Here is a 57347-nt window from a genome sequence, read left to right on the forward strand (position 1 = left end):
GCACATGGCATCCATACCGGCAACCCGGTTCGCGCCGCTGTTCTGGATCGGGCCGCCGCAGGGTATATCCCGCCGGGTGATTACCCGATGTCGATCCTTGTGATGGGTGGCTCGCAGGGCGCACGCATCCTCAGCGATATGGTGCCCGGAGCCATCGCCGCACTGCCCGAAGATATCCGCAACCATATCCGCGTCTCTCATCAGGCGCGCGACGAAGATGGCGAACGGGTCACTGCGTTCTACGGCGACCACGGCATTCGCGCCGATGTTCGGCCCTTTTTCGACGATGTGCCCCGCCGCATGTCAGATGCCCAACTGGTCATCAGCCGTTCGGGCGCATCCAGCGTCGCCGATATCTCGGTGATCGGCCGCCCCTCGATCCTGATCCCCTTTGCTGCCGCGGCAGGGGACCACCAGACCGCCAATGCGCGCGGACTGGTTCAGGCGGGCGGGGCGATCATGATCCCCGAAAATGCACTTGACGTTGCCTCGCTGACACAGCAAATCACCACGGTTCTGACCAACCCCGAAGCCGCACAGAAAATGGCCCGTGCCGCCTTGTCCGCGGGGGCGCCGGACGCAACCGAGCGACTGACAGCCCTTGTCGAACATCTGGCGCAGAAGGAGACCGCATGACCCCAGCAACCAAACTGCCGCAGGACGTAGGCCCGATCCATTTCGTCGGGATCGGAGGGATCGGGATGTCTGGCATCGCCGAGGTGTTGCTGAACCTTGGCTATCGGGTTCAGGGCTCTGACCTGAAAGCGTCCAAGATCACGGATCGTCTGGCCGGTCTGGGGGCCGAGATATTCGTGGGTCAGCGCGCCGAAAACCTGAAGAACGCTGCTGTGGTCGTTGTCTCGACCGCGATCAAGCCGGGCAATCCCGAACTGGACGAAGCCCGTGCGCAGGGTCTTCCGGTCGTCCGCCGCGCCGACATGCTGGCCGAGCTTATGCGCCTGAAATCCAACGTCGCCATCGCCGGAACCCACGGCAAGACCACAACAACCACCATGATGGCCGAACTTATGGTGGCGGGCGATTTCGACCCCACCGTGATCAATGGCGGCATCATCCACGCCTATGGCTCCAACGCGCGCATGGGGCAGGGCGAATGGATGGTGGTCGAGGCCGACGAATCCGACGGCTCGTTCAACCGCCTTCCCGCGACCATCGCCATCGTAACCAATATTGACCCCGAGCATATGGAGCATTGGGGCGATTTCGACACCCTGCGCGACGGGTTCTATGAATTCGTCACGAATCTGCCGTTCTACGGTCTGGCCGTTTGCTGCACGGACCATGCCGAAGTGCAGGCGCTGGTGGGCCGCATCACCGATCGCCGCGTCCGCACTTACGGTTTCAACGCGCAGGCGGATGTGCGGGCAGTGAACCTGACCTACAAGGGCGGTGTGGCGCATTTCGACATCCACCTGCAATACGAAGACAAAGTGATCGAAGGTTGCACCCTGCCGATGCCGGGCGACCACAACGTCTCGAACGCCTTGTCCGCCGTGGCCGTCGCCCGTCATCTGGGCATGAAGGCGTCGGAAATCCGCGAGGCGCTGGCGAATTTCGGCGGTGTCAACCGCCGCTTCACCAAGGTTGGGGAAGTCGACGGCGTCACCATCATCGACGACTACGGCCACCACCCGGTTGAAATCGCTGCCGTGCTAAAGGCGGCCCGTCAGGCCACCGACGGCCGTGTCATCGCCGTGCACCAACCGCACCGTTATTCCCGCCTGTCGAACCTGTTTGATGACTTCTGCACCTGCTTCAACGACGCCGACGTGGTCGCCATCGCCGAGGTGTTCGCGGCCGGGGAAGACCCGATCGAAGGCGCCTCGCGCGATGCTCTGGTGCAAGGCCTGATCCGCCATGGCCACCGCCATTCCCGCGCAATCCTGAGTGAGGACGATCTGGAACGCCTTGTTCGGGAACAGGCCCGTCCGGGCGACATGGTTGTCTGCCTCGGCGCTGGTACAATCAGCGCTTGGGCCAATGGATTGCCCGAAAGATTGCAGCGAAAACAAGCTGTTTGACCCTCGCGCTCATTTGGCGCACAACCCAAATGTATGATATGCTGCGGGCGGCTTCCGCGCGTCCTTGGAGGGGCGAATGGATTATTCGATGATCTTCTCAGCGCTCTGGGTGATCTGCGCTACTATCGTGGCGTTGCTTCCGATGCGGCTGCAATTCCCTCCGGGTATCATTTTGCTGATCTGTGCGCCGGTGCTGATCGTTTGGCTGGGCTACGTACATGGCTGGCTTTGGTCGCTGCTGGCTTTGGGCGGCTTTGTCTCGATGTTCCGCAATCCGATCCGCTATTACTGGCGCAAATGGGTGCGCGGGGAGGTCGTGGAATGAACTGGTCCATTGCTCTCGCCGCTCTCTGGGGGGTTGCCGCGAATGTGCTGGCGATGATCCCCAGCAAGGACAATCACTGGACTCGCGCCTATGTCCTGATCGCGTTGGGTATCCCGATCCTGGGATTTGTGACCTATCAGAATGGCCCATGGGTCGGTCTGATCGTACTGGCCGCTGGCATGTCGGTGCTGCGCTGGCCGGTGATTTATCTGACCCGTTGGACAAAGGCGAAAATGCAGGGCATGAAGGCGGCTGACGAATAACCGGCCAACTTCACGAGGTCCGCCATGGCGACGATCACCACATTTGCCTATCTGCCGCTCATTTCCCTTGTTCTTGGTGCCGCCGCAGGGTTCACGGCGGGTCGCTGGATCGGCCTGCGTGGTCTTTTGTGGCTGATTGGGCTGGCGTCTGCTGCCGGGCTGGTGCTGATCGTGATGCTGGCCAGCGTTGGAACGGGCGAAGAAGAGCAGGCATTCGGTCCGCTCGTCTGGCTGACCGCCGGTGTGCTTCCGTTTCTATTCGCCGCGATCATGGGCGGGGTCGGCGGGCGCAGCCTGGCTGCGCGTGCAGCCGAATGACAACCCTCCCCGCGACCCGAGGCCGCCTGTCCGAGGCCCGTCCGCTGGCCGACCTCACATGGCTTCGTGTCGGAGGACCGGCGGATTATCTGTTCCAGCCAGCCGACCTTGAAGATCTGCAATCGTTCCTGCGCGACCTGCCGGCGGATGTTCCGGTGTTCCCGATGGGCGTCGGTTCGAACCTGATTGTCCGCGACGGCGGCTTGCGGGCCATGGTGATCCGGCTGGGGCGCGGCTTCAACGGCATCTCGGTCAAGGGAAACACTGTTACCGCAGGCGCGGCGGCACTGGACGCGCATGTGGCGCGCAAGGCGGCGGACGCGGGGGTCGACCTGACCTTCCTGCGAACCATCCCCGGCTCCATCGGTGGTGCGGTGCGAATGAACGCAGGCTGTTACGGCAACTACACGGCGGATGTACTGCGCAAGGCCACCATCGTGACTCGGCAGGGCAGTGTTGTGGACCTGTCGCCCGACCAACTGAACTTCCGCTACCGCCAGACAGATCTGCCCGAAGGCGCGGTTCTGGTCTCGGCCACGTTCGAAGGCCCTCCGGGCGATCCCGAGGACCTTCATGCGCGCATGGCGGCGCAGTTGCAAAAGCGCGACGAGACACAGCCCACCAAGGATCGCAGCGCCGGTTCCACTTTCCGCAACCCTGCCGGTTTCTCCTCCACAGGCCGGGCCGATGACGTCCATGACCTGAAGGCGTGGAAAGTGATCGATGATGCGGGCATGCGCGGCGCGACACGCGGCGGAGCGCAGATGAGTCCAAAGCACTCGAACTTCCTGATCAACACCGGCACCGCCACCGCCGCCGACCTCGAAGGGCTGGGCGAGGAGGTGCGAAAAAAGGTTTACGAAACAAGCGGCATCACGCTAGAGTGGGAAATCATGCGGGTCGGTGATCCGCTGACAGAATAAAGCCCCATCCGTCAGACCATAGCAGGCAAATTCAGGCGGCGGATCAAAGGCATAAACAAGATACGGACCACCACATAAGGTCCGGGGACATTGAGGCGCACGAAGTGGGTAAGTCGAGCAGGACAAACCCCAAAGTGGCGGTATTGATGGGCGGCCCCTCGAAGGAACGCGAGGTCTCGCTCAGCAGCGGGCGCGAATGCGCAGCCGCCCTTAGGGAAGAAGGCTTTGAGGTGGTCGAACTGGACGCTGGTCCCGACCTTTACGCGCGTCTTCTGGATATCAAGCCTGATGTGGTTTTCAACGCCCTGCATGGCCGCTGGGGCGAGGATGGCTGTGTGCAGGGGATGCTCGAATGGATGCGTATCCCGTATACGCATTCCGGCGTTCTGGCTTCGGCCCTGGCCATGGACAAGCAGCGCAGCAAGGAAGCGTTCCGCGTCGAAGGCCTGCCCATCGCAGAAAGCATCATCGCCCCAAAGGATGAGGTCGAAGCCGACCACGTCATGCCTGCGCCTTATGTGGTCAAACCCAACAACGAAGGCTCCAGCGTCGGTATCTATCTGGTGCACGAAGGCACCAACGGTCCCCCGAAACTGTCCGACGACATGCCGGATCAGGTAATGGTCGAGCAATATGTGGCGGGGCGCGAACTGACCGTGACCGTGATGGGCGACCGTGCCCTGACCGTAACCGAGATCATGACCGAAGGCTGGTACGACTACGACGCCAAGTACAAGCCCGGTGGCTCGTCGCACGAACTGCCTGCCAAGATTCCGGCTGACATTTTCGACATGTGCATGGACTATGCCGTGCGCGCTCATAAGGTGTTGGGGTGCAAGGGCGTCAGCCGCACCGACTTCCGCTGGGACGATGCACGGGGCGCGGATGGTCTGTTCCTGCTGGAAACCAATACCCAGCCCGGCATGACGCCGACCTCGCTGGCGCCAGAACAGGGCGCGCATCTGGGCATGAGTTTCGGCCAGTTTTGCGCCTGGATGGTGGAGGACGCCTCATGCGACCGTTGACCGCCACCCGCGCACCCGTGATCCATCGCAGCAAGCCTCTGGCCGGGCCGGATGCCGATTTCGCCACTGCCGAGCCGACCCCTCAGGCCAAGCCGAAACTGCAACTGCGCGGCGCCCGGTTTTTTGGTCGCAACGCCCGCCGCTCCGATCCCGCGCCGTCGCGGCTCAGCTACCGGTTCCAGCGCTGGATGCTGACACCGGGCATCCGGCTGAGCGTTCGTCTGGGCCTGCCGGTTTGCGTTGTTGCGGCGGCGGTCGGGCTCTATTTCGCGTCCGAAGACCGGCGCGAAGCGCTCAGCGCCTATATCGCCGACATCAAGACCTCGGTTCAGGAGCGCCCCGAATTCATGGTCAACCTGATGGCCATCGATGGTGCGGGGCCGGGCCTGTCCGACGACATCCGCGAAGTCGTGCCGTTGGACTTCCCGATCAGTTCCTGGGATCTGGATGTCGAACAGATGCGCGACACCATAACCGGACTGGACCCGGTGAAATCGGCCACCGTCCGCATTCGCCCGGGCGGCATTCTTCAGGTCGATGTGGTCGAGCGTCAGCCGGTCATCGTCTGGCGCACGCGCGACGGGATCGAGTTGTTGGACGAAACCGGTGCCCATGTGGATCAGGTCGCCTCGCGCAAGGATCATGCGGATCTGCCGCTGATCGCGGGTCAGGGGGCGGATCAGCATGTCGGCGAAGCGCTGCGGATCCTGACCACAGCGCGCAGCCTTGGTGACCGCGTGCGCGGACTGGTACGCATCGGTGAACGCCGCTGGGACCTGGTCCTCGATCGTGGCCAGCGCATCATGCTGCCAACCGACCGCCCTGTTCGCGCGCTCGAGCGGGTATTGGCGGTAAACGAGGTACAGGACCTTCTGGAACGCGATGTGGCCGTGGTCGACATGCGCCTCGGTCAGCGTCCGACCATCCGAATGACCAAAGCCGCCAGCGAAGACTGGTGGAATACAAAAGTGACAACGAGTAGCGGGCAGTAGCGACAATGATGACCGATCTTTACCAGTCCCAGCGGGCCATGCGGCAGATGCGCAGGCAAGCCGTGCAAAGGGGCGTCATCGCCATTCTGGACGTGGGCAGTTCCAAGATCGCCTGTCTGGTGCTGCGATTTGACGGTACCGGCCGGCTGAGCGATGACAACAGCATCGGTTCATTGGCCGGGCAGACCGGGTTCCGTGTCATCGGCGCCGCGACGACCCGCTCGCGCGGAGTGCAGTTCGGCGAAGTCACTGCCATGCAGGAAACCGAACGCGCCATCCGCACTGCCTTGCAGGCGGCACAGAAGATGGCGGACATTCGCGTTGATCACGTCATCGCCAGTTTCTCGGGCGCGAACCCGCGCTCCTACGGTCTGGACGCTCAGGTCGATCTGGAAGGTCAGCTTGTGACCGAAGCCGAGGTCGGACGTGTGCTGAACGCCTGCGACGTGCCCGATTACGGGGCCGGGCGCGAGGTTCTGCATGCCCAGCCGGTGAACTTCGCGCTGGACAACCGGTCCGGCCTGATCGACCCGCGGGGACAAATGGGGCAGAGCCTTGCGGTCGATATGCACATGCTGACCGTTGATGCGGTGGCGATTCAGAACATCGTGCGGTGCATCAAACGTTGCGACCTGGAATTGGCGGGGATAGCGAATTCAGCCTATGTCTCGGGCATCTCGGCGCTGGTCGAGGACGAGCAGGAACTGGGCGCGGCCTGTATCGACATGGGCGGCGGCACCACCAGCGTGTCGATCTTCATGAAGAAACACATGATCTATGCCGATTGCGTGCGCATGGGTGGTGATCACGTGACCTCGGACATTTCCATGGGCCTCGGCGTTCCAGCGGCAGTGGCAGAGCGGATCAAGACTTTCAATGGCGGCGTGCATGCCACAGGGGCCGATGATCGCGATCTGATCGATATCGGTGGCGATACCGGCGACTGGGAACATGACCGTCGCACCGTCAGCCGTGCCGAACTGATCGGAATCATGCGCCCAAGGGTCGAGGAAATTCTCGAAGAGGTCCGCGTGCGACTGGACGCAGCCGGGTTCGAACACATGCCCAGCCAGCAGATCGTCCTGACCGGAGGCGGCAGCCAGATCATGGGGCTGGACGGCCTCGCCACCCGTATCCTGGGTCAGCGCGTCCGCCTTGGTCGCCCCTTGCGCGTTCACGGCCTGCCGCAATCGGCCACAGGGCCAAGTTTTTCATCTGCTGTCGGCCTCAGCCTGTTCGCCGCCCATCCGCAGGACGAATGGTGGGATTTCGAGATCCCGGTCGACACCTACGCGGCGCGCCCCTTCAAACGCGCCGTGCGCTGGTTCCGTGACAATTGGTAGATGGCTGCTTCGGGGGCTGATCGCCCCGTTGCTGTTGCCCGCCGGCGCGGTCGCTCAGACCGCCATCTCTCCCGACGCGTTTCTGGATGCGGTCATCGGCAAGACGGTCACGTTCTATGAGATCCGCAGCGGTCAGCTGGTCGGAACAGAGCAGTTTTTAAGTCGCAACACCTCGGTCTGGCGCGAGAATGGCCTGGGCTGCGTCTATGGTCAGATCACCACGCCAAACGGGCAGATCTGCTTCCTCTATGACAATGACACGGACGGGGTGCCAGTCTGTTGGTGGCCGTTTCTGCACCACGACCGGCTGCTGGTGCGCCTGGCCACCTTCATCGGCGGTGAAATTCAGGAGGTCCGCCGAATAAGCGAGGATAGCCTCAACTGTCCAAGTGTCCCTGTCAGTTGAAAAATCGGCTTGCGGTGCCCGAGAATATCCCTCAAGATATCCACAAGGCCCGACAGAGGCCCGGCGGCAGGACCCGAGCAGGTACCCGCAAAACAAGAACTGACCCCTCTGTGACGCATCTTCTGGCTGGCGGCACGAATTGCGTATGCCTTGTGGCGCCTTGCGTTCGCTCCGCAACATCTGGCGGATCGCGCGAAATACCGCCTCTGGCTGCCTTATTTCCTCCATATTTTGTGGATTCCTGCGATTTTTGACGTGACGTTTGTGGATATGACCGGTAGAATTAAAGGCGGATAGGTAAGAAAAACACCGCTTTGGCGGGTTATAAGAACAGGCGGACAGAGCATGACATTGAATCTTTCGATGCCCGGGCACGACGAACTGAAGCCTCGGATCACAGTATTTGGCGTGGGCGGTGCAGGCGGCAATGCCGTCAATAACATGATTGAAAAACAGCTGGACGGCGTCGATTTCGTGGTCGCCAACACAGACGCGCAGGCGCTGCAGCAAAGCCAGTCCTCGGCACGGGTGCAGCTGGGTGTGAAAGTCACCGAAGGCCTGGGCGCTGGGGCGCGTCCGACTGTTGGCGCAGCCGCCGCCGAAGAAAGCATCGAACAGATCGTCGATCATCTGGCTGGCGCGCATATGTGCTTCATCACTGCTGGAATGGGCGGTGGCACCGGGACAGGCGCGGCTCCGATCATCGCGCAGGCCGCGCGCGAGCTGGGTGTGCTGACCGTCGGTGTCGTAACCAAACCCTTCCAGTTCGAAGGTGCCAAGCGGATGCGTCAGGCCGAAGACGGTGTTGAGGCGCTGCAGAAGGTTGTCGATACGCTGATCATCATCCCGAACCAGAACCTGTTCCGTCTGGCCAATGAAAAGACGACCTTTACCGAGGCGTTCTCGATGGCTGACGACGTTCTGTATCAGGGGGTCAAAGGCGTGACCGACCTGATGGTCCGTCCGGGCCTGATCAACCTCGACTTTGCCGATGTTCGCGCCGTCATGGACGAGATGGGCAAAGCGATGATGGGGACCGGCGAGGCAACCGGTGAAGATCGCGCGGTACAGGCGGCCGAAAAGGCGATTGCCAACCCGCTGCTGGACGAAATCAGCCTCAAGGGTGCCAAGGGCGTGCTGATCAACATCACCGGTTCGCACGACCTGACCCTGTTCGAACTGGACGAAGCCGCCAACCGCATCCGCGAGGAAGTGGACCCCGAAGCCAACATCATCGTCGGGTCGACCCTCGATACCGCGATGGAAGGCGGCATGCGCGTGTCCGTCGTGGCCACCGGGATCGATGCAACCGACAAACAGGCCGAAATTCCGGTTGCGCGTCGTTCGATGTCGGCACCGCTGACCCGCACCGTTTCCGCGGAAGAGCAGGCGCAGGAAGAAGCGCAGACCGTTGCCGCAGAACAGCAGGCACCTACTGAGGTAAACCCCGAACCATCGCTGTTCGAAGCGGCTGACGAGCCGGTGCAGTCCCAGCCTCAGTTCCAGCCGCAGGCGGAACAGGATGATGATGACCTGCCGCCGCCCGCCTATCAGCCGCGCGTGGCCGAGTTTGAGCCGCAGCCCGAGGTTGCGGAACCTGCGCCGGAAAGCTTTGTCGCACCGCGCGCCGCTGCTGCCGGCACTCCGTCCCCCGAGGCCCTGCAGCGACTGCAGGCGGCGGTTCAGAATGTGCCATCGGCAAAACAGCGCATGGCGGCAAGCCGCGCGGACGTCGAAGAAGCAGCCCCCGCACAGCAGGCGGAAGCTCATGACCGGCCCCGTTTCGGCTTCAACAGGCTGATCGACCGCATGACCGGTCATGCGGCCGATACACCCGCTCAACCGGCCCGCCAACAGCCGGTCATGCGCCAGGCTGACGCCACGGCACCTGCCCATGAAGAGGCAGATCCGGATCAGGAACGTATCGAAATTCCGGCCTTCCTGCGCCGTCAGGCCAACTGATCGCGGTAACAAAATGATGACAAGGGGTCGCCATTTGGCGGCCCTTTTTCGTTTAAAATAAAGTGCTTATTGTAATGTAAGCAGGGTTTTGCCGATCTGTAACATCCATGTTTCAATCGGTTGCAAAGAGTGAATTGAGCCTTATCGCCGGCTTCCTTAACTGAGTGTCCAACACAGCCCAAGCAGGCTGGACATCACTCACTGAGGTCAGTTTTGCAACACACGCTCAAATCATCGGTCACGTTTACAGGCACAGGGCTGCACAGCGGCAAGCCTGCGACGATGGTCCTGAAGCCGGCAGCCGCCGGTCACGGCATCTGGTTCAAACGGACGGATATCGAATTGGGCAATGCGCTGATCCCGGCGATCTACGACATGGTGGACCGGACCCCGCTCTGCACCCGTCTGGTGAACGAGGCCGGAGTTTCCGTTTCAACCGTTGAACACATCATGGCGGCCCTTGCCGGTTGCGGCGTGCACAACGCGCTGGTCGAGATTGATGGCCCCGAAGTTCCGATCATGGACGGCTCGTCCATCGAATTCGTGCGCGGCATCATGGCCAAGGGCGTGCGCCGTCAGGCCAGCCCTGTTCTGGCCTACGAAGTGCTCAAACCGGTCACCGTCTCTCGCGAGGGCGCAAGCGCCTCGATCGCTCCGGCAAATGGGCTGATCATCGACTTCCACATCGATTTCGAAGATGACGCGATCGGCAACCAGACCAAGACGCTGGATATGCGCAACGGCTCGTTCGCGCGCGAACTCAGCGATTGCCGCACGTTCTGCCGCCGCACTGATGTCGAAGCCATGCGCGAAAACGGTCTGGCGCTGGGTGGTACGCTGGACAACGCAGTTGTTGTTCAAGGCACCGACGTTCTGACACCCGGCGGGTTCCGCCGCGCGGATGAGGCCGTGCGCCACAAGATGCTGGATGCCCTGGGCGACCTGTATCTGGCAGGCGGTCCGATTCTGGGCCACTTCACCGGCGACAAGTCCGGTCATTCGATGACCAACACGCTGCTGCGCAAGCTGTTCGAGACGCCCGGCGCCGTGCGCCCCGTGCTGTGCACCCCCGAACAGGCGGCCCGACTGCCCGGTCAGGGTCTGATCTGGGCGGAAATCCCCGAAGTCGCCTGATCTGGGCGGTCTGCGAGATGCCGCGGATCAACACTGGCGACATTTCCGACAGAGAGCGTTAAAGACGTTTTGCACCGGAATTTTCTATGCTAGACCATGGCACAATCCGGGTCAGAACCCGTTAAGCAAGACGACAAGGATGAGCGGAATGGTGGGCAGCAAAGCGGCAGTCAGGTTCGCAGGGGCGATTCTTCTGGCAGCAACTTTAGCAGCGTGCGGCAATGGCGGACTTTTCGGAAGAAGGGGCGCGGACCGCGACCAGAACCTGGAAGGCTTCACGCCGGAACAGATTTACACGCGCGGTGAATACGAACTGTCGCAGAACCGTTCTGACGATGCGGCGTGGTATTTCTCGGAAGTCGAGCGGCTCTATCCCTATTCTGACTGGGCCAAACGGTCGCTGATCATGCAGGCGTTCGCGTTCCATACCGACGAGAACTATGAAGAAAGCCGGGCCGCAGCTCAGCGGTATATCGATTTCTACCCCACGGACGAAGATGCCGCCTATGCCCAGTATCTGCTGGCGTTAAGCTACTATGACCAGATCGACGAAGTGGGCCGCGATCAGGGTCTGACCTTTCAGGCGCTGCAGGCGCTGCGCACGGTGATCGAGGTCTATCCGGACAGTGAATACGCCACCTCTGCGGTGCTGAAATTCGATCTCGCCTTCGACCATCTGGCTGGAAAAGAGATGGAGATCGGACGCTATTACCTGCGTCAGGATCATTTCGCCGCCGCCATCAACCGCTTCCGCGTCGTGGTCGAGGATTTTCAGACCACCTCGCACACCGCCGAAGCGCTGTATCGTCTGGTCGAGGCGTACCTGTCGCTGGGCCTGGTGGATGAGGCGCAGTCGGCCGGTGCGATCCTGGGCTACAACTACCAGTCTTCGGAATGGTACGACAGCGCTTATACCCTGCTGACTTCGCGCGGCCTCAAACTCAAGAGCCGTGGCAACAACTGGCTCAGCCAGGTTTACCGTCAATCGATCAAAGGGCAGTGGTTGTAATCGCCATGACCATAGGGTTGGGACAGTAGGACCCGATGCTACGCGCCCTTGATATTCGCGACATGCTGATCATCGACCGGCTGGAACTGACCTTCCAGCCGGGTCTCAATGCGCTGACCGGTGAAACCGGTGCGGGCAAGTCGATCCTGCTGGATTCGCTGGGCTTTGTTCTGGGCTGGCGCGGTCGCGCCGAACTGGTGCGGCAGGGGGCAGCACAGGGCGAAGTGCTGGCCGAATTCGAACTGTCCGCCGATCATCCCGCCCATGCAGTTTTGGCCGAAGCCGGGCTGCCCGCCGGCGAAGAACTGATCCTTCGCCGCGTCAACACGGCCGAGGGCCGCAAAACCGCCTGGGTCAATGACCGCCGCTGCTCGGGCGAGGTGCTGCGTGCGCTGTCCGAGACATTGATCGAACTGCACGGCCAGCACGATGACCGCGGCCTGCTGAACCCGCGCGGTCATCGTGTTCTGCTGGACGACTATGCCGGGGCAGGGAACCAGCTTAGCGCCGTTCGAGCGGCCTGGTCACAGATGTCCCGCGCCCGCAAGGCGCTGACCGAGACCGAAGGCACGCTGGCCGCAATGCGCGCCGAAGAAGAGTTTCTGCGCCATGCTGTGTCGGAACTGGATCAGCTTGATCCTCAGCCGGGTGAAGATGCCGAACTCGACGCCCGCCGCCGCATGATGCAGGGGGCCGAACGGATCCGCGACGACGTGGCCCGTGCCTTTGCCCTGTTGGGGGGCGAGAGCGCCGAAGGCGCTTTGGCCGACGCGGTGCGCTGGCTTGAAGGTGTGTCGGACCATGCCGGCGGCCAGCTTGAAGAGCCCATCGCCGCCCTCGGCCGCGCCATGATTGAACTGGGCGAAGCGCAGGATGGCGTCAACGCCTGCCTTCAGGCGCTGGATTTCGACCCGGCAGAACTGGAACAGACTGAAGAACGCCTGTTCGCCATCCGCGCGCTGGCCCGCAAACACGACGTCGCGCCGGACGATCTGGGCGCTTTCGCCGAAACCCTGCGTGAGCGTCTGAACCGGCTGGACGCCGGAGATGCCGACCTTGCCGACAGGCGTGCCGCTGTCGAGGCCGCGCAGGTCGCCTACGATGCCGCTGCAGCCCAGCTCAGCACCATGCGTCAGAATGCGGCCGGGCAACTCGACGCCGCCGTGATGGCCGAACTTGCACCGCTTAAAATGGAACGCGCGGTGTTTCGAACCGAAATCACACCAGCCGATCCCGGCCCCGAAGGCACCGATGCGGTGGCCTTCACCGTCGCCACCAATCCCGGCGCGCCCTCGGGACCGCTGAACAAGATCGCATCCGGCGGTGAACTCAGCCGCTTCCTGCTGGCGCTCAAGGTTTGCCTCAGCGGTGATGACAGCGCCCGCACAATGATCTTCGATGAAATCGACCGGGGTGTCGGCGGTGCCACTGCCGATGCGGTTGGCCGCCGTCTGGCCGCTCTGGCGCAGGGGGGGCAGGTGTTGGTCGTGACGCATTCGCCGCAGGTGGCCGCGCGGGCCGCGCATCACTGGCGTGTGCAGAAACAGGTTGCGGACGGGCAAACCCTGTCCACCGTCATCCCGCTGGCCGACCCGGATCGGGTGGATGAGATTGCCCGCATGGTCGCAGGCGACACCATAACGGACGAAGCCCGCGCCGCCGCACGCGCTTTGCTGCAGGCCTGAGACATATCTGCCGCTTTCCGGTTCTCAAACCGTCGCTATCCCACTTTTATAAGGACGCCCCGTGGCTTACTAATGAGGGAACGATGACCTCCGAGGGCAAATGACCCAGTCGACCCGCACCGTTCTGCGCAATCAGCTCAATCAGGCACTGGCCGCGATCAAGGATGCATGGCGGGTGATGCTCCGCCGGGGACCCAGCCAGATTCAGTTCTGGTTCATTGCCCTGGCCATCGGTATCGCGGCGGGTTTCATGGCGCTGGGATTCCGCAAGGCCATCGCCGCACTTCAGGCGTATATCTACAACACCGAAGATATCCTTCTGCTGCACAGCCATGTGGAAAAGCTGCCCTGGGTCCTGATCCTGATCACGCCGATCATCGGTGGCCTGGTTGTCGGTATCATCCTGCACATTTTCACCGATGACGGGCGTGTCCGGTCCGTAGCGGACGTGATGGAAGGTTCTGCCGTCACTGATGGGAGGGTCGAGATCAAGGCAGGGATCGCGTCTTTCCTCGCCTCGCTCATAACGCTCAGCTCTGGCGGCTCGACGGGCCGTGAAGGGCCGGTGGTTCACATGGCGGGCGTCATTTCAACATGGGTCAGCAACCGCATCCACGCGGACGGCATCACCGGTCGCGACCTGCTGGGCTGTGCCGTGGCCGCCGCCGTCTCAGCCAGCTTCAACGCCCCGATCGCAGGTGCGCTTTTTGCGCTCGAAGTGGTTCTGCGCCATTTCGCGGTCCATGCCTTCGCCCCTATCGTAATTGCCTCGGTCGCGGGGACAGTTATCAACCGTCTGGCCTATGGTGACGTCACCGAGTTTGTCCTGGAGACCCCCGGATCGCTGCAATTCTATGTGGAGTTGCCCGCGTTCCTGATCCTCGGGCTGATCTGTGGGTTCGTCTCTCTGCTGCTGATGCGCTCGATCTTCTTTGCCGAGGATATCGGCAACCACATTCAGACCCGCCTGTCTCTGCCGCGCTGGCTGCGGCCGGCGGTATCGGGGGCGATGCTGGGGCTGATGGCGATCTGGTTCCCGCATATCATCGGTGTCGGGTACGAGACCACGATCCGCGCCCTGACCGGCGACCTGCTGCTGACCACCGCAATCCTGTTTGCCGTTCTCAAGACCGTTGCGGTCGCCATTACCATGGGCGGCCGCATGGGTGGCGGTGTGTTCTCACCGTCGCTGATGATCGGCGCGCTGACCGGGCTGGCCTTTGGCCTGATCGCCACCGGCCTGCTGCCGGACGTATCGGGGACCCACACGCTCTATGCTTTTGCCGGAATGGGTGCCGTGGCCGCCGCAGTTCTGGGGGCACCCATCTCGACCACGCTGATCGTGTTCGAACTGACCGGAGACTGGCAGATCGGCCTTGCGGTGATGGTCTCGGTTTCGATGTCCACCGCGCTGGCTTCGCGCCTGGTGGACCGGTCCTTCTTCCTGACACAACTGGAGCGCCGCAATGTGCATCTGGCCGCGGGGCCGCAGGCCTACCTGCTGGCCATGTTGCGCGCTGGTGCCGTGATGCGCCCGCTCGGAGATCCGCGCTCGATCACCAGGGACGAGGCGCAGGAGTTGATTGAACAGGGCTTCTGCATTCAGGCCAGCGCCACGCTTGAGGCTGCGATGCCCTATTTCGACCGCGATGACATCCCCTGCATTCCGGTGGTTCTGATCGAAGAAAACGGTGTCGAAACCCCGGTCGGCGCGCTTTATCACATAGATGCGCTCAAGGCGTATAACCGCGCGCTGGCGGCGACAGCGGCCGAGGAGCATTCGTAGCGAGGCGGAAGCCGGTACGTTGCGCTGCGTCTTCTGAAACGGGAGCCGCTTAGCCGGTTGGCGCTTTCTTCGCTTCTTCCTTGATCACAGACCGGACCCAACGTGCCAGTTTCGACCGGTCGGTTGCAGCGGTCCAGTACATATGCTCTGCCATGCCCGTGTCAAAATCGAAAGGCCGCAGAGCAAGCCTGTCCCTGAAACGGTTGGCCATCCGTGAAGGCAACGCAGCCAGCAGGTCGGTGCCCACGATGATTTCGCCAAAGGATATCGCATCACTGCTGACGATCGAACGCCGCAGGCTGATGCCCTGTTCGGCGGCATAGCGAACCGTCGCCTGCTGCCAGCCGGGGCGCGGTTCGAAATGGACGAAATTCATCTCCTTGATGTCGTCCAGCCCCAGGACCTCTTTCTTTGCCAGCGGGTGTGACGGATCCATCATGCAGACATGCTGCTCGCAGTTCAGGTATTCTTCGCCGTAAATCCCGCTGTCCGACACTTTCTGCGGCCCGAGGTAGATATCGGCGCTGCCACTCAGCAACAAGTCGCTGGCAAGGCCGTAGTTATAGTTCAGGATCAGCCGGATCGCAGGTGCTTCGCGCCGGAGCCGCCGAACAACTTGCGGCAAAACAAGCAACGTTTCGTAACTGGTGATGTTGATCCGGATCTCTCCCTCGGACTGCTTCGGATCGAATGCCTCATCGTCGCGAAACTGCTCGGCTTCTTCCAACATGTGCTCCACCCGGTCCATGAGCCGGTGACAATGGTGCGTGGGTGCTATCCCCCCGCCTTGTTTGACGAACAGGGGATCCTGCGCTGCCTTTCTTACACGTTCGATCGTGTAACTGACCGAAGACGGGTTCATGCCCAACTCGGCTGCGGCCTTTGCGAATGAGCGGTGCGTGTACACCAGCTTCAGCGTACGAAGCGCCGCGAAATCGAGCGAGAGTATTTCTGGCGCTGTGGACATCGGAACCCTGTCTGAGTGTAATTGAAAATTTCAATGTATTGAAACGAATTGATCTGATTGTTCAATCTGACACATCCGGACATCCTTAGGCAAGCAGACCCGTCACGGGATGCATTGCAATTGACCGGAGGATGAACATGACTTTGAAAGTGATCGGAGCCGGATTTGGACGGACAGGAACGGAAAGCCTCAAGCGGGCGCTTGAAGCCCTTGGGCTCGGACCGACGCACCACATGTACGAGGTCATGGACAGCGAAACGCAGCGGGAACGCTGGCTCGCTTTCGCAAACGGGGCAACACCGGACTGGCCCTCGCTGTTTGAAGGATACAACAGCGCCGTGGACTGGCCATCAGCCGCCTACTGGCGCGAAACGATGGCCTTCTACCCGGATGCCAAAGTGGTGCTGACCCACCGGCCCGCCGAAGACTGGTGGAACAGTTTCACCAATACGATTCAGACAGCGCTGCTAACGGGCACGGATGTCGGCGGTCTGGGAACCAGCGTGATAACCGAAGGGGTTTTCGGCGGAAACATCCAGGACAAGGCACATGTTCTGTCTGTTTACGAGGACACGATCGCCAGTGTCCGAAACGAAGTGCCTGCGGAACGGCTTATCGAGCTGCCGCTTGGCTCCGGTTGGGATCCTTTGTGCAGGGGGCTGGGCTTGCCGGCACCCGACATCGACTATCCCAAAGGCAACACAAAGGCAGGGTTCCGGGCGGTCGCATAGCCCTCCCGAATAACCCAGGCCTTGGGAACCGGCGTACCCTTGACGCGAAATTGCTGATTTTCCGCAGACCCTGCGAAGACTTGGCCACAATACTCGCTTCTTGCCCTTGTGCCCCACCTGATGCAAACTTGGTCGCAGAGGAGGGATGTCTGTTTCTCCGTTTGGTCTGTTTGAAAGCGGACCAGAACGGTGCAGCTGCTTTGGGAGGAGTGTCATGACATCCAAGACTGCGGGTTCCACGCCACCGGACAATCTGACGCCGCCGCCGCAGGCCATGCCCAGGATCAACAAGGTCACTGCGGATGATATCACGGCGTCCCTGAAGGCCGGCTTTTCCGATTTTCTGGCCCGCCCCTTCATGAGTGGCTTTTTTGGCCTGTTCTATGCAGTCTTCGGCATCCTGTTTGTCTGGAGCCTGGTCTGGCTTGGCAAGATCTGGATGATCATTCCAGCGGTTGTTGGCTTCCCCCTGGTCGCGCCATTTGCTGCCGCCGGGCTGTATGAGATGTCCCGCCGGATGCAGAACGACGAGAGTTTCGGCTGGTCTGAAATCCTCACCGTCATGGCCAACCAGCGCAAGCGCGAAATGGGCTGGATGGCCTTTGTCACCCTGTTCATTTTCTGGGTGTGGATTTATCAGGTCCGGCTTTGGCTGGCGATCATCCTACAGAATGCATCTTTCTCGGATTTCGACGGGTTTCTGAACACCGTGTTCTTCACACCGCAGGGCTGGACTTTCCTGGCCGTTGGCACCTGCGTCGGCGCATTTCTGTCGGCTGCCTTGTTCTCGGTGACCGTCATCGCCATGCCCATGCTGCTTGACCGGGAAACCAATTTCGTCTCTGCCATGATCACGTCCATTCGCGTCGTCACGAAAAATCCGTTGGTCATGCTTGGCTGGGCGGCGATCATCTCGGTCACTATGCTGTTGTCGCTTGTCCCGGCGTTTCTGGGACTGATCTTCACCCTGCCGATCCTTGGCCACACAACATGGCATCTCTATCAGCGGGCCATGCAACCCGCCGAGGGGTGATCCGGCCTGCCATCACTTGGCGCAACTGTCGGCTTCGACTGACTTCTCAACACCGGATGGTTCTACAACTGTTCGACCTTCACCGAATCCAGCGGATAGAACGCCAGATAGCCTTTGATTTCGGCCACCGCCGGGATCGGGTCTTCATAGCTCCACGCGGCGTTTTCGGTTGTCGAGGATTTGTTGACGATCGAGAAATGCGTGGCGTCGCCTTTGTGCGGGCAGTGGGTGACTTTATCCGTCTGGTCCAGAAAGGCCATCGCGACATCTGAGCGTGGGAAATAGATCACCGGATCCAGATTGCCTTCAAGCAACTCCAGCGCACCCGTGGTTTCGCCCAGAATCGCGCCACCTGACCGGACGCTCCATTTTCCGGGCGCCTTGCGGATTGTTATGTGGTCGGTCATGTCTGCTCCTTCTATTGTCGCGTCAGGGCCTTTCCTCTGCCCAGTCTATGTAACAGCCGGATGTCACACCGGCGCGGTTGCGGCATCCAACCACAGTTGCGCGTCATGGCCCAGCCTTGGCCTGATTTTTTCCGCAACTTCGCGGTGATACTCGTTCAGCCATGCCCGTTCCTGCGGGGACAACATGTCGGCGACGATCAACCGGCGGTCAATGGGCACAAAGGTCAGCGTACGCCAGTTCAGCATCGCCCGTTCGGTATCACCACCGGGCAGCGAGGGGGCTTTGTCCACAACCACCAGATTCTCGATCCGGATACCAAAGGCACCTTCCCGGTAGTACCCCGGCTCATTTGACAGGATCATACCGGGTTCCAGCGCAACATGGCTGACCTTCGACAGGCGCTGCGGGCCTTCGTGCACGCTCAGATAGGCACCGACGCCGTGGCCCACGCCGTGGTTGAAATCCTGCCCCGCGGACCACAGCGGCGCGCGCGCCACACATTCGATGTCGCGCCCGGACAGCCCGACGGGCCAGCGCAGCATGGACATGGCAATCATGCCTTTCAACACGCGCGTGAAGCAGGCGCTTTCCTCGTCACCGGCGGTGCCGATCGCAACGGTTCGGGTGATGTCCGTGGTGCCGTCCAGATATTGCCCTCCGCTGTCCAGAACCAGAATATGGCCATCCTTCAACAGGCTGTCTGTCTCGGTCGTCACCCGGTAATGCATGATTGCGCCGTTTGGCCCGGTGCCCGCAATGGTGTCGAACGAGATATCCCGCAGTGCCGCGTCCTGCCGTCGGTTTTCCTCCAGCCGGGTGACGACCTGTGTTTCGGTCAGGCTGCCTGGGGGCTGCGCGTCCAGCCAGCACAGCGTTTCGATCACCGCGACTGCATCGCGCAGATGCGCCTCGGCGCTGCCCGCGATTTCCGCAGCGTTCTTGCACGCTTTGGGCAGGGCGCAGGGGTCGCCCCCCTCGGCCATCCTGTCGCCCAGAGCGTCCGCAACAATCTGCGGCAATGTCGCCGGATCGACCTGCACCGAACCAGCCAGCCCGCTTATGGCCTGCAAAAACGCATCCGGTTCGTGCTGGCGCACCCGAGGCCCCAAATGATCGGCAACACCGGACAGCTTTTTGGCGGCCATGAACAGGTCCACTCCGCCATCGGCATGCAGAATCGCAAACCCGTGCGCCACCGGGTTGTACCCGATATCCGATCCCCGGATGTTCAGCAGCCACATGATGGAGTCCGGCAGCGTGATCACCGCAGCCGCATGTCCTGCTTTTTTCAGCGCTTCGGCCAGGCGGCTGATCTTGCTTTCGGCGGATTCACCCGCGAATTCAATCGGGTGCGCGCTAACCGGGTTCATCGGTGGCGCAGGCTGGTCCGCCCAGATCCGGTCCACCAGGTTCGGACAGCGGACCAGTTCGATACCGCTGCCCTGCAGATCCTTCTGGGAGCTCGTGATCTGACCCACAGCATGCAGCCAGGGGTCAAACCCGACCTTGCCGCCCTGTGGCAGCTGTTCTTTCAGCCAGGCGGCCAACCCGATATCGGGCCAGGGAACCGGAGTATACACATCCGCGACCTGCGCCTTGACCTGCGTGCGATAGCGCCCGTCGATGAATACACCCGCCACGTCTGTCAGCGCGGCACAAAACCCGGCCGATCCGGTGAACCCGGTCAACCAGGCCAGACGCTCATCGCGCGGCGCTACATATTCCCCCTGATGCGCATCTGCGCGGGGAACCAGAAATCCGTCCAGCCCTTCCTGAGCCATCTCACTGCGCAAGGCCGCCAGCCTGGGCGGCCCCTGTTCCGGGCGGGCGGTCACTTCGAATGTCTGGAACATGGGGGCCTCTTGCTTATGTCTTGGTGCGGCGAAAAGTGGGGCGCGCGGCGGCAAATGTCCAGCACATCGCGACGACACTATTCGGTTGCGCCCAGAAAGCCTTTCAGCGTCTCGATATAAGAGTCGTAAACGTCGTTTCCGGGCAGAGGAATGTGATTGGCGGTTTCCAGAATGACAAGCGAAGCGTCGGGAATACCGGCTGCCAGTTTTCGCGCCTCGGACAAGGGGTGGACGGCGCTGTTGCGCCCATGCAGGACCAACGTCGGGCATTGCACTTGCGGCAAAAGATGCAGAACCGAGGCGGTGTTTCCGCTGTCGCGCTGATACAGTTTCTGCTCGACGGAATAGAGCGTCTGCATCTCGTTCACAATTTCGCGCACGGTTTCCAAAGGTCCCTCGGGAAAGTAGCTCAGTAGCGAGCCAACCGCATAACCGCTCCCGGGGTCTTTCCAGCCTTCGATGATCAGGTTGCGGATCGAATCCGGCCCCGCCACACCTTCACGATGATCGCGCCCTTCTGCCCAGCCGCCAACAATCGCCAGCCTGCTGACGCGCTCGGGATATTTCGTGGCGAATTGCAGGGCCGAGAATACGCCGCCGAATTCCGAGACAATGGCAAACCGGTCAAATCCTGCGGCCTGCGTCACCGCCAGAATGTCTTCGGCAACCCCTTCGTAATTGGCCCGGCAGGGGTCGCCCCAATGGGACTGGTGGCTTTTGTTGTAACGCAACATCGTGAACTCAGCGTCCATCGCTTCAAGGTAGGTCCGCTCAGAAGCCAGCCGCCCCTCTGCCTCCAGATCATAAACGATGGAACCGACCCTCAGAACCGGAGGGCCTTCTCCGGACATGGCAAAGGCAATCGCCTGACCGTCATGTCCCCGGGCATATCTTAGCCGCTGGGTTCGATGTTCGCCGTTTTGTGCAGGCTGTGAATCACGGCTGACTTCAGCCGCCATCTGCAGGCCACGCCGCACAATTGTCCGGATGATCCGTTGCGTCTTGCCATCATCGCCTACTGCCTTGCGTGCTGCAGCGATGCGGGCGCTTATGGTCGATTCCGAGACAAACCGACCATGCCAGACCCGCTCGATAATCTCTTCGCGTGCAACCAGCTTGCCGGGGCTTTCAACCAGTAACTCCAGCAGATCAAAGACCTGAGGTTCAACCGGAACCGCTTCGCCCCCGCGCAACAGCACGTGGCGGTCAACGTCCAGAATACAATCTGCAAACTCATAGCGCATGGGCTGAATACACTCCGTTTCGATTGGGGCCACAAGGTTCAATGGCCTTCCCAAAGGTTTCTCGGGGGTTTCTCAGGATTGTCTTCAAGCGAGAGGGCAGCGCCGTTGCCAAATTAGAGGCAACAAACAGGAGCTTCAGATGATGCCACCCTTCGATATCGCGTTATTGCACCACAAGGCCGTTCGCCACAGGCACAATAATACCCAGCCCCGAATTGCTCCGACTACCGGATCGTCAATCTGGGGCTGGTTGCTTAGGATGCTATGCCGCCCGGCAGGGCGACGTCAACGGATCTAGCTGGCCCGCTTCATTCCCATGACCCGCGCCCGCGCCCGCGGGTCGCTGTCGAACAGAGCTGCCAACTGCTCGGTCATCGCACCCGCCAGTTGCTCGACATCGGTGATCGTGACCGCACGGTCGTAATAGCGGGTCACGTCGTGACCGATACCGATCGCCAGCAGTTCGACCATCTTGCGCTTTTCGACCATCGCGATCACGTCGCGCAGGTGTTTTTCCAGATAATTCGCAGGGTTAACGCTCAGAGTTGAATCATCAACCGGCGCACCATCCGAGATCACCATCAAAATCTTGCGCTGCTCTCGCCGCGCCAGCATCCGGCGATGCGCCCATTCCAGCGCCTCGCCGTCGATGTTTTCTTTCAACAGACCTTCTTTCATCATCAGACCCAGATTGGGCCGCGCGCGACGCCACGGGGCATCCGCACCCTTGTAGATGATATGGCGAAGATCGTTCAGGCGCCCCGGCTGCTGCGGGCGTCCATCGTTCAGCCACGCCTCACGCGCCTGACCGCCTTTCCATGCCCGTGTGGTAAAGCCCAGAATCTCGACCTTGACGTTGCAGCGCTCCAGCGTCCGCGCCAGAACATCCGCACAGATCGCCGCGATCGAGATCGGACGCCCGCGCATCGAGCCCGAGTTGTCCAAAAGCAGCGTCACCACGGTGTCGCGGAACTCGGTATCCTTCTCGACCTTGAAGCTCAGCGGTGTTGTTGGGTTCGCCACGACACGTGCCAGACGGCCTGCGTCCAGAATGCCTTCCTCGCGGTCAAACTCCCAGGACCGGTTCTGCTGCGCCTGCAACCGACGCTGCAGCTTGTTGGCCAGACGCGATACCGCCCCTTTCAACGGCTCCAGCTGCTGATCCAGATAGGCCCGCAGCCGCTCCAGTTCGGCGGGTTCCGCCAGATCCTCGGCGGCGATCTCCTCGTCATGGGTGCTCAGGTAAACCTTGTAGTCGGGATCCGCTTCAGACGCGGGCGGCGGGGCAGGCGGCTCCAGCGGGGCCTCGCCATCGGGCATCTCGGCCTCTTCGCCCATCTCATCCTCGGCCATCTCGTCCATCGAGACCTGCGCCTGAGACTGATCCTGCTGCTCTTCCTGCGTCTGTTCGGGGGTGGCGTCGGCGTCCTGCTCGTCCTGATCGTCCTGCCCGGTGCTGTCGGGGTCGGGCTGTTCCTCGGCGTCGTCTTCGGCCTGATCTTCCTGCTCGTCGTCCAGCTCGTCCGGGTCCTCGCCCAGCTGGTCGCCATAGCCCAGATCCTTGATCATCTGACGGGCAAACCTTGCGAATTCCGCCTGGTCCGACAGAACCTCTTCAAGGTTCTCCAGCACGCCACCCGCCTGTTCCTCGATGAACCCGCGCCACAGGTTCATGATGTTCTCGGCTGCCGGCGGCAGATCCCGCCCGGTCGCCAGATGCCGGATCAGATAGCCCGCGGCCACCGCAAGCGGCGCATCTGCAGGCTGTTTGCACTGGTCATATCCGCGCCGGATCGCCTCGTGGCTGATCTTGACATCGATATTGCTGGCAGTCCCGGGCATGTCCCGTGCGCCCATCGCTTCACAACGGGCAACTTCCATCGCCTCATAAAGATCCCGCGCCATATCACCCGGAGGGGCATAACGCGCATGGGTCGCATCGTCATGATACCGCCGCTGCAGCGCCAGAGCATCCGCCGTGCCGCGTGCCAGCAACACCTCCTCGCGAGTCATGCGGCGAGAGACCTGCGGCAACCGCATCGATTCACCGGACAGGCCCGACGGGTCGACCGTATAGCTCACCGAAAGCTCGGGATCGTCGGCCATCACCTTGGTGGCCTCGGCCAAGGCCTTCTTGAAAGGATCGGCGGGGTTATCGTTCTTCTGTGCCATGTCCTTAAGCCCTCATCAAAGTGACCAGCCCGGCCTGGAAAACATTAACGGATCCGCCTTCATCTGGCCAAAAATATCCCCGCCGGAGGCATTGCGCCCGAAACGGGCGCAATTCAGGTGCTTACCCCAGGCTCGCACTCGCCGCGCTCTCGGGCAGTTCCTCGTCGAAACAGCGCTGATAGAACTCGGCCACGGTCTGGCGCTCCAACTCATCGCACTTGTTCAGAAACGACAGGCGGAAGGCGTAACCCACATTGCGGAAAATCTCTGCGTTCTGGGCCCAATTGATCACGGTCCGCGGGCTCATCACCGTGGACAGATCGCCATTCATGAAGGCCGTCCGGGTAAGGTCAGCAACGGTCACCATCTGGCTGACGGTCTTGCGGCCCTCGGCGGTGTTGTAGTGCGGTGCCTTTGATAGCACGATCATCGTTTCGGCATCATGGCTCAGGTAGTTCAGAGTCGAAACCAGCGACCAGCGGTCCATTTGCGCCTGGTTGATCTGTTGCGTGCCGTGATAAAGGCCGGTGGTATCGCCCAGACCCACGGTGTTGGCGGTCGCGAACAGGCGGAAGTTCGGGTTCGGCGTGATGATCTCGTTCTGGTCCAGCAGGGTCAGCTTGCCGTCATGCTCCAGCACACGCTGGATCACGAACATCACGTCGGCACGGCCCGCATCATATTCGTCGAACACGATGGCAACAGGGTTGCGCAGGGCCCAGGGCAGGATACCTTCGTGGAATTCGGTCACCTGTTTGCCGTCGCGCAGCTTGATCGCGTCCTTGCCGATCAGGTCGATCCGGCTGATGTGGCTGTCCAGGTTCACACGTACGGCAGGCCAGTTCAGACGCGCGGCGACCTGTTCGATATGGGTCGATTTCCCGGTGCCGTGATAACCTTGGATCATCACGCGGCGATTGTGCGAAAAGCCCGCCAGGATTGCCAGCGTGGTTTCGGGGTCGAACTTGTAGGTCGGGTCGATCACCGGAACGCGGTCGCTGCGCTCGGCGAACCCCTTGACCGCCATGTTGCTGTCAATTCCAAATACGTCACGGACCGAGATGTCTTCGGTTGGTTTTGCGTTGATATCGATCGATCCGTCAGCCATGCGCCTTGTCCTTATCCTTTGCCCCGCTCTCCGGGTTTGAACCCGTGTGTGGTGCAACATATTGCGGACAAGGGCAAGGGAAAGCCGACCGTTCATTTGGCTGGCCGGATGTTTCTTTGAAACTGACCATAAATCGTGGGTATCACAATCCGGTGGCCCGTAGCCGGCGGGCCTTTCAACCTATTACAGGTGCAGGCGAGGCTCGAACAGGTTTCGTTCGACAAGTTGGAAAATGACCACATCGGGCTGCAGGCGAGCGATCTGTTCCGCCATGTCTCGATCTAAAAGATCCTGCCATTGTACCTTGTGAACGATCCGGAACGTGCTGCGATAAAGCGCGATGTTCGCCTCGCAGAATGAATCGCAGATTAGCAATGCGGTGCCGGGATTTATGGCGGCAGGCGCAAATGTCGTCTCAAAACCCCCTCCGTCGCCCGCTTCTGCCGTACAGATGTCAGGTACGTTTCCGATGAACGGAGTTGCACCTGCGCAGACCACCAAATTCTCAAATCCGATTGCATAATCCGTTTCATGGCGGTGGCCCAGCAAATCCCGAACTTTAAGCAGATTGGCCAGATCACCTGATGTATATTCCAGTACCTCTGCCGCGTAGACAATCGGATCATAGTCGGGCCCAAGTGCCTCCAAAGTCGCTTCATATCCTCGTGCGGCCCCCAAGTTTGTCCAATGGGTATCGGTTTTCAGGTAGGCCTGAGCGGTGGCCTTCAGTCCCGTCATCAGGGTGCGCAAATCCAGCAGCGGCAGATTTTGTTCACGCGCGGCCTCAATAAACATGTCCGTGCCGTTAATGTCCGCTGGTGCCACTTCGGGCGGCAGAAATTCCGGATAGATCGTATGCTTGTTCGGCGCGATCACAAGCAGGAAATCCGAACCCCGCGCCTGCAGCCAGTCCGAGAACTGCCGCAGATGATCCGCCCAGCCCGCAACATCCCTGGCATCGGGCATCTTCCGGCCCGACGTTCTGTCGAGCACACGATTGTGACCGTTGCCCAGAAACAGATAGCCCGACTGCCCGATCACCACCTGATCGGTGTCCAGTGAGACGCCGCAGCAGGACCACAACCCCAGCGCCAGCATGCCTTCGGCATTGTTCACGGACCATAATGCGCGCGGGTCTTCCGGCACAATCGGCCCGTCCTGCACCTGCAGGCGCGCCAGCAGAGTGGTGACGGGCAGAAACAGGAACACAACCGCCGCGATGGCGCTGACCAGAAGGAAACGATTGCGGTACATCATCCGGCCTGTTCCTCAGAAGTTGAAATAAAGGAAAACGTCGCTGCGCGTGGCCAGCATCGCCGTGCAGGCGGTGCCAAAGGCCATCCCGGCGAAAACGGTTTTCCATTGCGGTTTGAGGTTGCGCACAAACTGGTTCGTGTTGGGCAGGGCCAGCGCCACGTAGAACGCGGCAAGAATGGCAACCGCCGCAGTGTCACTGTCGATGATCACCACATGGCTGCTGCCGGAGTTCGATGCACCCCGGCCAAACATGGTTCGAAGAACGCTGTTGGCCTGCGCCACGCTGTCGGCCCGGAAATAGACCCAGGCGCAATGAACGATCAAAAAGGTGATTGCCCAACGGGCCGGTTTCGGCAGGCTGACCTTCAGCCGGGCCAGATAGCGCTCGGCCACCAGAACAGCGCCGTGAATGGCACCCCAGATCACAAAGGTCCAGCCTGCACCGTGCCAGATACCGCCAAGCAGAAAGGTTGTGAACAGGTTTGCCGACACCCGCGCGGGCGACCGGCGGCCGCCGCCCAGCGGGATATAGACATAGTCGCGCAGAAAACGCGACAGCGTCATGTGCCACCTGCGCCAGAAATCCTGAACCGACAGGGATTTGTAGGGCGAGTTGAAGTTCTGCGGCAGGCGGATGCCGAACATTCGCGCCGCGCCGATGGCCATATCCGTATAACCGCTGAAGTCGAAATACAGCTGGAACGTGTAGGACAATGTCGCAACCCAGGCGTCCAGAACGGTCAGGTTGGCATAATCGGCAAAACCCTGATCCGCATAGACCGCCAGTTGATCTGCGATGACCAGTTTCTTGAACAGCCCGATGCCAAAGATCACTATCCCGACATACAGGTTTTTCCATCGCAAAATCCCGATCGAAGGCGATTTGAACTGCGGCATCATCTCATGGTGATGCACGATGGGTCCCGCGATGAGCTGCGGGAAGAAGGTGACAAAAACCAGATAGTTCAGAAACCGCGTCGGCCGCGCGATCCGCTTGTAGCTGTCCACCAGAAATGCGATTTGCTGAAAAGTGAAAAAGGAGATCGCCAGCGGCAACGCGATGCTCAGCGGCTGGATGAAGGACCCCGTGACGTCATTCAGGATACCGACGGCAAATCCAAGGTATTTGAAGAACCCAAGCAGACCAAGGTTGAACAGTATGCCCGCGACAAGCAGCCCCCGCGCCGCGCCGTTCTGCCCCTGCGCCGCCATCTTGTGCCGAATGGCCCGGGCCACAAGAAAGTTGACGCAGACCGATCCCAAGAGAATTGGCAGGTAATCCAGCCGCCAATAGGCATAGAAAAACAGCGAACAAGCCGCGATCCACAAGAGTTTCACATCCGCATTGCGCAGTCTTGCGGCTGCGTAAAACCCCAGAAGGCTCAGAGGCAGAAAAACAAACACAAACGGAACGGAACTGAATAGCATCTCAGTCTTTCAAACGCGGCGGGTCACGACCTACTGCCTCAGTCCCGAAGCGCTTTCAAGCGAGGAGTTGCCCCACACCCGGTTTGCCCAAGCCCGATGCGCCGGAAAACCGAAGCCTCTGGCCGGAACCCTGCGCGTGATCAAGCCACAAGGCTATCACTTCGAAGGCGTCAGAACAGGCGGTGTGTCAAACCCGTTTCGCCACGCGACAAGGCACAGGACCGGCGCGTCCAATGTCTCCATCGCGTGTGGCTGGTTGCTTTGATGCAGTACCGTGTCGCCTTCGCGCAGGGCTTCATCGGGGCATCCCTGCCGCTTGAAAACAGCCGACCCGGACACAACCAAATATGCCTCCTCCCCCGGATGATGGTGCCAGGGATAATACAGCCCGGCTGGCATATGGACGACCCACAGCCACAACTGCCGCGAGGTGAATGGCCCGCCTTTGCCGATGATGGAATAGCATCCGAAATTTTGCAGGAACCGGTCCCCGATATTGGTGCCCTTGTAGGTTTCACGCCAGACAGCCGCCGGACCGGCGGCAATGATGGCATCCTGCAGATCGCCATAGTGTTGGGATGACAAACCGGTTTCGTTGCGCAGAGCTTCACCGCAGGGGCGGTGTAATGGCGTGATTGGCTGCCGCTCGACGTCATCTGGAAACGCCGCAAAGGCCGTCAATTCACGATTGCCGCGATAGGCGTCGCGCGAAAGGCGCAGAAGATTGTCGTACAGGTGATCGTTGCCCATACGGTGATCAGACGATCGAATCGGACCATTAGGCTTGTCCACCTGCGACATCGGGCAGGTATTTCGCTGCGGGCACTTGCTTCATTTGAAATGATTAAGGCGGATGCAGCTGTTGGTTTCGGCCACCATCGGCATGCGGCGGATATCCATCAGGACCGTATCCAGACGCTGATGCGAGGAGGTGCGCAATTCCAGAACCAGATCGAACACACCGTTCACGGAGCCAAGCGACTGAACTTCGGGAATTCTCCTGAGTTGGTCGATGATCCGTCTGCTGTCCCCCGGTGCCAGCTTCAAAAGCACAAGTGCATCGACCAGCGCATTTTCAACCAAGCCCCCAAGTTCCACCGTAAACCGCGCGATTGTGCCGTTCGCCTTCAGCTTGTCGATCCTGTTCTGGATCGTGGCCCGCGACACGCCCAGTTCACGCGCCAGTTCGGCGGCCGAACAACGGGCATCCCCGCTCAGAAGGCGCAGCAGTTCCCGATCGATATTGTCCATGCCTTGTGTTCGCTTTCGTCAAAATGGCTGTCAAATCGTTAAAGGTCTATCGAAACGATACCATTCCTTGACTGTTACGCCAATACACGCGCAGTCATGCTGATCCGCATTACCAACCATGTCCAAGGACCGCAGCCGTGAAAGTCACCGTTTGCCAACTCGACCCGCGCCCATCACAACTGGACCAGTACCTGTCGGGTCTGGCCGATCATGTCCAAGCTGCCGGAACAGATTTTTTGCTGCTGCCCGAGATGTGTTTTTTCGACTGGCTGGCGCATGACGCAACGCCGGATGCCGGGCGCTGGGCTGCCTCCGTTGCGGCGCATGACGACAGGATTTCGCAGCTTTCGAAACTGGGCGTTCGCGGCGCGATGGGAACCCGCCCGATTGTCAACGCCGCCGGCAGCCGCCGCAATCAGGCCTATGTCTGGACCGCTGAAACCGACAACGCAGCGCCGGTGCATGAGAAATACTATTTGCCGGATGAACCGGGTTATCATGAGCACAGCTGGTATGATCGCGGACCCAAGAGCTTTGATCTGGCCCGTGTTCTGGGGATGCGCGTCGGCGTCCAGATCTGTACCGAGATGTGGTTCTTTGAATGGGCCCGCCACTATGCGGCCTCGCGTGCCGACCTGTTATGCGTCCCGCGTGCGACGCCGCACGGCTCTGTCGAAAAATGGCTGGCCGGCGGTCAGGCCTCGGCCGTGTGTTCCGGTGCTTATTGCCTGTCGTCCAACCTGTGGGCCCCTGTCGGAGATGCCCCCGACGCAGGCGGTCTGGCTTGGGTGATCGACCCCGAAGGAAACGTGCTGGCCACCACCGACCCTGACAATCCCTTTGCCACGGTCGAGATCGATCTGGACTTTGCCGCGCAAAGCAAATCGACCTATCCGCGCTACGTTCCGGAATGATTGTTTGACGCGCCAGATCCGTTCTGGTCCTGCTGTCATTGTTTGCGGCAGGGCCAACCGGATGCCGGACTATTTGAAGTTCCGGCTGTCCTTGATCTGATCCCAGGCCCAGACAACCTCCTGCAGTTGCTCTTCCTGACTGCGGTCGCCGCCGTTCATATCCGGGTGAAGCACCTTGATCAGCTTTTTGTAGGCCTTGCGCACCTCGGCCTTTGACCAGCTGTCATTGGCTTCCAGAATCTCGATCGCACGGCGCTCGGTCGGGGGCAGGCGACGCCCGCCGCCACCTGATGTACGGCCCTTGTTCTGTGTACCGTTGGCGCCCAGCACCTGGTGGGGATCCTCGATGCCCAGCCGGGCCCAGGCGCGCGCCTCGGGGTCGCCCATGGGTTTGGTCTCACGCTCCCACACCTTGTCCTTGGACCGCTGCGCGTTCAGTTCGGCCTCGGTGGTGCCGTCGAAGAAATTCCACTTCTGATTATACTCGCGCACATGCTGCTGGCAGAACCAGAAGAAGTCATCCAGAACGTCCGGCGCTTTTGGCGCCCGAAACTTGCCCGCCTCTTCACAGCCCTCGTGATCGCAGATTCGCATCGAGGTCTCAGACGCACCCGACATGCCCCGACGCCCGCGCGGGTTCTTTTTCTTGGCGCTGGAAACGGACATATCGAATCCGAATGGGTCTGATTTCGTCATGCTCTGATCCTTACGAACACATCTTTTCGACTCGGAGGCAGCAGTTTAGTCTAAGCAGCCGAAAGTAGAAGAGGGGGGCGGCAAAAATTTTGCCGATGAGCATAAAAATGAGCGTGACCGAAGAAATCCGATCCCGCCTGCAGGCCGCGTTTGACCCGCGCGAGCTTGAAGTGGTCGATGACAGCGAAAGCCACCGGGGCCATGCCGGATACCAGGACGGGGGCGAGAGCCACTTCAACGTCCGCATCCGCGCCTCAGCCTTCGCAGGCCAATCCCGCGTTGCCCGCCACCGTGCCGTGCACAAGGCGCTGGGCGATGTGGTTCCACGCATCCATGCGCTGGCTTTGGATATCGGTGTCTGATCGCGCTTAGAACCGCAGCCGGAAGGCGAGACCGACCAGAGGGGCCGTGTCATAGTTCTGACGGCTGATTTCGTTACCGTTCTTGTCCTCCAGCGTCAGTCGGCCATCGAACTCGGCCCCTGCAAAGACGGTTACTGACACGCCGGGATTCGGGTCATAGCTGAGGGACGCAACCACCGGGATGCTCTGATCTTCACCAATCCCGCTGGGAGCCAGCCCGTTGTCGTCTAGCCGGAAGCGGATTTTCTCGGAACGTGCCGAAAGCGAGAGGCTGAAATCTTCATTCACCGCATAGCTCAATGTCAGCCCCGGCCCTCGCGTAGCTCCGATTCCGGATCCGGTGTTCAAGTTCCAGCGATCATTGATGTCCCAATCCACCAACAACGCGGGAAAGACATCCACACCGCTATCTTCCAGTTGCGAAAAAGCCCCAAATGCCGGGCCGATTGTCAAGCTTTGGCTCATCCGCCATGCGACACCCGCAAAAACACCATATGTGCGCCCATCCGAAGGTGCGGCACCTCTGTGGTAGTCCCATCTGATCTGAGGCGATACGAACACGCTGCCCCTTTGCCTGGCCTGAAACCGAAGCGGGGTCGAAACTCGGATGTCGCGGATATCGTTCCACGGCTGGTTGTCCGCTGCGCTGAAATCGTAATCCAGTTGCCCGTAGCTTACCGAAACACCGAGCGAAGTATCGCTGTCAAAACTATATAGCCCCGTAGCCCGCAGAAACGACCGCGTCGCGCTGAAGTCGCCGCCTTGATCCAGATCGGCGCTGCCCTGATAGGCGGCCAGCCCGTCGATCTGGCTGACCCAGCCTAATCGTTGTTGTGCGACGGCGGGCAACGCGAACTGGCATGCGATGGCGGCAAAAAGACAAAGATTAGCTTTGCGGGGTTTCATCGCAGTAGGGGGTCCTTCTGGGGGGCAAAAAATATCTCTTAACGATACGACCGGAACCCTGAAACGGATGACCGTCTCAGTCCTGCTGGTCAAATCCGTGCCATCAAAACCACACCTTCGAACCGTCTGGTCTTGATGCTTGTTACTTGGAATCTTCGTCGGCTTTTTCGCCGGGTTGCAAAGTCAGGGGAGGCTCATCCACCTCGGCTGAAATAGGTCCCGGGGCCAGAACCGCATCCGGCTCGGGCGCCTTCACCGTATCCGGTCCCGGGATCGGGTGGGCCAGCGGAACGCCTTCGGGCGTTTCTGTCGGGCTCGGGACGGGAACCGGGGCGACCTCAGCCTCGACCGAGCGGCGGAACACCAGCACATTGCGCCAGTGGGTCGTCGATCCGGTCAGGCCCGAGCGTTCCTCGCTGGGCAGCAACTCGGCGCGCTGGTATTCCCAGCCGTCCTGACCCATCTGGTTCAGCAATTGTTCGACCGAATTGGCAAACCGCCCCTCGGGCGTTTTCACGCCCTTGGCCTTGGTGCCTTTTTGCGGGGCGGGGACAACCTTGTATTCGTAGCGCTGCATCAACCGTTCCTGAAATGCCTGTGGCGGACAGGTTATCACGTTGACCGCCGGGCGAAAGAGACGTCGACCCGATGTCGGATTTTAGCCGCCACTGTTGCCCGGTTTCTGCGCTGCCCTGGTCGCCACGGACAGGCACAACTCGGTCGCGACGGCCATGTCCTGCACCGAAATCCATTCCAGCGGGCCGTGAATGCACTGCATCCCGGTAAAGATATTGGGGCAGGGGGTGCCGAACTCGGTCAGGCGCGACCCGTCGGTGCCGCCCCGGATCGGAACAGATACAGGCTCGATCCCCATGTCGCGGCAGGCGTCGCGGGCCAGATCAACCGGGGTCATGTCCTTTTCCAGCCAATAGCGCATGTTGCGGTATTGATGGTAAATCTCACAGGTGATTACCGCCCGCGGCTCTGTGGCCTGTACAGTGGCACAAACCTGCCGCACCAGATCACCCTGCGCCTCCAACGCTTCCATTTCGAAATCGCGCAGGATCAGCTTGATTTCCATTTCGGAGGAACCGCCATTCATGTCGGTGATATGGATGAACCCCTCGTGCCCGTCCGTGACTTCGGGGGTCATCGTCGCCTGCGGAAGAGTTTGAACGATCTTAGCTGCCAGATGGGCTGCGTTGACCATTTTTCCCTTCGCAAGCCCGGGGTGGATCGAGACGCCCTCGATCCGGATCACGGCACGGTCGGCCGAAAAGCTCTCATATTCGATTTCGCCGACTTCCTGACCATCCAGAGTGTATGCGAAATCAGCGCCCAGATCCTTGGGTAGTTGTTCGGTAACACCGCGCCCGATCTCTTCATCGGGGGTAAAGGCGATGCGGATCGGCCCGTGCGGAATATCAGGATTATTAATCAGATGCCGCGCCATGGTCATCAGGATCGAGACACCCGCCTTGTCATCCGCACCCAGCAAGGTGGTGCCTGATGCAGTAATCAGATCGTGCCCGATCTTTTCGGCGAGATAGGGGTGCTCCTCCGGCGACAGGACCAGATCGGGGTCGTCGGGAAAGGTGATCTCGCCACCATTGTACCCCTTGATCACGCGCGGCTTGACGCCGGCGGCATTGAACTGCGGGGCGGTGTCGACATGGGCCAGAAACCCGATTGTTGGGCCGGGAACAGTTCCGGGGATAGTGGCGACAACAACGCTGTCACCGGTCAATTCAACATCCTGCGCGCCGATTTCGGTCAGTTCCTGGCGCAGCAGGTTCAGCATGTTCAGCTGGATGTCCGAACTTGGGGTCGAGGGCGACGTCTCATCGCTCTGACTGTCGATCGCAGCATACCGGACCAGCCGGTCCTCGAGTTCCTGATCAAATCTTTTCTGCATGTTACCTCACCTCAATTTTCGGGGATGAAAGGGTGCAATCCGGCGGGGAGTCAAGCAGATGCTCAGCCCGAAATCGGGGCTGAGCGGTTAACTTTTTGTTATGTACAAAATGCACACCGTGGGCCGTGCGCGACGTGCAAACCCGAAGATTTACGAACCCAGCTTTTTGCTGACCAATTCGTTGACGGCCTTCGGGTTGGCCTTGCCACCGGTCGCCTTCATCACCTGACCGACAAACCATCCGGCCAGTTTCGGGTTCACTTTCGCCTTCTCGACCTGCGCCGGGTTGGCGGCGATGATCTCGTCCAAAGCCGTTTCAATCGCGCCGGTATCCGTCACCTGTTTCATGCCGCGTTCTTCGACAATCTGTGCCGGGTCCCCGCCTTCGGTATAGACGATTTCAAACAGATCCTTGGCGATTTTGCCCGAGATGGCGTCCGACGAAATCAGATCGATGATACTTCCCAGCTGCGCTGGCGAAACCGGCGACTCAGTGATGTCGTGATCTTCTTTCTTCAACCGGCCGAACAGCTCGTTGATGACCCAGTTCGCGGCCAGTTTACCGCTGCGTCCCTTGGCGACTTCTTCGAAATACGCTGCCGATTCCACCTCGGCAGTCAGCACCGAGGCGTCATAATCAGTCAGCCCGAACTCGCTGATAAAGCGCGCTTTTTTGCCGTCCGGCAGTTCCGGCAGATTGGCGGCGATATCGTCCACCCACGCCTGCTCGATCTCAAGCGGCAGCAGGTCGGGATCCGGGAAATAGCGGTAATCATGCGCTTCTTCCTTGGACCGCATGGACCGCGTCTCGCCCTTGTCCGGATCGTACAGGCGGGTTTCCTGATCGATCTTGCCGCCAGCTTCGACGATGGCGATCTGACGGCGGGCTTCCACTTCGATGGCCTGCTGGATGAAACGCATCGAGTTCATGTTCTTAATCTCGCACCGTGTGCCCAGATGCGAGAAGTCCTGCGTTTCCTGATACTTCTCATACGCGCCCGGCAAGCAGATCGAGACGTTTACGTCCGCCCGCAGGTTGCCGTTCTGCATGTTGCCGTCGCAGGTACCCAGATAGCGCATGATCTGGCGCAGCTTGGCGATATAGGCGGCGGCTTCTTCGGGGCCACGGATGTCGGGACGCGACACGATTTCCATCAGGCAAACGCCGGTCCGGTTCAGATCGACGAAGGACATATGCGGGTCCATGTCGTGGATCGATTTGCCCGCGTCCTGCTCCATGTGGATACGTTCGATCCGCACCTTGCGTGCGGTGCCGTCACCCATCTCGACCAGCACTTCGCCCTCACCCACAATCGGATGATAAAGCTGGGAAATCTGGTATCCCTGCGGCAGATCGGGGTAGAAATAGTTCTTGCGGTCAAAGGCCGATTTCAGATTGATGTCTGCCTTCAGGCCCAGCCCGGTCCGCACCGCCTGTTCCACGCAATACTCGTTGATCACCGGCAGCATGCCCGGCATTGCCGCGTCCACGAAAGCAACGTTTGCGTTCGGTTCAGCCCCGAATTTTGTCGACGCGCCCGAAAACAGTTTGGCATTGGACGAGACCTGCGCATGCACTTCCATCCCGATTACCAGTTCCCAGTCGTGCTTGGCCCCGGCAATGGTCTTGGGTTTGGGCATTTCGTATGTCAGGTCGAGCATGGCGCGCCTCATATCCGCAGAAAGTCTAGGCCAGCGTATTAGGCCCGGCACGTCAGAGGAGCAAGGGGGAATGGCTGTGATTTCCAGTCTTTTGCCGGTTCAGTTCCGTGAAAGTTGCAGGCCCGACGAGGTAAATGTCACGTCCTTGCCGCTGTTGAGTTCCTCGCGAAACAGATCGGCGATGGCCCGCAATGCGTCCCGGTGCCCGCGCGCGGCGAACCGCTCGGGCGAAGGTACGCGGACCGAATTGTTGAACCCGGCGGCCGCATGCGCCCAGATCAGCGGATGCAGTTCGGTCAGATGATCGCGGATCAGCCAGTTTGCCGCCTCGCGCAGTTGCGAGCGGACAAGATCGGCTTTTTCGTTCAGGCCCACGCCGTTTTGCACGGTAATGGCGCAATAGGCCGACAGCATGTTGATGGTCTGCTGGTCCGGACGACGCTCCAAGATGTCGTGCAGCCCCTCCAGGAAGAACTCGATATCGACCCGAGCGCAGGCTTCCTCATCCAGGGCAATCGCATCGAATTGGACCCAGGTATATCCCCCGGCGCCCCATATTTTTTGCGTTCTGGCGGCGTTGCGCAGGGCCTGAACCTCAAGCTCTTCATAGCTGCCAAACCAGCGCGGCAGCAGATGGCTGCCCATGGCGCGCATGTGACGCTGGTTTTCGGGGTCCAGCGCGATCAGCCGCTCGTACTCGTCTGCTACCCGAACCGACGTGCGGCGTTGACCGGCCAGCAGGGCGCAGCCTGCAGCAGCAACCAACGGGCTGTCTGGCAACGCGGCGTTGCACTTGGGCAGAATAGCCGCCGCCCGGTCAAAATGCGCTGCGCAGCGCGACCGGTGCAGCGGTGGCAAGGTCGCATCCAGCGCCGTTCCCCGCCATGCCCAGGCAAGATCAATATGTGCAAGTGCAACGATCAGGGCTATCATCGGGTTGCCGAGGTGTTCCTGCATCACGTCTTCCAGATCGGCGACGCCTCCTAGCAGATCATAGTCTGACAGGGCCTTGCCATCCGACAATGCATGTTCAGCGGCCAGAACCACATCCGAGCGTGCACCGAATGCCAGCAAATCAGCAATCGGCAACCCGTCGGGCGCGGTGTCGCGCGCTGCATCAGCTGCCCGCATTTCCGCGGACAGATCTTCCCACCGGTCCTGCCGGGCCAGGTGACGGCCGCGTTCAATAGTGGTGCGTCCCACGAAGTCGCCAGCGTTTAGTTGTGCAACGGGAATGTTAAGCTGACCCTGATCAGGCAGAACGGCGGCGACAGCATCTGCTGCCACCTTGTTTGGCGGCGCAATTTGCCGGGAAGGATTTGTGAAACGGGCAAGATGAGCCCTGAATGACCTGAACATGGCGAAACTCGGAACTGTAACAAAAAACGTAACTTACAGCGGAAGTCTGGCTGTAAATCAGCGTCAGTTCAAGTAAATTGCCTGAAACACTTCAGAATCCCGCGCCAATCCGGCCTGTGGTGGCGCATCGTTTCAAAAAACTGTAAAATGATGACGCTCAACCCGAAAACCGGCGTTTTCCAAAGTGTTTTCGAAGGCCCGGTGCGGCGGAACCGACTCATCCGGCAGCCGGATACGCTTGCCTGATCTCAACATTAAAGAGACGCGAACCGAGAAGTCCCAACGTGTGTCGAAGCGGAAAAAATCGATCTCGTTCAGGTCGATTTCACCTTCGCGCCCGCCCGAATGCCACCTGAGGCAATCCCGGTCCAGCGTCAGCCCGGCGCTGGTGTCTTTCACGATGTCCCAGATGGCCGGCAGCGTGGCAAGCGCCAGCACCCCGACCAGCCATAGTGCGGCGTTGAAAAAGATCACGAGCGATATCAGCCCCGCAAAGACGCCGATCAGGATCAGTACAGCGCGGGGCGCGCGGTTTTGCCGGGTGAAGGTAAAGGGCGTCATGCGTCGAGTATGCGTGACACCATTTCCCCGGTGTCCCGCGACAGGTTTGGGGTATCCTGGATGCGTGTCAGTTGTGCGCGCATCAGGGTCTGACGGTCACCGTCATACCGCTTCCATGTCTGGAAGGCCGAGCACATGCGCGCGGTGGTCTGCGGGTTGACCGGGTCAAGCCGGATCAGCCAGTCCGCCAGCAGGGCATAACCTGCGCCGTCGGCCTGATGGAACCCGGCGTGGTTCATTGCCAGCGCGCCCATTACTGCGCGGAACCTGTTGGGATTCTTCCAGTTGAAATCGGCATGTTCGGTCAGATTGTGCGCGGTATCTGGCACCGCATCGGGCGCGGCCATCGCGACCTGCAGGCCGACCCATTTGTCCACGACCAGCCGGTCGTGCTGCCACTGCGTGTAAAATCCGGCCAGTTCCGTCTCACCTTTTCCGGCCCGCAAAAGACAGGCCAGGGCCGAGAGTTGAAGGGTCATGTTGTTGGCTGCGCCATACTCTTCTACTGCCTTGGCACCGCCGTCCAGGCGCGAAGTCAGCGACAGAGCGGCGCTGCCCAGTGCGCGTTTGCCGGATTGCTCCGCGTCGGGGCTGTAGGGGGTCTGAACCAGGGCTTCGCTGTGCAGGCGGGGCAGCAGGTCCTGCACATGTTGCGCTGTGGCTTGCCGCAATGTCTCGACCGCACTCCAGATCGCCATTGGATCTGGTGTTTCACCACGGTCGAACAAGGCGGTAGCGAGTTCCGATTGCGTTGGCAGTCCCAGCATCAGGGCGCGGTAAGCCGGATCAAGATCCCGGTTGCGCAGCACGGCCAGCAACCCGTCCAGATAATCGGAGTCCGGGGTGGCGTCTTCGGATATCATGCGCAGCAGTGTGTCCTGCGCCAGTGAGCGTCCCGCCTGCCAGCGGTTGAACGGGTCGGTGTCATGGGCCAGCAGGAACGCGCGTTCGGCATTGGTCTGATCGTGTTCCAGGATCACTGGCGCCGAGAAATCACGCAGGATCGATGGCGTTGGTTTGGCGGCCAGACCGGTAAAGGCAAAGCTCTGTTCCGCTTCCGTCAATTCCAGCATTTCAGTTGTGCGCACCTCGTCGCCGTTCGGCCCCAAAAGGCCAACAGCAACGGGGATCACCTGCGGCAACTTCTCGGTCTGACCCGGTGTGGGTTCTGTCCGCTGGCTGAGGGTCAGCGTATAGGTGCCATCGGCCCAGTCCTCTGTTACCGCTACACGTGGGGTTCCTGACTGGCTGTACCAGCGCTTGAACTGGCTCAGGTCGCGGCTGGCGGTATCCTCAAACACCTGGATCCAGTCCTCGATGGTGCAGGCCTGCCCGTCATGGCGGTCAAAATAAAGGTCAAGCGCCCTGGAATAGGCCTCATCCCCCACCAGCCGTTTCAGCATGCCGATTACCTCGGCGCCTTTTTCGTAGACGGTCGCGGTGTAGAAGTTGTTGATCTCCTGGAAGCTTTCGGGCCGAACGGGGTGCGATAGCGGCCCGTTATCCTCGGGGAATTGCCGTGCGCGCAGGTCTATGGCGTCGTGGATGCGCTTGACCGGGGCCGAGCGCATGTCGGACGTAAACTGCGCATCGCGGAAGACGGTCAGACCCTCTTTCAGGCACAATTGGAACCAGTCGCGGCAGGTGATCCGGTTGCCGGTCCAGTTGTGGAAGTACTCATGCGCGATGATCGCTTCGATCCGTTCGAAATTGGCGTCGGTCGAAGTTTCGGGGCTGGCCAGCACGGCGGAGGAGTTGAAGATGTTCAGCCCCTTGTTCTCCATCGCGCCCATGTTGAAATCATCGACGGCCACGATGTTGAACACATCCAGATCGTATTCGCGGCCATAGACATCTTCGTCCCATTTCATCGACTTCTTCAGCGCTTCCATGCCAAAGGCGCATTTGCCCTCGTCGCCCGGACGAACCCAAAGCTTCAGGTCCACGTCCCGGCCCGACATGGTAGTGAACCGGTCGGGATGGGCGATCAGGTCGCCCGCGACCAGTGCAAACAGATAAGCGGGTTTGGGCCATGGGTCGGTCCATTCGGCCCAGCCTTCGCCTTTGGCCGTGGGGTTGCCATTGGACAGAAGCACGGGCAGGTCGCCATTTATCCGCACGGTGAAGGTCGACATCACATCCGGGCGGTCGGGGTAGAAAGTGATCTTGCGGAACCCCTCGGCCTCGCACTGCGTGCAGTACATGCCGTTCGACATGTAAAGCCCCTCAAGCGCGGTGTTGTTGCCCGGGTCAATCTCGACTTCGGCCTCCCACACGAACGGCGCATCCGGTGCATCCGCAGTCAGGCCCTTGTCGGTGACCTGTGGCGCGATGTCCGCGCCATCAATGGCGGCGCGGATCAGTTTCAGATCCTCGCCGTGCAGGAAAAAGGTTCGGTCCGTTGCTTGGGGATTGGGGTGGAATGCGATGCGCGATGTGACGCGCGTGGCGTGTTCGGCCAGATCAAAGGTCAGATGCACACTGTCCACCAGATAGCCGAAGGGCGTGTAGTCTTTCAGATAGATTGTGGTGGGGGCGGCGTCGCGCATCGGGGGCCTCGCATCGGTTCATGTCTGGCGCGACGTTATGGGTTGCGGCGATGCGCTGCAAGCGGTGCCGGGCACGTAAATCCGGCGTGCTGACGCCACGCCAATCCGGCAGGTCCGCCGAAAAGCGATGGCGAATATGTTGCCTATCGGAAACTTCCGCTCTAATTGAAGCCGGCATACAGTGGCGTACAATTGCGGGAGATGTCGAATATGAGCAGTAGAGAAGCCCGGAACGGTTTGCAGATCGCCGTTGAACTGGCAGATTTCATCGAAAACCGGGCGCTGCCCGGAACGGGCCTTTCATCCGAGGATTTTTGGTCGGGTCTGTCCCGGATGGTTCAGGAGCTGGGGCCGAAGAACAAAGCGTTGCTGGCAAAACGGGCCGAGATCCAAGGCCGGGTCGACGGCTGGCATCTGGCCCGAACGGGGCAGGATCATGATGCCGCCGCGTATCAGGCTTTCCTGCGAGAGATTGGATACCTTGTCGAGGAAGGTGCCGATTTTCAGATCGAAACCGCCAAGGTCGATCCGGAGATCGCTCTGACGCCCGGACCTCAGCTGGTGGTGCCAATCACCAACGCCCGCTTTGCGCTGAACGCCGCCAACGCGCGGTGGGGCAGCCTGTATGATGCGCTTTATGGCACTGACGCGATGGGCGATCTGCCCGAGGGTAAAGGATACGATACCGCACGGGGTGCCCGCGTGATCGCATGGGCCAAGGCGTTTCTGGATGACGCAGTACCGCTGGAAAATAGTTCGTGGTCCGACGTTTCGGACCTGAGCGTCGAAGGCGGTGCGCTGGTGCCCGCGCTGGCCGATCCCGCAGGTTTCGTTGGCTTTGGCGGTTCCGCTGACAAGCCTGAGTTCGTGGTACTGAAGAATAACGGTCTTCACGTGCAGATCATGATCGACCCGTCCAGCAATATTGGTGCCTCCGACCCCGCAGGCATCGCTGATGTGCGCCTGGAATCGGCGCTGTCCACTATCATGGACTGCGAGGATTCGGTGGCTTGCGTGGATGCCGCCGACAAGGTTGTGGCCTACAGCAACTGGCTGGGTCTGATGAAGGGCGACCTGACCGAAGAGGTTTCGAAAGGTGGCCGGACATTCACCCGAAAGCTGGCTGGCGACGTTGAATACACCGCCGTTGGCGGCGAAACCGCGGCGCTGAAGGGCCGCTCGCTGATGTTGATCCGAAACGTCGGCCATCTGATGACCAACTCCGCCGTTCTGGATGGCGAGGGTAATGAGATCGGCGAGGGGTTGATGGATGCGCTTTGCACCACGCTGATCGCGATGCACGATCTGCGGCGCGAGGGGGGCAACTCGGTCGAAGGGTCGGTTTACGTGGTCAAGCCCAAGATGCACGGGCCGGAAGAAGTGGCGTTCTCGGTCGAAATTTTCGACATGGTCGAGGATATTCTGGGCTTGCCGCGCAACACAGTGAAACTGGGCATCATGGATGAGGAGCGCCGTACGTCGGTCAATCTAAAGGAATGTATCCGCGCTGCAAAATCGCGGGTGGCCTTTATCAACACCGGCTTTCTGGACCGCACCGGGGATGAGATTCACACCTCGATGGAGGCCGGCCCGATGCTGCCGAAAGGCGACATCAAGAACACGCCCTGGATTGCGTCCTATGAGGATCGCAACGTTGATATCGGTCTGGCCTGCGGCCTGAAGGGCAAGGCTCAGATCGGAAAGGGCATGTGGGCGATGCCCGACCGGATGGGCGACATGCTGGACCAAAAGATCGGCCACCCGAAATCCGGCGCGACCTGTGCCTGGGTGCCTTCGCCAACCGCCGCTACACTGCATGCGACCCACTATCACAAGGTTGATGTTCTGGCCCGTCAGGACGAACTGGCGGCCGGCGGCGCGCGCGGCACGCTTGAGGATCTGCTGACCGTGCCCCTGCTGGGCGGGCGCAACCTGAGCGAAGAGGAAATCACTCGTGAGGTCGAGAACAACGCGCAAGGCATTCTGGGTTATGTGGTGCGATGGGTCGATCAGGGTGTCGGATGCTCGAAAGTGCCGGACATTCATGACATTGGCCTGATGGAGGACCGCGCGACCTGCCGGATTTCTTCGCAAGCGCTGGCCAACTGGCTGCATCATGATGTGATTGACGAAGGCCAGGTGATGGCCGCAATGCGCAAGATGGCCGCCGTCGTCGATCGCCAGAATGCGGATGATCCGGAATATTCTCCCATTGCGCCCGGTTTTGATGGTATCGCCTTTCAGGCGGCTTGCGATCTGGTTTTCAAGGGGCGGGTGCAGCCCTCGGGCTATACCGAGCCGGTTTTGCATGCACGGCGGCTGGAAAAGAAAGCCAGTTTGGGTTGAGTTGCACGGGCGGGAACGAGGGGGCTGTCTGCCCCCTCGCGCTCCCCCGAGGATATTTTGGGCCAGATGAAAGGGATCAGGGATGGCTATTTCCTTGCGCAAGGCGCGCACCATCATTCGAAAGTCGTTGGAAAAAGCGCATGAGATGGAGTTGAAGCCACTCTCGGTGGTTGTGTTGGATGCCGGCGGTCACGTCATCGCATTCGAGCGTGAGGACGGCGCGGCCCCGGGGCGCTTTGGAATAGCGCACGGCAAGGCCTATGGGGCGGTCATGTTGGGCATGGCGGGTACTGCGCAGATGCAGCGCGCCGAGGCTCAGGCCTATTTCATGGCGGCGGTAAATGGCGTTTATGGCGGTCAGGTCGTGCCTGTTCCGGGTGGCGTCCTGCTGCGCGACAAAAAGGGTGCCGTAATTGGTGCGGTTGGGGTGACCGGCGATACGTCGGACAACGACGCGGCGGCGGCCCTGGCTGGCATCGAAGCCGCGGGTCTGACGGGCGAGATCTGACACGCAACGTTATGTCGTGGCCGGTGTGGAGGCTGAAGAACCGCCATTAGGAACTTATTCCCTCTATTGGTGACATTGCTGGAACAGTTTCCTGAATATTGATCGAAAATTGGAAAAAATTGTGCAGTTGTGAACAGGAGCTTGCGCTGAGATGCAGGGTGTGTGCTATTGCACGTCTCATCTGCTGCCGATAGTTTTCAGCTAGATCTGGAAACGTTTTGGAAAACAACAATGTCACGACCCGTGGTTGGTATCATCGGTAACTCGTATCTGATGAACGATCAATACCCGACGCATGCCGGCGGTACGATGAATTCCGATGCGGTGGCGAATGTTTCGGGTTGCCTGCCGATGCTGATCCCGGCAGACCCCAGATATGTAGCCGTCGATGAACTGCTTGAGGTCTGCGACGGCTTCCTGCTGACAGGTGGGCGCCCCAATGTTCACCCGGAGGAGTATGGCGAACTGGCCACTGAAGCGCATGGGGAATTCGACCGGGCGCGCGATGCGATAACTTTGCCACTGGTCCGGGCCTGTGTTGAGCGAGGTCAGCCGTTTTTTGGAATTTGCCGTGGGTTTCAGGAAGTCAACGTGGCATTGGGTGGGACGCTATACCCCGAAATCCGTGATCTGCCCGGGCGCATGAACCACCGGATGCCGCCCGACGGCACGCTGGAAGAGAAATTCGCCCTGCGCCATGTCGTGACACTGGCCGAGGGTGGTGTGTTCCACCGCCTGATGGGCGCGACCGAGGTGATGACCAATACGTTGCACGGGCAGGGGATCAAGACAGTCGGCCACAGGATCGAAATCGACGGCCATGCACCGGACGGCACACCCGAGGCGATCTATGTCAAAGACGCCCCGGGGTTCACCCTGTCCGTGCAGTGGCATCCGGAATGGGATGCTGTGAATGATCCTGTGTCACGGCCATTGTTCGAAGCATTTGGAGCGGCGGTGCGGGCCTGGGCGACTGGATCGGAAGCTGGACTGTTTCAACAAACCGCGTGACTTGCGCTGGCCCCGCAAAACGGGACCGGTCGGGTTGCATCAAACCAGCAGATTGAACTGATTAATCAGTGGCAGAGACCGAGCGCGTTCTCCGGTTAGGTCAAACAGCGCGTTGCCCAGTGCCGGCATTGATGGCGGCGTGCCGGGTTCTCCTGCGCCGCCCAGGTGACGGTTGGTTTCCAGTACGCGCACTTCGACTTCCGGGGCCGTGTGCATACGAACGGCGTCATAGTCGGGGAAGTTGAACTGTTCGACCTCGCCATCGGCAAAGGTTATTTCACCAAAGCAGGCCGCTGACAGGCCGTACATCATGCCGCCGAACATCTGCGCCTTGACGTTATCGGGGTCCAGCGCAATGCCCATATCGCAGGCAATCCAAGCCTTGCTGATGCGGATGCTGCCGTCTTCGTCAACGACTTCGATCACTTGCGCTACCGGAGTGCCGAAGCTGTAGGTGAAGGCGACCCCACGGCCAACTCCGTCCGGGGTCTGGCCGGTCCAGCCCGACATGTCGCGCACCGCTTCCAGACACCCGGCCGATGGCGCGTGTTCGCTCTTCATCAGCTCCAGCCGGAATTCCAGTGGATCGCGGCCGGCGGCATGGGCCATTTCATCCACGAAAGTTTCGTGGAAGAACCCGTTGTGACTGTTGCCGACCGAACGCCAGAAGCCGACGGGAATATCCAGATCGGCGATGTGGCCGCTGATGCGATAGTTCGGCACGGCATATGGCTGGTTGAACAGCCCTTCGACAAGTACCTTGTCGGGGCCGCCGCCGGCGAACCCGGTCACGCGAGACACGGCCTGATGTGTGCAGGATTGCGAGGCGACCCGACCGTCAATCAGAACCGCCTGACCGTCTTTGACCGCACCGCGCATCCGGGCCATTGCGCCGGGACGATAGAAGTCGTGGCGCATGTCCTCTTCCCGGCTCCAGGTCGTCAGAACCGGAGTGTTCGGCATGGCCAAGGCGATTTTTGTGGCGATGACCCCAAAGTCAAACTCCAGCCGACGGCCATAGCCCCCGCCCAGATAGGTGGTATGAACCTCAACCGCATCGGTCTCGAGATTGGCCGCTTCGCCAATTTTGATCTGCATGAAGGTCGGGGCCTGGTTGCCGCCCCAGAATTCCAGCTTGTTGCCGGAAAACAGCGCGGCAGCCGTCATCGGTTCCATTGTCGCGTGGGCCAGGTAGGGCACGATGTATTCTGCGGAAATCTCGGTGGCGCCTTCCGGCAGAGTGCTGACGTCGCCGTCATCGCGCATGGTCGAGTTCGGGTCGTTCTCGAACGCCTCGCTGATCCTGGCAAAGATTGCCTCTGTCCCGGGCGGATAGGGCGCGTCGCCCCAATCCACGTCAATGGCTTCGACTGCCTGATTGGCCAGCCATGTATTGGTGGCAATGACAGCAACGCCGGTGCCCAGGTCGACGATTTTCTCGACCCCAGGCATTGACTTCGCGGCGGTGTCGTCAAAGCCGTTCATCTGGCCACCCAGTTTCGGGTTCATGCGGACCGAGGCGAACTTCATTCCGGGCAGGCGTACATCGATTGCGAATTCGGCGGTGCCGGTTGCCTTTTCGGCCATGTCCAGACGCGGTTGGGGCCGGCCAAGGTAACGCCATTCCGAGGGGTCACGCAGCGGTGCCTCGATCGGGTCGAGCTTAGCCACATCCCCGGCCAGTTCGGTGTAGGGTATCTTGTCGCCATTCGGGGCAACCACATGGCCCGAGGCCGTTTTCAGGGCACTGCGGTCCACGCCCAGACGGTCGGCGGCAGCCTGTTTCAGCGTTTCGCGGGCCGAGGCACCGGCTTCCCGCATCCGCTCGAACCCGTCCTTCATCGAGGTCGAGCCGCCAGTCACATGCAGGCTGAGCACTTTGCCGATCCCGCCCAAAGCTTCACCCAGATTGTGCTGGAAATCAGAGATGTCGTAGCCCTTGTTCGGCAAGCCTTCACCGATCATGGCCGTGTTGTAATACGCTTGCGCCGCCGGGCCGTGCAGGACGGTGATCTGGTCCAGATCCACGTCCAGTTCTTCCGCGATCAGTGCGGCCCAGGTGGTTTTCACGCTCTGCCCCATCTCGGCGCGGGGTGCAAAGAGGGTAACGCCGTTCTGGTCGATCAGAACGAACGGGTTCAGCGCCGCCTCGCCTTTGCCAGGTTTGAGCGGATTGGCGACCGGGCGGCTGACATAGTAGGCGCCGAACGCCACGCCGCCGACAATTGCGGCTGAACCGATCAGGAACGTGCGGCGGAGGATTTTACCAACAGATGCCATAATTTACGCCTCGTTTATCTTGGACGCCGCATCGTGAATCGCGGCGCGAATGCGGGGATAGGTGCCACAGCGGCACAGGTTGCCCTGCATCGCCTCGTCGATATCGCTGTCGCTTGGGACGGGGTTTTCCGCCAGCAGCGCAGCGGCCTGCATGATCTGGCCTGACTGGCAATAACCGCATTGCGCGACCTGATGATCGACCCAGGCCTGCTGTATGGTCGCCATCGCGTCCGGGGTGCCGATACCTTCTATTGTGGTCACGTCACCCCAAACGTCCGATAGCGCAACCTGGCACGAGCGTACCGCCTCGCCATCAATATGGACGGTGCAGGCCCCACAGGCTGCCACGCCGCAGCCGAATTTGGTCCCGGTCAGGCCGACCTCATCCCGCAAGACCCAAAGCAGGGGGACGTCATCGGGCAGGTCAATCTGATGCTGCTTTCCATTGATCTTAAGGGCGGTCGCCATGGCGCACCTCTCGTAGCTGTCGCGGTTTATGACACAATTGTTGAAAAGTGTCAGGATGTCAATTGACAAAATAAACAAAAAATGTCACGAATTTGAGCATGACAGAAGCAGTTGGCGATATACGGCAAAAAGCGATCCTGGACTCGGCCTTTCAGGCATTTGCAACGTACGGATTTCGCAAGACATCAATGGACGACATAGCGCGGGGCGCGGGGATGTCCCGACCGGCCGTGTATCTGCACTACAAGAACAAAGAAGCGATCGTCAGAAAGCTGACCGAACTCTACTATGCGGAAAAAAGCGCAGCGGTTGCTGCCGCGCTGGCGTCGCCCGGTTCCGTGCCGGACGTGTTGAAGCGAGCAATACGGGCGCAGACCGAAGGAATGGCAGCCATTCTGGCGCTGCCGCACGGGCTTGAACTGCTGGATAACACCAAGTCCATGTCTTCCGAGATCATCTCGGAGGGTGAGGCCATGCTGGCGGGGCTTTACGCAGACTGGCTGTCACACCAACAACAAGCTGGGCGCGTTCGGTTGTTCGCGGACGCGGTCGAAACCGGCCGGACCATTTCAGCGACGCTCAAGGGGCTGAAACTGACCGGAGCGGGTGCCGAGGTTTACGAACAACAGGTTGGCCAGGTGGCCGACCTGTTTGGCGCCGGGCTCGAGGTCAGGTGACGCGCTGGCGAATTTTGTATTCCGGCGCATCCCACAATCTGTTCTGCATGATATCTGCAAGGATTTCGACCGCGCGTTCGACATCCTGTTCATCGATGTAGAGCGGCGTGAAGCCAAAGCGCATTATGTCCGGGGCCCGGAAATCTCCGATCACGCCGCGCGCGATCAGGGCCTGCATCGCGGCATAGCCCTCGGTGAAATGGAATGAGACCTGACTGCCGCGCAGGTTCGGATCTCGCGGGCTGGCCAGATGCAGACCAGGGCAGGTGGCTTCGACGCGCGCAACGAAAAGCTCGGTCAGTTCGATGGACTTGGCGCGCACGTCGTTCATGTCTGCCAGATCCCAGACATCCATTGCTGATGCAAGCGCGCTCATCTGAATGACCGGGGGGGTGCCGACCCGCATTCTTTCGATCCCGCTGCCCGGACGGTAATCCAGATCAAAGGCAAATGGCGCTTCGTGACCCAGCCAGCCGGACAGTGCCGGCCTGACGCTGTCAGTCAGACGTGGTGCGACATAGATAAAGGCTGGTGCGCCGGGACCACCGTTGAGGTACTTGTATGTACAGCCCACTGCAAAATCTGCGTTGCAGCCCGACAGGTCAACGGGGATTGCGCCCGCGGAATGGGCCAGGTCCCAGACTGTAACTGTGCCGTTCGAATGCGCCTGTTCCGTCAGCGCCTTCATGTCGTGCATGCATCCCGAGCGATAGTCCACTTCCGTCAGCATCAGAACGGCAACGTCTTCGGCAATGTTCGCGGCCACGTCTTCGGGGGCGACCACACGCAACTCATAATCCGGTCCGAGTGAGCGCAGAAGCCCGTCCGCCATGTAAAGGTCCGAGGGGAAGTTTCCGTTGTCCGACAGAACAACCTTGCGGTTGGGGCATAGCTCCAGCGCGGACGCCACGGCCTGATATACCTTGATCGACAATGTGTCGCCGACCACAACGCTGCCGGGTTCGGCCCCGATCAGCCGCCCTATACGATCACCCAGCCCGGTCGGCATTCCCATCCAGCCTGCCTTGTTCCAGCCGGTGATCAGCATTTGCCCCCATTCGTTGGCCATCATGTCCTGCACACGTGCGCCCGCCGCCTTGGGCAAAGGGCCGAGCGAATTGCCATCCAGATAAATCACGCCCTCGGGCAGGTCGAACATGGCTTTGGTTGCGGCAAAATCGGTCATTCAGGGCTCATCTTATTGTGCTTCGGATCAGTGTTTCCCCGGGCCTATCTGATCGGAAACCGCCTGTCCATCGATGCGACATCCTGAGCTTTGCCATTTTGGCCCGAAAGCGGTAGGACGTCGTTCAGAAGCGACATGATCGCGCGTGTCGTCAATCACAGGAAATGTGCGTGCAACGGATTGATGTACCACCCGTCTGGCTTTTGGGATTCGCCGTGCTCGCGTGGCTGCAGGGACGTCATCTGTCGTTGGATCTGTCGCTGGAAAGCGGCCTGACCGATCTTTTGAGTGGCATCCTGATCGGAGGGGGCATTCTTCTGGCCGTGTTGGCCATCGTCGAATTCCGCCGCCACAAAACCACCGTTATTCCGCACGAAACACCAACCGCGATGGTGCGATCGGGCATCTACAAGCGCAGCCGCAATCCGATTTATCTGGGGGATGTTCTGATCCTGGCCGGTCTGATTCTGCGTTTTGATGCAGTGCTTTCGCTGGTTTTGGTGCCGGTCTTTGTCTGGGTCCTGGAACGCCGTTTTATCCTGCCGGAAGAAGACCGTCTGCGCCGGACATTCCGCGCCGATTTTGCCCGCTATGAACGGGAAACACGGCGGTGGATATGAGTGGGTTGCGGCGATGATCCAACGTCAAAAATGCTGCGCTTGCGAAATAATGTTGCGCAGGATACATGTTTGCTTATCAAACAATACCGACCACCTGCTCAGATTGAGTCAAAATTAGGGGGATAGCACCGGTGAAAATAGGCACACCGAAGGAAAGACTGGACGGAGAGAACCGGGTTGCGATGACGCCGGACTCTGCCGTGCAATTGCAGAAGCTGGGCTATGAGTGCCTGATCGAGAAGGGCGCGGGTGCCGCTGCCGGGTTCTCGGATGCGGCCTATGAGGCTGCGGGTGTCGAGGTGGTCAAGACCGCGGCGGCGCTTTGGAAGGCGGCCGATATTGTCGCCAAGGTGCGCCAACCGACCGATGTGGAATTGAAGCGGCTGACCAAGGGCAAGACGCTGATCTCGTTCTTCAACCCTGCGGGCAACGAAGAAGGCATGGAACTGGCCAAATCCAAGGGCGCAAACGTGATCGCCATGGAAATGGTGCCGCGTATTTCGCGCGCGCAGAAGATGGACGCACTATCGTCGATGGCCAATATCGCGGGTTACCGCGCCGTGATCGAGGCGGGCAACAACTTTGGTCGCTTTTTCACCGGTCAGGTGACGGCGGCGGGTAAAGTGCCGCCTGCAAAGGTGCTGATCGTTGGCGCCGGTGTGGCCGGTCTGGCGGCCATCGGGACCTCGACCTCGCTGGGCGCGATCACCTATGCGTTCGACGTGCGCCCGGAAGTGGCCGAGCAGGTCGAGTCCATGGGTGCTGAATTCGTCTATCTGGACTTTGAAGAAGACCAGCAGGACGGCGCGGCCACCGGTGGCTATGCCTCGGTCCAGTCCGAAGAGTTCCGCAACGCGCAGCTGGCCAAGTTCCGCGAACTTGCGCCCGAGATGGACATCGTCATCACCACGGCGCTGATCCCGAACCGCGAAGCGCCCGAGCTTTGGACCAAGGACATGGTTGAAAGCATGAAGCCCGGCTCGGTGATCGTCGATCTGGCGGCGGAAAAGGGCGGCAACTGCAAGCTGACCGTGGCGGACGAGAAGATCGTGACCGACAATGGCGTGACCATCATCGGCTACACCGACTTCCCCAGCCGGATGGCAGCACAGTCCTCGTCTTTGTATGCGACCAACATCCGTCACATGATGACCGACCTGACGCCCGAAAAGGACGGTCAGATTAATCATGACATGGAAGATGACGTGATCCGCGGCTCGACTGTGACATTCGTGGGCGAGATTACCTTCCCGCCGCCGCCGCCCAAAGTGCAGGCGATTGCGGCGCAGAAGAAACCGGAAGTCAAGGAACTGACCCCGGAAGAGAAGAAGGCGCAGGAGATTGCGGCCTTCAAGGCGCAGACCAAGCAGCAGTTTACCCTGCTGGGTGTGGGCGGCGCGCTGATGTTGCTGGTGGGGCTGATCGCTCCGGCCAGTTTCATGCAGCACTTCATCGTCTTTGTGCTGGCGATCTTTGTGGGCTTCCAGGTGATCTGGAACGTTTCGCACAGCCTGCACACCCCGCTGATGGCGATCACCAACGCGATCTCGTCGATCATCATCGTTGGGGCCTTGATGCAGATTGGGTCGGGGTCCTTCCTGGTCATCCTGCTGGCGGCGCTGTCCGTCTTCATGGCCGGGATCAACATCTTCGGTGGCTTCCTCGTAACCCGGCGCATGCTTGCCATGTTCCAGAAATCTTAAGGAGGCCGGGCACATGGAATTTGGCTTCACTACTGCTGCCTATGTTGTTGCGGCTGTTCTGTTCATCCTTTCGCTCGGCGGTCTGTCGAACCAGGAAAGCGCCAAGCGCGCGGTCTGGTATGGCATCGTCGGTATGGCGCTGGCGGTCTTCGCCACGCTGGTTGGTCCCGGTTCGGGACTGTGGCTGCTGTCGCTGCTGCTGATCGCCGGCGGCGGTTTCATCGGCCAATACGTGGCGCAGCGCGTGCAGATGACCGAGATGCCGCAGCTTGTCGCAGCTATGCACTCGCTGGTGGGTCTGGCGGCTGTGTTCGTCGGCTTCAACGCTCATTTCGAAATCGGTAACGTGGCGCAGGTCATGGCGATTGCCGACAGTGCGTCTCAGGCGGATCTTTCCGATCTGGGCGCATTTGCTAAGCTGATCGCCAAGAAGACCGCGGCGGAACTGGCAATCCTGCATGTCGAATTGTACCTCGGCATCTTCATCGGTGCGATTACCTTTACCGGTTCGGTTGTCGCCTATGGCAAGCTGGCGGGTAAGGTGACGAGCGCCGCAACCAAACTGCCCGGCGGTCACGCGCTGAACGCGGCGGCTGCCGGTCTCTCGCTGATCTGCCTGATCTGGTACACCTCGTCGGGTGGCCTGTTCCCGCTGATCCTGATGACGCTGGCGGCGCTGTTTATCGGTTACCACCTGATCATGGGTATCGGAGGCGCTGACATGCCGGTGGTTGTGTCGATGCTGAACAGCTACTCGGGCTGGGCCGCTGCGGCGATCGGCTTCTCGCTGGGCAACGACCTGCTGATCGTGGTCGGCGCGCTGGTGGGCTCGTCCGGTGCGATCCTGTCCTACATCATGTGTAAGGCGATGAACCGTCACTTTGTCAGCGTGATCCTGGGCGGCTTCGGTGGCCCGCAGGGCGAGCAGATGGCGGTCGAGGGCGAGCAGGTGGCGATCGACGCAGATGGAGTTGCGGCCGCGCTGAACGACGCTGACAGCGTGATCATCATCCCGGGCTACGGTATGGCCGTCGCGCAGGCGCAGCAGTCCGTTTCTGAGCTGGTCCGCAAGCTGCGCGCCAAGGGCAAAGAGGTGCGTTTTGCGATCCACCCCGTAGCCGGTCGTCTGCCGGGCCATATGAACGTTCTGCTGGCCGAAGCGAAAGTGCCGTATGACATCGTTCTTGAAATGGATGAGATCAACGAGGACTTCCCCGACACGGATGTCGCCATCGTCATCGGTTCGAACGACATTGTGAACCCTGCGGCGCAGGAAGACCCCAACAGTCCCATTGCCGGCATGCCGGTTCTGGAATGCTGGAAGGCCAAGCAGGTGTTCGTGTCCAAGCGTGGTCAGGGTACTGGCTATTCGGGCATCGAAAACCCGCTGTTCTTCAAGGAAAACACCCGCATGTTCTATGGCGACGCCAAGGCGAGCCTGGACAAGCTGCTGCCCATGATCGACTGATCGGCAGGCTGAACAATATTGCAAAGGGCGCCAGACGGCGCCCTTTTCTTTTTTTGATATGCAGGAGGCTTTGCCTCCTGACCTCCAGGATATTTTTGGCCAGATGAAGCAAGCGGGGCGTGCTAGGCTGGGCAGGACAGGTTGTTGACAGGAGGGCGTTGATGGAAAAGGTGAACGGCATCGGCGGCGTGTTTTTCCGCGCGCGTAATCCGAAAGCGTTGTCCGCCTGGTACGAGACACATCTGGGGGTCAATCACTACGATCCTGTCCCCTGGAAACAGCGCGAGGGGTACACGGTGTTTGCTCCATTCGATCAGGAGACCGAATATTTCGGCCGGTCAGAGCAACAGTGGATGATCAACTTCCGCGTCGATGATCTGGCAGCGTTAATCGCTCAGCTTGAGGCAGCAGGTATCCAGGTCGAAACCCGCGATGAGTGGGACAGTGAGGTCGGGAAGTTCGCTCGTATTTGCGACCCTGAAGGCAATCCGATCGAGCTCTGGCAGCCAAATCAATAGGATAGCGCCACTGTATGCGGTGGTATTCACGTAAGCTTATGAAATAAAACAATAATTGATGTATTTTGAATGCGGGGTATAGTGGCCTGGAGTCAGGGAGCTAACAATGACGCCCATCCAGGATCATCCGCTGCGCTATGCGCTGGCCAATGAATTGCACGCGCGCCCGTTTCCGGTGGCGAAAACGCCCTGTACGGTGGTGTTTCTGGCCATCAAGAAGCCCGTTGCGGCGGCAGCGCGGGATCGTGATGAAGATATTGCGCATCTGACGGATTTGCTGAACCGCCACGGAGCGCCGCATCCGCAGCCCGGGGCCACGCATTATGCCGGGCAGATCGGACGCCACTGGCTCAAATGGGAGCAGCACGCTGAATTCGTAACGTATACGGCCATTGCGCAGAATGTCAGTGACCGCCCGTTCAATCCGGCGGACTTCGAAATTTTTCCGCCCGACTGGCTGATGGCAAGCCCCGGTCAGCGCGTAACCTCGGCGATGCTGCGGGTGGTGGAATGCAAGGATGATGACTCCGTGAAGCCGATGCTTGCGGATTGGTTCGAACCGGAAAGCCTGGCGGTGGCCCGCGTTTTGGATGACGCCGCCATTTGCGCCAGCGATTTTCGCATCGACCCGGCGGGGCATATGCGCTTTGCCGTTTTTGTCCGTGACGGGACCAATCAGCGCCGGACTGGCCGTATCATTCAGCGTCTGTGTGAAATCGAGACCTACAAGGCAATGTCCATGCTGGGCTTTGCGCGGGTGAAACAACTGATGCCGCGCATAGGCGAACTGGACGGGAAGCTGACGGAATTGATGAGGCAGATGACCGTCAGTTCGTCCAAGCCGGATGAATTATTGCCGCAACTTTTGTCCACGTCGATCGAACTGGAAACCCTGTCGGCCCAATCCTCTTTCCGCTTTGGAGCGTCGGGCGCCTATGAAGCCATCGTCAACCAGCGGATCGAAATCCTGCGCGAGGAGCGGTTCGAGGGCGGCCAGTCCTTTGCCGATTTCATGATGCGCCGCTATGACCCGGCAATGCGCACCGTGAAGTCGGCCGAGCGCCGCCTGCAAGCCTTGTCGGACCGTGCCATCCGCGCCGGCGACCTGTTGCGGACACGGGTGGATGTGGAACGAAGTGCGCAGAACCAGGCGCTGTTGGAAAGCATGGACCGGCGCGCGGATCTGGCCTTACGACTTCAGCACACGGTAGAAGGTTTGTCGGTTGTTGCAATCAGCTATTATGCGGTGTCTTTGGTCAGCTATCTTTTGTATCCGCTGACGAGCGCGGGCATCAGCAAGGGAATGCTGACGGCCGCCGTGACATTGCCGGTTGTCGCAGGCGTTTGGGTCGGTGTTCGCCATATCCGCAAGCGGCTGTCCTAGATCACGTTTGCGAAAATCCATCAGGCCTGTAGAACGGGGCTGGCAGGTTTGCCCGGCAAGAGGGGTTTTTCGTGATCGGAATAATGGTCGCATGGCGCGCCGTCGCGGCCATGTTCATCCTGAACGGTGCCTTGTTCGGCATCTGGGCATCGCGCATTCCCGCGGTGCGTGACAGGCTGGAGCTGACGCACGAGGCGTTGGGTTATGGCTTGCTGTTCATGGCGGCAGGGGCGGTGTGTTCATTTCCAGTGACGGGGCGTCTGACCGACCGTTTCGGAGCCGTCGTCATCACGCGTGTGATTGCCGTTCTCTACACGCTTTCGCTGATCCTTCTGGCTCTGGCAGGCGGTTTCTGGGCGCTGGCTGTGTTTCTGTTCATCTTTGGGGCATTCCACGGGTCGATGGACGTGGCGATGAACGCCTGGGCGGCCGAGGTAGAGCAGGCTTACGATAAACCCCTCATGTCCTCGTTTCACGCAATGTGGAGCCTTGGGGCCGGGCTGGGGGCGCTCAGCGGTTACATGGCGGTCCAGATGGGGCTGACCGTGATCACTCATTTCCTGCTGGCGGGTGGGATTGTCGTAGGGTTTGCGCTTGCCCTGTCATGGGTGCGCTGGACGTCAAAACTGTCGGAAAGCGCGGGCGGCGCCGTTTTTGCATGGCCGTCCGGTGCTTTGGTTCTTGTTGGAGTTACGGCCCTGTGTGGTGCGTTGGGCGAGGGAGCGGTCGCGGACTGGAGCGCGGTCTACCTGCGAGATGTCACGGAAGCGACCGAAGGTGTTGCAGCGTTGGGTTATGCGGTGTTTTCGGTTGCCATGGTTGCACTCAGGCTGGCAGGTGGTGTGTTCATAGCCCGGTTCGGGCCGGTCAGCATTGCAAGGTTCGGTGGTGTCTGTGCGGCCATCGGGGTGTTTTGCGTGATATCCGCTGCGGCGACCTCGCTGGCTTTGTTCGGCTTTGCTTTGATGGGGATCGGTTATGCCGTCATCATGCCTCTGGCATTCAGTCGCGCCGCGAATGACCCGCTGGTGCCCCCCGGACAGGCAATTGCCAGTGTTGCAACGCTTGGATATGGCGGGTTGCTGATCGGGCCACCATTGATCGGGTTTCTGGCCGAATTGTTTGGCCTGAGAATGGCGTTTTCGGTGCTGATACCGCTGGCGGTACTGATCGTCGTGTTGGCCGGCACGCTGAAACGCGCCGGCTGACTTGGTTCAACGTCCGCGAATACGCGGGTCCAGAGCGTCGCGCAGACCGTCACCCAGATAGTTGACGCTTAGCACTGTCAGCGAGATCGCAAGACCGGGCCAGAACACGCGCTCAGGGTATTGCTGCAGATAGTCGACACCGTCAAACAGCAAACGGCCCCAGGTCGGGAAGTCCGGTGGGAAGCCCAGACCCAGGAAGGACAGTGCGCTTTCGGTGATGATCGCGGTGGCGATGCCCAGCGTGGCGGATACCATGATCGGGGACAGCACATTGGGCAGGATGTGCCGTGTGATGATCTGTCCGTTGCTTGTCCCGATCGAGCGTGCGGCCAGAACGAACTCCCGCTCCTTGATCGCCAAAACATCTCCGCGCACGATCCGTGCGGTCGGCATCCATGACGTGACGCCGATTGCAGCGACGATCAGAATGAAGATCCCGCGCTCCAGCCCGAATGCCGCCGACAGCGGTTCGCGGAACAGCAGCATCATGACCAGAAGCAATGGCAGCAGGGGCAGGGCCAGGAACAGATCGGTCAGGCGCATCAACGGCCCGTCCAGCCGTTTGAAGAACCCGGCCAGAACGCCGATGAAAGATCCCAGGAACAACGCCAGCAACATCGCGGTGATGCCCACAGAGACCGAGGTTTGCCCGCCTGACATCATACGGGCCAGAATGTCACGGCCCAACTGGTCTGTTCCAAACGGGTGCGACCAGCTTGGCCCCTGATTGCGGGACCGGATGTCGATCTGTGTCGGGTCGATGCTCCACAGATAAGGACCAATGTAGACGCCGGCCACGATGAAGATAAACAGGATGGCCCCGATCATCGCGCCCTTGTGGGTCTTGAACTGATCCCAGACATCGCGCCACTGGCTGCGGGGCGGGGTGGCCAGTTCCTCCAGCACGTCTGCCGTTGGCAGGGCGGTCGAGGCCGGGGCAAGCCCTTCGTCCGGAACCAGAGAATCCGTGCGATCATGATCAGTCATAGCGAATCCTCGGGTCCAGAATGCCATACAGGACGTCTGCGATCAGGTTGAACAGCACGATCAGGACGGCGAAGATGAAGGTCAGGGTCTGCACCATCGGCAGGTCATTGGCCTGAATGGCCCCGATCAGCAACTGGCCGATGCCGTTCACCTTGAAGACCTGCTCGGTAATGATGGCGCCGCCGAAGATGGCCGGGATGCCCAGAGCAATCACGGTGACAACCGGAATCATCGAGTTTCGCAGCACGTGGACCATCACGACGGTGTATTCGCTGAGGCCCTTGGCGCGGGCGGTGCGGACGTAGTCCTGGTTGAGGTTATCCAGCATCGAGGCGCGCATGAACCGGCTGAGTTGTGCGGTGATCTGAAGCGCCAGAACCATGACAGGCATGATCATCTGCTTCAGCTGCACGACAAAACTGTCCCAGCTATCGACCACATGTGTTGTGTCATAGATTGACGGGAACCAGCCAAGTTGGACCGAGAAGATCACGATCACCAGCACGCCCGAGAAGAAGGGCGGGACCGAGAAGCCGACCATCGACACGAATGTGCCCATCTGATCGAACCAGGAATACTGGCGGTACGCGGAATAGATTCCGATGGGCAGCGCGATCAGGATGGCGACCACATAGGCGGTGCCGACGACCCACAGGGTCTGCGGGATACGCTGAACGACGATGTCCATGACGGGCGAGCGGGTCTGCCACGAAATCACACGCAGATCGCCTTCGGAGAAGGTCGTGCCGAACATCGAGTCGATCAGCACCTGCGGTTCAATCCAGAAGAACTGCACGATCCATTTCCAGAACCGGATATGCATCGGCTGCCCGAGGCCAAGCGCCTCGCGCATCTTCTCTTTGACTTCGGGGGGGACGGTAAGCGGAACCTGCGCCATGGGATCGCCGGGTGCGAGTTCAAGCAGCAGGAAGATGACGAGACTGATGAACAGGAGCGTCGGAACGGCCAGAATCAGTCGTCTGATGGTGAAGTTGAGCATCAAAAGGCGCCTTTATTGTGCGTCTTCTTGTTGGAGTGGTGTGCAAATGACCGCGCCCCGATACAGATCGGGGCGCAGCTTTGCAACTTGATGTTTAGGATCCGGTCTTGCGGTACCAGTCTGCTGCATTCCACAGCTCGCTGTCCCAAACATTCAGGATCACGCCACCCAGGGTGTTTGCGTGCGCCGACAGACGGCCACGGTGCACCAGCGGGATCATACCGCCGTTTTCAACCATGATGTCGTTCAGACGACGGGCGATTTTCGCACGCTCTTCCGCACCGGCGGTTTCGGCCAGCTGACCATGCAGCTTGTCGAATTCTTCGTTGCAGAAGCGGCTGATGTTTTCACCCTGCCACTGCGATTCCGGCTTGGGAGCCTTGTCGCACAAGCC

At 60.3% G+C, this 57347-nt stretch carries 53 protein-coding genes (2 of these 53 cut by a window edge); 29 read left to right on the forward strand and 24 right to left on the reverse strand.

The features are described 5' to 3' along the window. The 15 genes from ACR0CG_RS12045 to ACR0CG_RS12115 all read left to right on the forward strand — a co-directional run. Window positions 1–636: the 3' portion of a UDP-N-acetylglucosamine--N-acetylmuramyl-(pentapeptide) pyrophosphoryl-undecaprenol N-acetylglucosamine transferase gene (locus ACR0CG_RS12045; protein WP_480525124.1), read on the forward strand. The gene continues 462 nt to the left of window position 1, outside the view; the window shows 636 of its 1098 coding nt (coding positions 463–1098); its start codon lies beyond the left edge, outside the window; the stop codon is at window positions 634–636. Next, a complete protein-coding gene (gene murC / locus ACR0CG_RS12050; protein WP_480525126.1) occupies window positions 633–2042 on the forward strand; it encodes a UDP-N-acetylmuramate--L-alanine ligase in 1410 nt (469 codons plus the stop codon). Before ACR0CG_RS12045 ends, murC begins: the two co-directional genes overlap by 4 nt. Before the next feature lie 76 nt (window positions 2043–2118). Beyond that, window positions 2119–2367: a DUF2484 family protein gene (locus ACR0CG_RS12055; protein ID WP_480525128.1), complete on the forward strand. Its 249-nt coding sequence runs from the start codon at window positions 2119–2121 to the stop codon at window positions 2365–2367. Beyond that, window positions 2364–2630, forward strand: coding sequence for a DUF2484 family protein (locus tag ACR0CG_RS12060; protein WP_170677935.1), 267 nt, complete (start codon window positions 2364–2366; stop codon window positions 2628–2630). The genes ACR0CG_RS12055 and ACR0CG_RS12060 overlap by 4 nt, the downstream gene beginning before the upstream one ends. Before the next feature lie 24 nt (window positions 2631–2654). Beyond that, window positions 2655–2948: a hypothetical protein gene (locus tag ACR0CG_RS12065; protein WP_170615238.1), complete on the forward strand. Its 294-nt coding sequence runs from the start codon at window positions 2655–2657 to the stop codon at window positions 2946–2948. After that, window positions 2945–3871 (forward strand): UDP-N-acetylmuramate dehydrogenase, encoded by a 927-nt coding sequence (gene murB, locus ACR0CG_RS12070; RefSeq protein WP_480525130.1) that lies wholly within the window; start codon window positions 2945–2947, stop codon window positions 3869–3871. Before ACR0CG_RS12065 ends, murB begins: the two co-directional genes overlap by 4 nt. Window positions 3872–3975: 104 nt before the next feature. Continuing rightward, on the forward strand, window positions 3976–4896 hold the full coding sequence (locus tag ACR0CG_RS12075; RefSeq protein ID WP_480525132.1) for a D-alanine--D-alanine ligase: 921 nt from the start codon (window positions 3976–3978) through the stop codon (window positions 4894–4896). Then, a complete protein-coding gene (locus tag ACR0CG_RS12080) occupies window positions 4884–5888 on the forward strand; it encodes a cell division protein FtsQ/DivIB (RefSeq protein ID WP_170619697.1) in 1005 nt (334 codons plus the stop codon). Before ACR0CG_RS12075 ends, ACR0CG_RS12080 begins: the two co-directional genes overlap by 13 nt. 8 nt (window positions 5889–5896) lie before the next feature. Then, window positions 5897–7231, forward strand: coding sequence for a cell division protein FtsA (ftsA, locus tag ACR0CG_RS12085; protein ID WP_480525284.1), 1335 nt, complete (start codon window positions 5897–5899; stop codon window positions 7229–7231). Next, window positions 7218–7637, forward strand: a complete 420-nt coding sequence (locus ACR0CG_RS12090) for a hypothetical protein (RefSeq protein ID WP_480525134.1) — start codon at window positions 7218–7220, stop codon at window positions 7635–7637. Before ftsA ends, ACR0CG_RS12090 begins: the two co-directional genes overlap by 14 nt. Before the next feature lie 345 nt (window positions 7638–7982). After that, window positions 7983–9599 (forward strand): cell division protein FtsZ, encoded by a 1617-nt coding sequence (gene ftsZ / locus ACR0CG_RS12095; RefSeq protein ID WP_480525136.1) that lies wholly within the window; start codon window positions 7983–7985, stop codon window positions 9597–9599. 213 nt (window positions 9600–9812) lie between these two features. Beyond that, the gene (gene lpxC, locus ACR0CG_RS12100; RefSeq protein ID WP_170806597.1) at window positions 9813–10733 is read left to right on the forward strand and encodes a UDP-3-O-acyl-N-acetylglucosamine deacetylase; all 921 of its coding nucleotides are present in this window, start codon (window positions 9813–9815) and stop codon (window positions 10731–10733) included. Window positions 10734–10881: 148 nt separating this feature from the next. After that, entirely contained in the window at window positions 10882–11742 is an 861-nt protein-coding gene (locus tag ACR0CG_RS12105; protein ID WP_170615252.1) for an outer membrane protein assembly factor BamD, read from the forward strand. Window positions 11743–11777: 35 nt separating this feature from the next. Further along, window positions 11778–13427 (forward strand): DNA repair protein RecN, encoded by a 1650-nt coding sequence (gene recN / locus ACR0CG_RS12110; RefSeq protein WP_480525138.1) that lies wholly within the window; start codon window positions 11778–11780, stop codon window positions 13425–13427. A 100-nt stretch (window positions 13428–13527) separates the two neighbouring features. Continuing rightward, window positions 13528–15213 (forward strand): chloride channel protein, encoded by a 1686-nt coding sequence (locus ACR0CG_RS12115; RefSeq protein ID WP_480525140.1) that lies wholly within the window; start codon window positions 13528–13530, stop codon window positions 15211–15213. A 49-nt stretch (window positions 15214–15262) separates the two neighbouring features. Here ACR0CG_RS12115 and ACR0CG_RS12120 read toward each other — a convergent pair whose 3' ends face one another. Then, entirely contained in the window at window positions 15263–16180 is a 918-nt protein-coding gene (locus tag ACR0CG_RS12120; RefSeq protein WP_480525142.1) for a LysR family transcriptional regulator, read from the reverse strand. Between the two features lie 137 nt (window positions 16181–16317). Here ACR0CG_RS12120 and ACR0CG_RS12125 point away from each other — a divergent pair, with 137 nt between their 5' ends. Further along, window positions 16318–16911 carry a sulfotransferase family protein gene (locus ACR0CG_RS12125; protein WP_480525144.1) on the forward strand — a complete coding sequence of 198 codons (594 nt, stop codon included), beginning with the start codon at window positions 16318–16320 and terminating at the stop codon, window positions 16909–16911. Between the two features lie 214 nt (window positions 16912–17125). Next, the gene (locus tag ACR0CG_RS12130; protein ID WP_480525146.1) at window positions 17126–17944 is read left to right on the forward strand and encodes a DUF2189 domain-containing protein; all 819 of its coding nucleotides are present in this window, start codon (window positions 17126–17128) and stop codon (window positions 17942–17944) included. A 62-nt stretch (window positions 17945–18006) separates the two neighbouring features. On the opposite strand, the gene ACR0CG_RS12135 is transcribed toward ACR0CG_RS12130, so the two are convergent. The 9 genes from ACR0CG_RS12135 to ACR0CG_RS12175 form a co-directional block, all read right to left on the reverse strand. Further along, window positions 18007–18351, reverse strand: coding sequence for a DUF427 domain-containing protein (locus tag ACR0CG_RS12135; protein ID WP_480525148.1), 345 nt, complete (start codon window positions 18349–18351; stop codon window positions 18007–18009). A 63-nt stretch (window positions 18352–18414) separates the two neighbouring features. Beyond that, window positions 18415–20205 (reverse strand): aminopeptidase P family protein, encoded by a 1791-nt coding sequence (locus ACR0CG_RS12140; RefSeq protein ID WP_480525150.1) that lies wholly within the window; start codon window positions 20203–20205, stop codon window positions 18415–18417. A 77-nt stretch (window positions 20206–20282) separates the two neighbouring features. Next, window positions 20283–21449, reverse strand: coding sequence for an alpha/beta hydrolase (locus ACR0CG_RS12145; RefSeq protein WP_480525152.1), 1167 nt, complete (start codon window positions 21447–21449; stop codon window positions 20283–20285). 294 nt (window positions 21450–21743) lie between these two features. After that, a complete protein-coding gene (cobT, locus tag ACR0CG_RS12150; RefSeq protein ID WP_170615270.1) occupies window positions 21744–23621 on the reverse strand; it encodes a cobaltochelatase subunit CobT in 1878 nt (625 codons plus the stop codon). A 121-nt stretch (window positions 23622–23742) separates the two neighbouring features. Then, window positions 23743–24729 (reverse strand): cobaltochelatase subunit CobS, encoded by a 987-nt coding sequence (gene cobS, locus ACR0CG_RS12155; protein WP_170615271.1) that lies wholly within the window; start codon window positions 24727–24729, stop codon window positions 23743–23745. Window positions 24730–24912: 183 nt separating this feature from the next. After that, a complete protein-coding gene (locus ACR0CG_RS12160) occupies window positions 24913–25986 on the reverse strand; it encodes an alginate O-acetyltransferase AlgX-related protein (protein WP_480525155.1) in 1074 nt (357 codons plus the stop codon). Window positions 25987–25998: 12 nt separating this feature from the next. Beyond that, window positions 25999–27414, reverse strand: a complete 1416-nt coding sequence (locus tag ACR0CG_RS12165) for an MBOAT family O-acyltransferase (RefSeq protein ID WP_480525157.1) — start codon at window positions 27412–27414, stop codon at window positions 25999–26001. 156 nt (window positions 27415–27570) lie between these two features. Next, window positions 27571–28164, reverse strand: coding sequence for a dimethylsulfonioproprionate lyase family protein (locus ACR0CG_RS12170; protein WP_480525158.1), 594 nt, complete (start codon window positions 28162–28164; stop codon window positions 27571–27573). A gap of 81 nt (window positions 28165–28245) precedes the next feature. Then, window positions 28246–28665, reverse strand: coding sequence for an Lrp/AsnC family transcriptional regulator (locus ACR0CG_RS12175; protein WP_480525161.1), 420 nt, complete (start codon window positions 28663–28665; stop codon window positions 28246–28248). 137 nt (window positions 28666–28802) lie between these two features. Here ACR0CG_RS12175 and ACR0CG_RS12180 point away from each other — a divergent pair, with 137 nt between their 5' ends. After that, complete coding sequence (locus ACR0CG_RS12180; protein ID WP_170615279.1) at window positions 28803–29579, forward strand: carbon-nitrogen hydrolase family protein; 777 nt, start codon at window positions 28803–28805, stop codon at window positions 29577–29579. A 69-nt stretch (window positions 29580–29648) separates the two neighbouring features. Here ACR0CG_RS12180 and ACR0CG_RS12185 read toward each other — a convergent pair whose 3' ends face one another. Then, the gene (locus ACR0CG_RS12185) at window positions 29649–30275 is read right to left on the reverse strand and encodes a J domain-containing protein (protein ID WP_170615281.1); all 627 of its coding nucleotides are present in this window, start codon (window positions 30273–30275) and stop codon (window positions 29649–29651) included. 107 nt (window positions 30276–30382) lie between these two features. Here ACR0CG_RS12185 and ACR0CG_RS12190 point away from each other — a divergent pair, with 107 nt between their 5' ends. Next, window positions 30383–30637: a BolA family protein gene (locus ACR0CG_RS12190; protein ID WP_480525164.1), complete on the forward strand. Its 255-nt coding sequence runs from the start codon at window positions 30383–30385 to the stop codon at window positions 30635–30637. Between the two features lie 6 nt (window positions 30638–30643). Here the strand turns inward: ACR0CG_RS12190 and ACR0CG_RS12195 are convergent, their stop codons facing one another. The 7 genes from ACR0CG_RS12195 to pepN all read right to left on the reverse strand — a co-directional run bounded on the left by ACR0CG_RS12195 (window position 30644) and on the right by pepN (window position 39589). Beyond that, entirely contained in the window at window positions 30644–31543 is a 900-nt protein-coding gene (locus tag ACR0CG_RS12195; protein WP_480525166.1) for a hypothetical protein, read from the reverse strand. Window positions 31544–31685: 142 nt separating this feature from the next. After that, on the reverse strand, window positions 31686–32120 hold the full coding sequence (locus tag ACR0CG_RS12200) for a DUF4177 domain-containing protein (protein ID WP_480525168.1): 435 nt from the start codon (window positions 32118–32120) through the stop codon (window positions 31686–31688). 81 nt (window positions 32121–32201) lie between these two features. Beyond that, a complete protein-coding gene (gene pepT / locus ACR0CG_RS12205; RefSeq protein ID WP_480525170.1) occupies window positions 32202–33458 on the reverse strand; it encodes a peptidase T in 1257 nt (418 codons plus the stop codon). Window positions 33459–33608: 150 nt separating this feature from the next. Then, a complete protein-coding gene (gatB, locus tag ACR0CG_RS12210) occupies window positions 33609–35120 on the reverse strand; it encodes an Asp-tRNA(Asn)/Glu-tRNA(Gln) amidotransferase subunit GatB (protein WP_480525171.1) in 1512 nt (503 codons plus the stop codon). A gap of 99 nt (window positions 35121–35219) precedes the next feature. After that, window positions 35220–36407: a hypothetical protein gene (locus ACR0CG_RS12215; protein WP_480525173.1), complete on the reverse strand. Its 1188-nt coding sequence runs from the start codon at window positions 36405–36407 to the stop codon at window positions 35220–35222. A 204-nt stretch (window positions 36408–36611) separates the two neighbouring features. Continuing rightward, complete coding sequence (locus ACR0CG_RS12220; RefSeq protein WP_480525175.1) at window positions 36612–37040, reverse strand: hypothetical protein; 429 nt, start codon at window positions 37038–37040, stop codon at window positions 36612–36614. Next, a complete protein-coding gene (pepN, locus tag ACR0CG_RS12225; RefSeq protein ID WP_480525177.1) occupies window positions 37037–39589 on the reverse strand; it encodes an aminopeptidase N in 2553 nt (850 codons plus the stop codon). Before pepN ends, ACR0CG_RS12220 begins: the two co-directional genes overlap by 4 nt. 210 nt (window positions 39590–39799) lie before the next feature. On the opposite strand from pepN, the gene ACR0CG_RS12230 reads away from it, so the two are divergent. From ACR0CG_RS12230 to ACR0CG_RS12240, 3 genes are all read left to right on the forward strand, one after another. Continuing rightward, window positions 39800–41935: a malate synthase G gene (locus ACR0CG_RS12230; protein ID WP_480525178.1), complete on the forward strand. Its 2136-nt coding sequence runs from the start codon at window positions 39800–39802 to the stop codon at window positions 41933–41935. An 82-nt stretch (window positions 41936–42017) separates the two neighbouring features. Further along, window positions 42018–42443 carry a GlcG/HbpS family heme-binding protein gene (locus ACR0CG_RS12235; RefSeq protein ID WP_170615294.1) on the forward strand — a complete coding sequence of 142 codons (426 nt, stop codon included), beginning with the start codon at window positions 42018–42020 and terminating at the stop codon, window positions 42441–42443. A 231-nt stretch (window positions 42444–42674) separates the two neighbouring features. Further along, entirely contained in the window at window positions 42675–43454 is a 780-nt protein-coding gene (locus tag ACR0CG_RS12240) for a gamma-glutamyl-gamma-aminobutyrate hydrolase family protein (RefSeq protein WP_480525180.1), read from the forward strand. A 39-nt stretch (window positions 43455–43493) separates the two neighbouring features. Here ACR0CG_RS12240 and ACR0CG_RS12245 read toward each other — a convergent pair whose 3' ends face one another. Both ACR0CG_RS12245 and ACR0CG_RS12250 read right to left on the reverse strand, forming a co-directional pair. Further along, the gene (locus tag ACR0CG_RS12245) at window positions 43494–45734 is read right to left on the reverse strand and encodes a xanthine dehydrogenase family protein molybdopterin-binding subunit (protein ID WP_480525181.1); all 2241 of its coding nucleotides are present in this window, start codon (window positions 45732–45734) and stop codon (window positions 43494–43496) included. A gap of 3 nt (window positions 45735–45737) precedes the next feature. Next, entirely contained in the window at window positions 45738–46202 is a 465-nt protein-coding gene (locus ACR0CG_RS12250; protein WP_170806577.1) for a (2Fe-2S)-binding protein, read from the reverse strand. A 98-nt stretch (window positions 46203–46300) separates the two neighbouring features. On the opposite strand from ACR0CG_RS12250, the gene ACR0CG_RS12255 reads away from it, so the two are divergent. Continuing rightward, window positions 46301–46879, forward strand: a complete 579-nt coding sequence (locus tag ACR0CG_RS12255; protein ID WP_170615298.1) for a TetR/AcrR family transcriptional regulator — start codon at window positions 46301–46303, stop codon at window positions 46877–46879. Here the strand turns inward: ACR0CG_RS12255 and kynU are convergent. Next, a complete protein-coding gene (gene kynU, locus ACR0CG_RS12260; protein WP_480525184.1) occupies window positions 46872–48065 on the reverse strand; it encodes a kynureninase in 1194 nt (397 codons plus the stop codon). The genes ACR0CG_RS12255 and kynU overlap by 8 nt on opposite strands. Window positions 48066–48235: 170 nt before the next feature. Here kynU and ACR0CG_RS12265 point away from each other — a divergent pair, with 170 nt between their 5' ends. The 6 genes from ACR0CG_RS12265 to ACR0CG_RS12290 all read left to right on the forward strand — a co-directional run bounded on the left by ACR0CG_RS12265 (window position 48236) and on the right by ACR0CG_RS12290 (window position 54966). Beyond that, window positions 48236–48685, forward strand: a complete 450-nt coding sequence (locus tag ACR0CG_RS12265; RefSeq protein ID WP_321254091.1) for an isoprenylcysteine carboxylmethyltransferase family protein — start codon at window positions 48236–48238, stop codon at window positions 48683–48685. A gap of 131 nt (window positions 48686–48816) precedes the next feature. Next, window positions 48817–50388 (forward strand): Re/Si-specific NAD(P)(+) transhydrogenase subunit alpha, encoded by a 1572-nt coding sequence (locus tag ACR0CG_RS12270; RefSeq protein ID WP_480525185.1) that lies wholly within the window; start codon window positions 48817–48819, stop codon window positions 50386–50388. Between the two features lie 13 nt (window positions 50389–50401). Continuing rightward, window positions 50402–51856, forward strand: coding sequence for an NAD(P)(+) transhydrogenase (Re/Si-specific) subunit beta (locus tag ACR0CG_RS12275; protein WP_480525187.1), 1455 nt, complete (start codon window positions 50402–50404; stop codon window positions 51854–51856). 161 nt (window positions 51857–52017) lie between these two features. Then, on the forward strand, window positions 52018–52374 hold the full coding sequence (locus ACR0CG_RS12280; protein WP_480525189.1) for a VOC family protein: 357 nt from the start codon (window positions 52018–52020) through the stop codon (window positions 52372–52374). A gap of 106 nt (window positions 52375–52480) precedes the next feature. Further along, window positions 52481–53758: a DUF3422 family protein gene (locus tag ACR0CG_RS12285; protein ID WP_480525191.1), complete on the forward strand. Its 1278-nt coding sequence runs from the start codon at window positions 52481–52483 to the stop codon at window positions 53756–53758. Window positions 53759–53829: 71 nt separating this feature from the next. After that, window positions 53830–54966 carry an MFS transporter gene (locus ACR0CG_RS12290; protein ID WP_480525193.1) on the forward strand — a complete coding sequence of 379 codons (1137 nt, stop codon included), beginning with the start codon at window positions 53830–53832 and terminating at the stop codon, window positions 54964–54966. 6 nt (window positions 54967–54972) lie between these two features. Here the strand turns inward: ACR0CG_RS12290 and ACR0CG_RS12295 are convergent, their stop codons facing one another. The 3 genes from ACR0CG_RS12295 to ACR0CG_RS12305 form a co-directional block, all read right to left on the reverse strand. Then, window positions 54973–55953 (reverse strand): ABC transporter permease, encoded by a 981-nt coding sequence (locus ACR0CG_RS12295; protein ID WP_170806572.1) that lies wholly within the window; start codon window positions 55951–55953, stop codon window positions 54973–54975. Next, complete coding sequence (locus ACR0CG_RS12300; RefSeq protein ID WP_170615306.1) at window positions 55946–56953, reverse strand: ABC transporter permease; 1008 nt, start codon at window positions 56951–56953, stop codon at window positions 55946–55948. The genes ACR0CG_RS12295 and ACR0CG_RS12300 overlap by 8 nt, the downstream gene beginning before the upstream one ends. Before the next feature lie 94 nt (window positions 56954–57047). Then, window positions 57048–57347, reverse strand: partial view of a peptide ABC transporter substrate-binding protein gene (locus tag ACR0CG_RS12305; RefSeq protein ID WP_170615308.1) — the 3' end only. The gene runs 1407 nt beyond the window's last position; only the last 300 of its 1707 coding nucleotides appear in the window; the start codon falls outside the window, past its right edge; it ends in the stop codon at window positions 57048–57050.

It is taken from the genome of Ruegeria sp. AB8 (genome assembly GCF_056542605.1).

Bases quoted from the DNA above. Each gene is read 5' to 3' on its own strand.
- recN (WP_480525138.1), top strand. From the start codon at position 11,778: ATGCTACGCGCCCTTGATATTCGCGACATGCTGATCATCGACCGGCTG.
- murB (WP_480525130.1), top strand. From the start codon at position 2,945: ATGACAACCCTCCCCGCGACCCGAGGCCGCCTGTCCGAGGCCCGTCCG.
- ACR0CG_RS12280 (WP_480525189.1), top strand. From the start codon at position 52,018: ATGGAAAAGGTGAACGGCATCGGCGGCGTGTTTTTCCGCGCGCGTAAT.
- ACR0CG_RS12120 (WP_480525142.1), bottom strand. From the start codon at position 16,180: ATGTCCACAGCGCCAGAAATACTCTCGCTCGATTTCGCGGCGCTTCGT.
- ACR0CG_RS12080 (WP_170619697.1), top strand. From the start codon at position 4,884: ATGCGACCGTTGACCGCCACCCGCGCACCCGTGATCCATCGCAGCAAG.
- ACR0CG_RS12160 (WP_480525155.1), bottom strand. From the start codon at position 25,986: ATGATGTACCGCAATCGTTTCCTTCTGGTCAGCGCCATCGCGGCGGTT.
- gatB (WP_480525171.1), bottom strand. From the start codon at position 35,120: ATGCTCGACCTGACATACGAAATGCCCAAACCCAAGACCATTGCCGGG.
- ACR0CG_RS12145 (WP_480525152.1), bottom strand. From the start codon at position 21,449: ATGCGCTATGAGTTTGCAGATTGTATTCTGGACGTTGACCGCCACGTG.
- ACR0CG_RS12230 (WP_480525178.1), top strand. From the start codon at position 39,800: ATGAGCAGTAGAGAAGCCCGGAACGGTTTGCAGATCGCCGTTGAACTG.
- ftsZ (WP_480525136.1), top strand. From the start codon at position 7,983: ATGACATTGAATCTTTCGATGCCCGGGCACGACGAACTGAAGCCTCGG.
- ACR0CG_RS12240 (WP_480525180.1), top strand. From the start codon at position 42,675: ATGTCACGACCCGTGGTTGGTATCATCGGTAACTCGTATCTGATGAAC.
- ACR0CG_RS12285 (WP_480525191.1), top strand. From the start codon at position 52,481: ATGACGCCCATCCAGGATCATCCGCTGCGCTATGCGCTGGCCAATGAA.
- kynU (WP_480525184.1), bottom strand. From the start codon at position 48,065: ATGACCGATTTTGCCGCAACCAAAGCCATGTTCGACCTGCCCGAGGGC.
- cobT (WP_170615270.1), bottom strand. From the start codon at position 23,621: ATGGCACAGAAGAACGATAACCCCGCCGATCCTTTCAAGAAGGCCTTG.
- ACR0CG_RS12170 (WP_480525158.1), bottom strand. From the start codon at position 28,164: ATGGGCAACGATCACCTGTACGACAATCTTCTGCGCCTTTCGCGCGAC.
- pepT (WP_480525170.1), bottom strand. From the start codon at position 33,458: ATGCAGAAAAGATTTGATCAGGAACTCGAGGACCGGCTGGTCCGGTAT.
- ACR0CG_RS12295 (WP_170806572.1), bottom strand. From the start codon at position 55,953: ATGACTGATCATGATCGCACGGATTCTCTGGTTCCGGACGAAGGGCTT.
- ACR0CG_RS12300 (WP_170615306.1), bottom strand. From the start codon at position 56,953: ATGCTCAACTTCACCATCAGACGACTGATTCTGGCCGTTCCGACGCTC.
- ACR0CG_RS12115 (WP_480525140.1), top strand. From the start codon at position 13,528: ATGACCCAGTCGACCCGCACCGTTCTGCGCAATCAGCTCAATCAGGCA.
- ACR0CG_RS12140 (WP_480525150.1), bottom strand. From the start codon at position 20,205: ATGTTCCAGACATTCGAAGTGACCGCCCGCCCGGAACAGGGGCCGCCC.
- ACR0CG_RS12065 (WP_170615238.1), top strand. From the start codon at position 2,655: ATGGCGACGATCACCACATTTGCCTATCTGCCGCTCATTTCCCTTGTT.
- ACR0CG_RS12165 (WP_480525157.1), bottom strand. From the start codon at position 27,414: ATGCTATTCAGTTCCGTTCCGTTTGTGTTTGTTTTTCTGCCTCTGAGC.
- cobS (WP_170615271.1), bottom strand. From the start codon at position 24,729: ATGGCTGACGGATCGATCGATATCAACGCAAAACCAACCGAAGACATC.
- ACR0CG_RS12255 (WP_170615298.1), top strand. From the start codon at position 46,301: ATGACAGAAGCAGTTGGCGATATACGGCAAAAAGCGATCCTGGACTCG.
- ACR0CG_RS12200 (WP_480525168.1), bottom strand. From the start codon at position 32,120: ATGCAGCGCTACGAATACAAGGTTGTCCCCGCCCCGCAAAAAGGCACC.
- ACR0CG_RS12185 (WP_170615281.1), bottom strand. From the start codon at position 30,275: ATGACGAAATCAGACCCATTCGGATTCGATATGTCCGTTTCCAGCGCC.
- murC (WP_480525126.1), top strand. From the start codon at position 633: ATGACCCCAGCAACCAAACTGCCGCAGGACGTAGGCCCGATCCATTTC.
- ACR0CG_RS12195 (WP_480525166.1), bottom strand. From the start codon at position 31,543: ATGAAACCCCGCAAAGCTAATCTTTGTCTTTTTGCCGCCATCGCATGC.
- ACR0CG_RS12220 (WP_480525175.1), bottom strand. From the start codon at position 37,040: ATGACGCCCTTTACCTTCACCCGGCAAAACCGCGCGCCCCGCGCTGTA.
- ACR0CG_RS12130 (WP_480525146.1), top strand. From the start codon at position 17,126: ATGACATCCAAGACTGCGGGTTCCACGCCACCGGACAATCTGACGCCG.
- ACR0CG_RS12125 (WP_480525144.1), top strand. From the start codon at position 16,318: ATGACTTTGAAAGTGATCGGAGCCGGATTTGGACGGACAGGAACGGAA.
- ftsA (WP_480525284.1), top strand. From the start codon at position 5,897: ATGACCGATCTTTACCAGTCCCAGCGGGCCATGCGGCAGATGCGCAGG.
- ACR0CG_RS12275 (WP_480525187.1), top strand. From the start codon at position 50,402: ATGGAATTTGGCTTCACTACTGCTGCCTATGTTGTTGCGGCTGTTCTG.
- ACR0CG_RS12135 (WP_480525148.1), bottom strand. From the start codon at position 18,351: ATGACCGACCACATAACAATCCGCAAGGCGCCCGGAAAATGGAGCGTC.
- ACR0CG_RS12060 (WP_170677935.1), top strand. From the start codon at position 2,364: ATGAACTGGTCCATTGCTCTCGCCGCTCTCTGGGGGGTTGCCGCGAAT.
- ACR0CG_RS12105 (WP_170615252.1), top strand. From the start codon at position 10,882: ATGGTGGGCAGCAAAGCGGCAGTCAGGTTCGCAGGGGCGATTCTTCTG.
- ACR0CG_RS12055 (WP_480525128.1), top strand. From the start codon at position 2,119: ATGGATTATTCGATGATCTTCTCAGCGCTCTGGGTGATCTGCGCTACT.
- ACR0CG_RS12250 (WP_170806577.1), bottom strand. From the start codon at position 46,202: ATGGCGACCGCCCTTAAGATCAATGGAAAGCAGCATCAGATTGACCTG.
- ACR0CG_RS12175 (WP_480525161.1), bottom strand. From the start codon at position 28,665: ATGGACAATATCGATCGGGAACTGCTGCGCCTTCTGAGCGGGGATGCC.
- ACR0CG_RS12235 (WP_170615294.1), top strand. From the start codon at position 42,018: ATGGCTATTTCCTTGCGCAAGGCGCGCACCATCATTCGAAAGTCGTTG.
- ACR0CG_RS12245 (WP_480525181.1), bottom strand. From the start codon at position 45,734: ATGGCATCTGTTGGTAAAATCCTCCGCCGCACGTTCCTGATCGGTTCA.
- pepN (WP_480525177.1), bottom strand. From the start codon at position 39,589: ATGCGCGACGCCGCCCCCACCACAATCTATCTGAAAGACTACACGCCC.
- ACR0CG_RS12190 (WP_480525164.1), top strand. From the start codon at position 30,383: ATGAGCGTGACCGAAGAAATCCGATCCCGCCTGCAGGCCGCGTTTGAC.